Genomic DNA, 55,442 nt, shown 5'->3' with positions numbered 1-55,442 from the left:
GGTTCACGGGGCGCGCGGCGGCGGTGGGCGATCCGGACGGTGGCGGGCGGCCCTGGTCGCCGCGCAGGACGCTGGCGGCGGTGTGGCTGGCGGCGGGGGTGTGCGGGCTGCTGGCGGCGGTGCTGGCGGGGGTGGCCGGGGGGCCGCTGGGCGGGGCGCGGCTGGCCCGGTTCGGGCCGGTGTGGTGGGAGGTCGGCGGGGCGGTGCTGGTGTGGGTGGGGGTGGTGGCGACGCCGGTGGCGGTGTGCGTGCGGTGGGGGGTGGTGCGGGGGTTGGTACGGGGGCCCGTGCCGGCCGGGGGCCGGGCGGGGGGTTCCGCGGGGCGGTGGCTCCGGGCGGTGCGGGGGGTCGTCCCGGGGAGGTTCCGGCGGAGGAGCGCGGGGGCGGGCGGGGGGTGGGATTCGCCCCCGCCGCCCCTACCCGTCCCGTCCTCGGGGGCTGCCGCCCCCGGGCCCCCGCGTCGGCCCTGAAGGGGCCTCGTCCTCAGGCGCCGGACGGGCTGGGGGTGCCCGGGTTCTGTCGTGGGGGCTGTCGTCCCCGGGTCCTCGCGTCGGTCCTGGAGGGGCCTCGTCCTCAGGCGCCGGACGGGCTGGGGGTGCCCGGGTTCTGTCACGGGGGCTGCCGCCTCCTGGGCCCCCCGCGTCGGCCCTGAAGGGGCCTCGTCCTCAGGCGCCGGACGGGCTGGGGGCCCGGGCTCTGTCGCCCCGGGCCCCGCTTCGGCCCTCAAGGGACCCGTCCTCACATGCCGGACGGACCGGGCGGCACCGGTGTCAGCTCTCCGTGCCCAGGACGCCCCGGAGCTGTTCCGGCAGGTGGCGGTTGCAGGACTGCTCGGCCTCGTTGGTCAGGGCGTCGTTCTTGCAGGTGTAGAAGTCGCGGTAGACCAGCTGCGTCGCGAAGGTGCCGAAGACCAGCAGGACCGCCAGCGAGGACGTGACCAGGCCGGTGATCGCGGCGGTGCGCTGCGGGCGGCCGTCCGTGGGCCGGGCCGGGGTCTTGGCGTCCGGGTCGGCGGCGCGGGGCTTGGCGCGCAGCGAGGCGATGCCCCAGTACAGCGCCAGCGACCCCAGCGGCAGCGCCACGTACGGCCAGTCGAAGAGGGCGAAGAACAGGGCCCACATGCCGCACAGCAGCGCGTAGCGGGCGCGGCGCTGGGCCGGGTCCGTCGGGTCCCAGCGCGGGCCCTGGCCGCCGCCCTGGCCCTCGGGGCCGGAGCCGCCGGAGCCGCCGGAACCCCCTGGGCGTTCGCCGAAGCCGCCGGAGGAGCGGCCGGGCTGGCGGTCGCTCCACCCCCGGCCCCACGGGGAGCGCCCGCCGCCCTGGCCCTGGCCGCCCCGGCCCTGCGAGCCCTCGTCACCCGACGGGTGCCGGGGCTGCCACGGGCTGTCGGGGCTGCCCTCGGGCGGTGCCGCGAACGGGTTGTCGTCCTGGGCGGGGGCCTCCCCGCGCTTCCCGTCCTCGCCGTCCGGCGGGGAGGAGGGACGTTCCCGCAGCAGCACGGCGCTGCTCTTCCCTGGCTGCGCCGACCGCTGGGGGAGCGTGATCGGTCGCAGGCTGCGGTCCGGCATCAAGTGAGCGTCTTCCCCTTGGCGATAGCGAACGGTCGATAACGAACTGGCGACAAACGAGCCGCGGACCGGCCGGTGCGGGCCGTGTGCGAACGGGTTCGCGCACGGTCGGCGCCGGGCGGTCCCCCTGGTGAACGCGTGGCGTGCGGGTCGCGTTCCCCGGTCCGGTCCGAGGCAGACGCTACCGCCCGGCCGCGCCCCCGTCCCGAGGGGGCCGCCCGGTGTGCCGGTATCGTTGCTGACGGTCGGCCGTTTCGTAGGCTTCCCCGTATCGCGGGGCGCGAAGCATTCGTACGACCGTACAAAGAACCGGCGCGCGCCGGTCCCCGTACGGGCCGGCCGGACCGGACACCCGCTCCCCGAGAAAGGCCCCCGCCGTGGCCGCCAAGCCCGTGGCCGAGCGCCCCCAACGCCTCGTCGTCCTGGTCTCCGGATCAGGCACCAATCTGCAGGCACTCCTCGACGGGATCGCCGACGCCGGTGCCGGGGCCTACGGCGCCGAGATCGTCGCCGTGGGAGCCGACCGGGACGGCATCGAGGGGCTGGCCCGCGCCGAGCGCGCCGGGCTGCCGACCTTCGTCTGCCGGGTGAAGGACCACGCGAGCCGGGAGGAGTGGGACGCGGCGCTCGCCGCGGCCGTCGCCGCCCACGAGCCGGACCTCGTGGTCTCGGCCGGGTTCATGAAGATCGTGGGGAAGGAGTTCCTCGCGCGGTTCGGCGGGCGTTTCGTCAACACGCACCCCGCCCTCCTCCCCAGTTTCCCGGGAGCCCACGGGGTGCGCGACGCGCTCGCGTACGGCGCCAGGGTCACCGGCTGCACCGTCCACTTCGTCGACGACGGCGTCGACACCGGGCCGATCATCGCGCAGGGCGTGGTGGAGGTCCGGGACGAGGACGACGAGAGCGCTCTGCACGAGCGCATCAAGGAAGTCGAGCGCAGGCTGCTCGTCGATGTCGTGGGGCGGCTCGCCCGCAACGGCTATCGCATTGAGGGACGAAAGGTAGTTATCCAGTGACCGCCGAGAGCAACACGCGGGCCATTCGCAGGGCACTCGTCAGCGTCTACGACAAGACCGGGCTGGAGGAGCTGGCCCGCGGGCTGCACGAGGCGGGCGTCGAACTCGTCTCCACCGGGTCCACGGCCGGCCGGATCGCCGCCGCCGGCGTCCCCGTCACCAAGGTCGAGGAGCTGACCGGCTTCCCCGAGTGCCTGGACGGCCGGGTCAAGACCCTGCACCCCAAGGTGCACGCCGGCATCCTCGCCGACCTGCGCCTCGACAGCCACCGGCAGCAGCTCGACGAGCTGGGCGTGGCGCCCTTCGACCTCGTCGTCGTCAACCTGTACCCATTCCGCGAGACCGTCGCCTCCGGCGCGACCCCGGACGAGTGCGTCGAGCAGATCGACATCGGCGGCCCCTCCATGGTGCGCGCCGCCGCCAAGAACCACCCCTCGGTCGCCGTGGTCACCAGCCCCGAGCGGTACGGCGACGTGCTCGCCGCCGTCCGGGACGGCGGCTTCGACCTCACCGCCCGCAAGCGGCTGGCCGCCGAGGCGTTCCGGCACACCGCCGCGTACGACGTGGCCGTCGCCTCCTGGTTCGCCGCGGACTACGCCCCCGTCGACGACTCCGGCCTCCCGGCCTTCCTCGGCGCCGCCCACGACCGCGCGCACACCCTGCGCTACGGCGAGAACCCGCACCAGCCCGCCGCCCTCTACACCAGCGGCACCGGCGGTCTCGCGGAGGCCGAGCAGCTCCACGGCAAGGAGATGTCCTACAACAATTACACGGACACCGACGCCGCCCGCCGTGCCGCGTACGACCACGCCGAGCCCTGTGTCGCGATCATCAAGCACGCCAACCCGTGCGGCATCGCGATCGGCGCGGACGTGGCCGAGGCGCACCGCAAGGCCCACGCCTGCGACCCGCTGTCCGCGTTCGGCGGTGTGATCGCCGTCAACCGGCCGGTCAGCAGGGAGATGGCCGAGCAGGTCGCGGAGATCTTCACCGAGGTCGTCGTGGCGCCCGGCTACGAGGACGGCGCCCTGGAGATCCTCACCCGCAAGAAGAACATCCGGGTGCTGCGCGCCCCCGAGGCGCCCGCCGCCCCGGTCGAGGTCAAGCCGATCGACGGCGGCGCCCTCCTCCAGGTCACCGACCGCCTCCAGGCCGACGGCGACGACCCGGCCACCTGGACCCTCGCCACCGGCGAGGCCCTCTCCCCGGCCGAGCTGGCCGAGCTGGCGTTCGCCTGGCGGGCCTGCCGCGCCGTCAAGTCCAACGCCATCCTGCTGGCCAAGGACGGCGCCTCGGTCGGCGTCGGCATGGGCCAGGTCAACCGCGTCGACTCCGCGAAGCTCGCGGTGGAGCGGGCGGGCGAGGAGCGGGCGCGCGGCTCCTACGCGGCCTCCGACGCGTTCTTCCCCTTCCCCGACGGCCTGGAGGTCCTGACCGGGGCCGGCGTCAGGGCCGTGGTGCAGCCGGGCGGTTCGGTCCGCGACGAGCTGTGCGTCGAGGCGGCGCAGAAGGCCGGCGTCACCATGTACTTCACCGGGACGCGGCACTTCTTCCACTGATCCGTGCGCGGACGGGGGCCCGGGGCGATCGCCGCCCCGGGCCCCCGTCCGCCGTTTCCGGGGGGCTCAGCCGCCGCCCGGCAGCTCGCACCACACGGTCTTTCCCTCGGGCCCCTGGTCCACGCCCCAGCGCACGGCCAGCGCGTCGACCAGGAGCAGCCCCCGTCCTCCCTCGTCGTCCCCCGAGGGGCGGCGCGGCACCAGCCAGGAGTGCCGTCCCGGGTCGGTGACCTCCACGCGGACGCCGCCCTCCGCCGTGCTCCCCAGCCGGACGGTCACCGGAGTGCCCTCACCGATGTGGGTGATCACGTTCGTCAGCAGCTCGCTGACGCAGAGCTGGACGTCGGAGCAGTCCCCGCCGAAGTGCTCCCGCGCCGCGCGGCGCACCTCCGCGACGCTCCCGGGGCGGGCCGGGAGACCGAGGACGAGTGCGCAGAGCGCTGTCATGCGCCGGCCGCCTTGCGCAGTGCCTCGGTCAGCGCGGTGGCCGTCTCCCGGTTGCAGTTGCCGAGCGAGACGAGCGGTCCGGCGCCGTACGAGGCGGCGAATCCGGGCAGGTCGACCCCGAGGGACGGGAGCCGGATGCCGTGCGCGGCGAGCGCGGCGCGGAGCCGTTCGACGCAGGCGGTGGTGTCGGGGTGGGGGTCCATGGGGGTGCCTTCCGTTCCTGTGCGGACTGTGACGAAGTACTCACAGAGTGGCGTCACGGCGCGTACGGTGGAAGACCTTCGGGTTGCGCACGGCAAGTGGTAAACGGTGGTGATCGGTTGTGCCCGCACGGAAGGACCCCGACGCGTCGGCGAGCGTCCCCAGCTTCTACGGCGCGGAGTTGCGCTACAAGCGGGAGGCGGCCGGCCTGACGCTGGAGCAGTTGATCGAGGGCAGCTACCGGGGCATCTCGTTCCTGAGCCAGATCGAACGCGGGGAGCGGCGCATGCCGGTCGACCTGGCCCGCCACGTCGACCTGCGGCTGGACACGGACGGCTTCTTCGAACGCCGCTGCGACGACGCGGCGAAGGCCCGGCAGACCGGGCACGCTTGGTACTACGCCGACGTGCCGGACATGGAGAAGCGGGCGCAAACCCTGGAGGAATGGGCGCCCATGAGTGTGCCTGGTCTTTTGCAGACCGGTGACTACTTTCGGGGGCGTATTCAGTACGCGGACCCGGAGGCGTCTCCGGAGAAGTGCGAGGAGCGTGTCCGTGCGCGGCTGGCACGCGCGGAACTGTGGACCCTTCCGGTCCGGCCCTCGTACTGGGGCATCCTGAACGAGTCGGTCCTCCGGCGAACGCCGCTTTCGCCGTCGGTCATGGCCGAACAGGTAGAGCACATCCTCGACTTGGTCCGTTCCACCCGGAGCATTATCCAGGTGGTTCCGGAAACAAGTCCCTGGACGCCGCTCGACTACGGCGTAGTCAAGATCATGACCTTTGCCGATGCCCCGCCGACGGTGTACGCAGAGGGTGACCACACAGGTCAACTCATTGACTATCCGGCTCAAGTCGCCGGGTTCCGCCGGAAGTACGATCTGCTGAGGGCCGTTGCACTGCCGCCCGCAGAGTCCCTTGCCTTGATGGAAGAACTAGCGAGGACATATAGGTATGAAGCAGAAAAGCGAGAATGACCTGGATTTCGTGACGTGGCACAAGAGCAGCTACAGCAACATGGACGGCGGCGACTGCGTCGAGGTGGCCGAAGGGTTCCCCGGTCTCGTTCCGGTCCGTGACTCCAAGGCCCCCGAAGGTGCCGTCGTGGTCTTCCCGGCGGCTGCCTGGGTGCCCTTCGTCGCGGCGCTCAAGGGGTAGCGCCGTGCTGAACGGCGGAGCTGGGGGCCGGGGTTGCCTCACCTGGCGCAAGAGCAGTTACAGCAATGGGACCGGTGGGGACTGTGTGGAGATCGCCCACGGCCTCAATGCGGCCTTGGTCCGTGACTCGAAGGCCCGGCGAGGAGCCTTCCTGGTTTTCTCTCTTGGTCCCTGGGAAGCCTTCATCCCCATGCTGAAGGAGTGCAGGTCAGGGTGAACAGCCGTACTGCGTACTTCGAAAACGCCACTTGGCGCAAGAGCAGTTACAGCAACGGCGACGGGGCCGACTGCGTAGAGGTCGCCGACGGCGTCCCCGGTCTCGTGCCGGTCCGTGATTCCAAGGACCCCGGCGGGGCCGTGCTGCTGGTGCCCGCGTACGCCTGGACGCACTTCCTCGCCTCGCTCCCGGCAGGGTGACCGCGGGGTGAGCCAACGCCAGGGCCGTGCCCTACCCGGTGGGTGGGACACGGCCCTTGGAGTGGTGCGGTGGCTCAGTAGCGGGGGCGGGCGAACCACGCCGTGCCGCTGGGGACCACCGGGGCGATGGTGATGATCACCGCGAAGACCACCCAGATCAGCGGGAAGATGATCGCGCTGGCCAGGCCGCTGTCGAGGGCGCCGAACAGGGCGATGAGGCCGACCACGCCGCCCAGCGCGCCGTACACGACGGTCGTGATGCGTATGCCCTGGCCGCCGCGGCTGAACTTGACGCCGAGCAGGATGGACAGGGTGGCGAACCCGAAGACGACCAGGGCGATGATGATGAGCACCCCGGCCGCGAGGTCGCCGCCGTCGCTGAGCGCGCTGAACGGGTCGTCGGACGAGGTGCTCACGCTGTCCGCCGCGTCCGAGATGTCGCTCGCGATGGTGGCCACGTAGAGCCAGATGAAGCCGATGATGATCTGCACGGCCGCGATGAGGAACAGGAAGACCCGCGCCGTCATCAGCAGGCCCGGCATCGTCATCGGGAGCATCTGGTTCCCGCCGGGGAAGCCGGGGTAGCCCGGCTGCTGCGGATAGCCCGGGTAGCCCTGCTGGGGCGCGGGGGGCTGCTGCGGGTAGCCGTAACCGGGCTGGCCGGGGGGCTGGGCGGGCGGCTGGCCGGGCGGGGGCCCGTAGGGGTTGTTCGGGTCGCCGAAACTCATGGCGGTCCTTCCTCCGGTCGTGCGTCTGTGCGGGGACGCGCGGGCACGGTGCGGAGGAGATTCCTACAGAATGGTTGCGGTCCGTCCCCCCGGTACTGCCCGCGGCACTGTGACCACATCGTTCTGGACGGTCGTGCGGCTTGTCCAGCCACATTCGCGAGGTGTTGTGCAAGTGCAACATCGGTGATCAATCGCGCATATTCCGGCGCCGGACCCCGCCCCCGCGCCCCCCGCCGCGCGCCGGACCCGGGGCCGGGCCGCGACCGGATTGGAACCACGGGCAGGTCATCCGCGAGGATGGGGGCATGACCGCCCAGATTCTCGATGGCAAGGCCACCGCAGCCGCGATCAAGTCCGAACTGGCCGCCCGCGTGGCGGCGCTCAAGGAGAGGGGCGTCACGCCCGGCCTCGGCACCATCCTCGTCGGGGAGGACCCCGGCAGCCAGAAGTACGTCGCCGGGAAGCACCGCGACTGCGCCCAGGTGGGCATCGCCTCCATCCAGCGCGAACTGCCGGCCACGGCGACGCAGGAGGAGATCGAGGCGGTCGTCCGCGAGCTGAACGAGGACCCGGCCTGCACCGGCTACATCGTCCAGCTCCCGCTGCCCAGGGGCATCGACGAGAACCGCATCCTCGAACTGATGGACCCGGACAAGGACGCCGACGGCCTCCACCCGATGAACCTGGGCCGCCTCGTCCTCAACGAGCCCGCCCCCCTGCCCTGCACCCCCAACGGCATCCTGACCCTGCTGCGCCGCTACGGCGTCGAGATCAAGGGCGCCGAGGTCGTGGTCGTCGGGCGCGGGGTCACCATCGGCCGCCCGATGCCGCTGCTGCTCACCCGCCGCAGCGAGAACGCCACCGTCACCCAGTGCCACACCGGCACCCGCGACCTGTCCGCCCACCTCCGGGGCGCCGACATCATCGTGGCCGCCGCCGGGTCCCCGCACCTGATCCGCGCCGAGGACGTCAAGCCGGGCGCCGCCGTCCTCGACGTGGGCGTCTCGCGCAACGCCGAGGGCAGGATCGTCGGGGACGTGCACCCCGACGTGGCCGAAGTGGCCGCGTGGATCTCCCCGAACCCCGGCGGCGTCGGCCCCATGACCCGGGCCCAGCTGCTGGTCAACGTGGTCGAGGCGGCGGAACGCAGTGCCGCCTGAGGCGAGGGGGAACACCGGCGGGGACGCGGGCGCGGGCGGGCGCGGGACCGGCGCCGCGCCGGACGCGGGCGGCGCGCCCGACGACGAGCCGACCGTCCCGGCCGCCCTCAGCGCCCCCGGCCCCGACGGTGTGGCGCGTCGCGTCAGCCGCCGCTTCCCCCTCTTCACCCGGGACACCGCCCGCCCCGAGGGCGGTGGCCGGGCCGCCCCCGGCGACGCCCCCGCGCCCGCGCGGCAGTGGCCCGTGCTGCTGGTCATCGGCCTGGCCGGAATCGGCCTGCTGATCACCGCGCTCGATGTCTTCCGCTGGGGGCTGGTGCTGACCGGCGCCGCCCTGCTGCTCGGCGGGGCGCTGCGGTGGCTGCTGAGGGACGTCGGCATGCTCGCGGTCCGCTCCCGCTTCACCGACATCATGACCTACGGCACCCTGGGCGGCGTGATCGTCGTGCTGGCGCTGATGGCCCAGCCGGAGCCCCTGCTCGAACTGCCGTTCCTCAAGGACACCCTGCACTTCACCGTCAGCCGGTGACACCGCGGCCCGTCCCCCACCCCCGTGCGGGGACGGGCCTGCGGCGAGATCAACATTCCTGCACGTCATGGCCCCGGTTCAATGTCGGACCGGCCGCTGTGGCACGGAAGTGACCGTTCCGCCACGGACTCCGGAGGGACGGGATGAGACCGGGAAACGACGGCGGGCCCCCCGCGGGTCCGGGGGTTCCGTTCCGGCCGCGGCGGCTCCGATGGGACACTGGACCCGGGACCGGCGGGTGTGCCACGGTGCACGCCACCGCCCCCGCGCACCCGTGCGAACCGCCCCCCGGGAACCGGGACCGCGGCCGGGCGCATCCCTGAGGGCAGCCGGGACGAGGACCCGGCACGGTCCCGCGCGCACGGGCGCCCGCGCGGGACGCGGGGGGTGCGGGGTGCGGGGGACGACGGGGAGCCACCACAGCACGTCACCGGGGGAGAACACGTCACCGGGGGAGAAGGGGAAGCAATGCCTCGTTGGAAGGCCTTGCCGGACGGACTCGATCCGCAGATCGCCGAGTTCGTCAGCCAACTGCGCCGACTCGTGGACCGCGGCGGTCTGAGCATCGCCTCGCTGGCCGACGCGACCGGCTACAGCAAGACGTCCTGGGAGCGTTATCTCAACGGCCGCCTGCTCGCGCCCAAGGGCGCCATCGTGGCGCTCGCCGAGGTGACCGGGACCCACCCCGTCCATCTGACCACCATGTGGGAACTGGCCGAGCGCGCCTGGAGCCGCTCCGAGATGCGCCACGACATGACCATCGAGGCCATCCGGATATCCCAGGCGCGCGCCGCGCTCGGCGAGCCGGGCGCCGCCGGTGCCGCCTCCGGCGGCGGGGCCGCCCGGGGCGGCCCGGCCCACCGCGCCGCGCGCGGGGCGCCCGGGCCCGGTGCCGCCGCGCCGGTGGTCCCGGCCCAGCCGACCGCCGCCGACAGCCCCGACGCCCACTTCGGCGCGCAGGGCTTCGGCGCCCCCGGCGGCCCCACCGAGGGCAACTCCTGGGGGATGGCCGGCTACCGGGGGCCCTCGCCCACCGGCCCCGTCCACCGGGCCCGCCCCGAGGGCGCGCCGCCCGCCGCCGGGAACGGCGGCCCGGCCGGGGGCCCGCCGCCCTCGCCGGGCCGTGGCCGCCCCGCCCCGGGCGGACGGCTGACGCCCACGACGCTGATCGTCGGGCTCGTCGGCGTGCTGGTGGTGATCGCGGGCGCCGTCTTCGTCCTGAACGGGGGCGACCGGAAGAAGCCCGCCGTCGAGGCCGAGCCGTCCCCCTCGCCGACCGCCGCGACCACGGCCGCGCTGCCGCCCGGCGTGAAGTGCGGCGGCGACGTCTGCACCGGCAAGGACCCCGAGGCCATGGGCTGCGGCGGCGAACTCGTCACCACCGCGGCCAGCACCACCGTCGGCGCCGCCGCCGTCGAGGTCCGCTACAGCAGCACCTGCGGCACGGCCTGGGCCCGTGTCACCCAGGCGGGAGCGGGCGACCAGGTCCGCATCAGCGCGGGCGGCGCCCCCCAGAGCAGCCCCGTCGTGGCGGCCGGCTCGACCTCGGCGTACACCCCGATGGTGGCGGTGCGCGACGCGGCCGACGCGCGGGCCTGCGTGACGCTGGCCGCGGGCCAGGAGGGCTGCACGCGCTAGCGCCGGGGCGGCGCGACCGGGCGGCGCCACGCCACCGGCCCGCGCCGCCCGGCTCCGCGTCCCGCGCGGTCCACCTGCCGGTCCGGCGGGACACGGAACCGTCCCGCTGGTGGCGGAGCCTCCCGGCCTCCGGAGCCGGCCTCCGGAGCCATGGCTCCCGCCACCCCGGCCTCCGGAATCCCGGGGGCCCGAACCTCGGGGGGCCGAAAACCCGTGGCCGGAGCCCGGGTGAAAGAAAATCTGGGGCGGGACGGGTATACCACGGGGCCCGGTGGGCACGCGGAGAGTACCCCCCACGGGAGTCCGGCAACGGCACCCCCGAACGGCGGCCGCCTCCGTCCCCCTCTCCCGGACAGGCGGCCGCCTCTTCGTTCCCCCGGCGCCCACGCCCCCCGGTGCCGTGTCCGTTCACCGGCCCCTTCCGGCGCCCCGGCGGGGCCTCCCGTCCCGTTTCCGTCCGCGAACCGCGGACTCCTGCGCCGAACAGGCGGCACGGGGCCGTTGTGGGGCGGGCCACAGGGACCCTGGCAGCCCCGGGGGGCCGGATGCGCGATAGCCTGGCGGCTGATCGATCTCTTGGCGTCAAGAGATCGATCAAACGCCCGGGGCGGGACGCCCCACCGCCAGCTGTATACGGAGAACGCCATGACCCGCACTCCCGTGAACGTCACCGTCACCGGCGCGGCCGGCCAGATCGGTTACGCCCTGCTCTTCCGCATCGCCTCCGGCCAGCTGCTCGGCGCGGACGTGCCGGTCAGGCTGCGGCTGCTGGAGATCACCCCGGCGCTCAAGGCCGCCGAGGGCACCGCGATGGAGCTGGACGACTGCGCGTTCCCGCTCCTCCAGGGCATCGACATCAGCGACGACCCGAACGTCGCCTTCGACGGCGCCAACGTCGCCCTCCTCGTCGGCGCCCGCCCCCGCACCAAGGGCATGGAGCGCGGCGACCTGCTGGAGGCCAACGGCGGCATCTTCAAGCCGCAGGGCAAGGCCATCAACGACCACGCCGCGGACGACATCAAGGTCCTCGTCGTCGGCAACCCGGCCAACACCAACGCCCTGATCGCCCAGGCCGCCGCCCCGGACGTCCCGGCCGAGCGCTTCACCGCGATGACCCGCCTGGACCACAACCGCGCGCTGACCCAGCTCGCCAAGAAGACCGGCACCACGGTCGCGGACATCAAGCGCCTCACCATCTGGGGCAACCACTCCGCCACCCAGTACCCCGACATCTTCCACGCCACGGTCGGCGGCAAGAACGCGGCCGAGGTCGTCAACGACGAGAAGTGGCTGGCCGAGGACTTCATCCCGACCGTCGCCAAGCGCGGCGCCGCCATCATCGAGGCCCGCGGCGCCTCGTCGGCCGCCTCCGCCGCCAACGCCGCCATCGACCACGTCCACACCTGGGTCAACGGCACCGCCGAGGGCGACTGGACCTCCATGGGCATCCCGTCGGACGGCTCCTACGGCGTGCCGGAGGGCATCATCTCCTCCTTCCCGGTCACCACCGAGGACGGCCGCTACGAGATCGTCCAGGGCCTGGAGATCAACGAGTTCTCCCGCACCCGCATCGACGCCTCCGTGCAGGAGCTGTCCGAGGAGCGCGAGGCCGTCCGCGCCCTCGGCCTCATCTGATCCCCGCGGACCCGCACCGCACCACGGGCCCCGTCCCGCCGGCCTCCACGCGCCGGCGGGACGGGGCCCGTACCCGTGGCGGCCCGGTCCCCGGGGCCTCTCGTTTGGATCATGCCGGGCTCGCGGGGTCCGGCCTGATCCAAACGAAAGACCCTAGGAACCGGGCCGCGCCGCGGCGAGTTCCGCCGCCATGGCGCGCACGGCCTCCTGCGCGCGGCGCTGGAGCCCCGGGCCGAAGGTGATCCGGGTGGCGCCCAGGCCGCCCAGCTCCGCCGGGGACGGGCCGTCCGGCATCGCGGCCATGTTGAGGGGTCCCTCGATCCCGGCCCGCAGCACCGGCAGCGCCGAGGGCGGGGCGCCCAGCGGGTAGACGCAGTCCGCGCCCGCCGCCACGTACGCCGCCGCCCGCTCCAGGGCCGCGTCGGGATCGGCGACGCCCAGCAGGAAGGTGTCGACGCGGGCGTTGAGGAACAGCCGGTCGCCGGCCGCCTCCCGCACCGCGGCCAGCCGGTCCGCCTGCTCGCCCGGCTCCAGCAGTACCCCGCCCACGGAGTCCTCCAGGTTGCAGCCCACGGCGCCCGCCTCCAGCAGCCGGTCCACCAGCTCCGCCGGGGCGAGCCCGTACCCGGCCTCCACGTCCGCCGAGACCGGCACGTCCACCGCCCGGGTGATCCGGGCGACCGCCGCGAACATCTCGCCGGCCGGGGTGCTCCCGTCCTCGTACCCGAGGGACGCCGCGACGCCCGCGCTCGGCGTCGCCAGGGCCGGGAACCCCGCCTCCTCGAAGGCCCGGGCGCTCGCCGCGTCCCACGGGCCCGGCAGCACCAGCGGGTCGCCCGGCGCCCGGCCGTGGTGCAGCGCCCGGAACCGCGCCGCCCCGCCCCGCCGCTCGGCCCCGCCGGGCGCCTCCGCCCCGTCGGGACGGGCCGCCCCGCTCACCACTCGGTGCTCCCCGGAGGGATCCGCCGGGCGACCATCAGCCGGTTCCAGGTGTTGATGACGCTGATCAGCGCCAGCAGATGGGACAGCTCCCCGGCGTCGAAGTGCCGGGCGGCCTCGGCGTGCACCGCGTCCGGCACGAAGCCGTCCGTCAGCAGGGTCACCGCCTCGGTGAGCGCCAGCGCCGCCCGCTCCCGCGCGTCGAAGACCTCGCCGGACTCCTCCCAGGCGGCGAGCAGATCGAGCTGCCGCTCGCTCACGCCCTGCTTGCGGGCGATCCCCAGGTGCATGTCCAGGCAGAAGGCGCAGTGGTTGAGCTGCGAGGCGCGGATCTGCACCAGCTCCGCGAGCCCGGCGTCGCCCAGCCCCTTCCTGGCCGCCTCGCCCATCCTCCGGAGCGCCGAGCGGACACCGGCCTCCAGGTGCGTGGTCCGGGCGGTCATCCCTGCCGCCCCGGACTGTGGTGGCCGGGGGTCTTGCGGCAGGCCACCCCGAAGCGGTTCCAGGCGTTGATCACCGCGATGGCGGAGATCAGCCGCGCCAGCTCCGCCTCCTCGAACACCGCCGCCGCCTTCGCGTACACGGCGTCCGGCACGAAGCCGTCCGTCAGGACCGTCACCGCGTCCGTCAGTTCCAGCGCCGCCAGCTCGCGCTCGGTGTAGAAGTGGCGCGACTCCTCCCACGCGCCGAGCTGGATGATCCGCTCCGGGCTCTCCCCCGCCGCGAGCGCGTCCTTGCTGTGCATGTCCAGGCAGAAGGCGCAGTGGTTGAGCTGCGAGGCGCGGATCTGCACCAGCAGGTGCAGCGCCGGGTCCAGGCCCTGCCGGGCCGCGGTGTCCAGCCGGACCATCGCCCGGAACACGTCCGGGGCGTGCTTGTCCCACTCCAGCCGGACGGGCACCGCGGGCGCGTACGCCCCCGCGGGTGTGCTGTCGGTTGTCGTCATGATCCGACCCTAGGGCCTGCCCACCGGATACCGCCGGAGGCCGCCGGGGCCGCCGGGGCCGCCGGGGCCGGGTCGGCGCCGCGCGCGGAGCCGCCGCGCCCCGGGGCGCGGGCACGATCCGGACAGGACCCCGGGGGAGCGGCCCCGGCCGGGCGGCGACTCCGCCCCTCCCCGGGCCCCGCGCGGCACCGGACGTACACTCGTTCGGCTCAACTGTCGTGACAGCGCAGGGAATACGGGGGACGGGGACATGGCGGACGGCCGACGGAGGCTGAGGTCGAGCACGGTCGTGCTCGGTGGCATGGGGGTGCTGGCGGCGGCGCTGAGCGCCTGCGGCTCCGATCCCGACCGGCGGTGCGTGGACCGGGACAGCTACACCTACCTCCAGGGTTACCGCGTCGTCGCCGACCGGTACTGCGAGTCCGGCTCCTCCGGGGGCTCCAAGGCCGGCCACCGGGGCGGCGGTTCGTACGCCAAGGGCACCGGCAGGGGCTCGCGCGCCGTGGACGGCGACTGGTACTACGACAGCGATGTCACGGCCGGCTGGGCCGACAACGGCACCTTCAGCCGCTCCCGGGCCGTCGACCGGGGCGGTTTCGGCTGCTCCGGCTCCGGCAGCGGCGGGGGCTGAGCCGCCGTGGAACGCCGCACCGTCACGCCCCGCCCCGACTGGCAGCGGACCGTCGAGGAGCAGGGGCTCGTCTACCCGCTCACCCGCCACCCCGACGACTCCCTGCGCCCCTACTGGGACGAGAGCGCCCACTACGTCTTCTCGCTGGACGAGATCGAGGCGCTGGAGGAGACCGTCGGGGAACTGCACCGCATGTGCCTGGAGGCGGCCGGCCACATCGTGTCCGCCGGACGCCTCCCCGACCTCGGCATCACCGACCCCCGGGTCGCCGCCGCGGTCACCGAGGCGTGGCACCGCCGGGACGAACTCCCGTCCGTCTACGGCCGCTTCGACCTGCGCTACGACGGCACGGGCCCGGCCAAGCTCCTGGAGTACAACGCCGACACCCCGACCTCGCTGGTGGAGGCGGCCTCCCCGCAGTGGTTCTGGATGGAGGACCGCTTCCCCGGCGCCGACCAGTGGAACTCGCTCCACGAGCGCCTGGTGGGGGCGTGGGCGCGGCAGGCCGCCCTCCTCCCGCCCGGTCCCCTCTACTTCGCCCACTCCGGTGCGGACGAGGCGGGCGAGGACCTGATGACCGTCGCCTACCTCAAGGAGACCGCCGAGCAGGCCGGGCTGGACACCGACTGGATCTCCATGGAGGAGATCGGCTGGGACGCGCTCTCCGGACGCTTCGTCGACAACCGGCTCCGCTTCATCCGCAGCGTCTTCAAGCTCTACCCCTGGGAGTGGCTCACCACCGACCGCTTCGCCGGACACGTCCTGGACACCCTCGACAACGGCGGCGGCACCGGCTCCACCCTCTGGATCGAGCCGGCCTGGAAGATGCTGCTCAGCAACAAGGCCCTGCTGGCCGTCCTCTGGGAGCTGTACCCCGGCCACCCGCATCTGCTGCCCGCCCGCCTCGACGGCCCCGGGGAACTGGCGGACGGCCCCGGCTGGGTCGCCAAGCCGCTCCTCGGCCGGGAGGGCGCCGGGATCACCGTCCACGAGCCCGGCTCCGACCCCGCCCCGCGCGACGAGCCCTGCTGCTACCAGGCCCTCGCCCCGCTGCCCGACTTCGACGGAAACCGGGTGGTGCTGGGCGCCTGGACGGTGGAGGACGAGGCGGCCGGCCTCGGCATCCGGGAGTCGTCCGGCCTGGTCACCGACGAGTACGCCCGCTTCCTGCCCCATGTGATCCTCTGAGGGGCCGACCCGGTCCTCCGGGGCCTCCGGGTCCTCTTGGCCCGGGGCCTCCGGGGCCACCGGGGCCACCCGACCCCGCCCGACCGGGTCCGCCCACCGACGGCGTCCGCCTCCTCCGGCGTCCGGCGTCCGCCGGAGTACGCCCCGCCTCCGCCCGAGGGAGTCCGCCCCCTCCGGAGTACGCCCCGCGCCGTCCCCGCCGGGCACCGCGCCGTCCCCGCCGGGCACCGCCCCGCCCCGCCGGGCACCGCCCCGCCCCGCGGGGGCCCGCGCCGTTCCCGCCGCGCCACGGCCCGGCCGCCCGGGTCACCCGCCACTCCGGGCGCGCCCGACCGTCCCGGTCCGCCCCGTGAATCCCGGCGCCCCGGGCGGGGCACGGGCGCCTTCCGCCACGTGGACACCCGCCCCGGAGCCCGCCCGCCACCCGCTAGGGTGGGCGCCGGGCCGTGACTGGCGCGCAAGGATGGGACCAACCATCGGGAAGCGGCCCCCGTCCCCGTACGCCGGGGACCGGCACTGTGCCGTGCGCCTGGGCCGACCCGTGAACGCCGTACGCCACGTCCGGAGGTCCCATGTCCGAGCAGCCGCTCACCCCCGAGTCCATCGCCTACCGCGCCGCCCTCGACGTCATCCGCTCCGTCGAGCCCCGCGTCGCGGACGCCATCGGCCAGGAGGTGGCCGACCAGCGCGAGATGCTCAAGCTGATCGCCTCCGAGAACTACGCCTCCCCGGCCACCCTGCTCACCATGGGCAACTGGCTGAGCGACAAGTACGCCGAGGGCACCGTCGGCCGCCGCTTCTACGCCGGCTGCCGCAACGTCGACACCGTGGAGTCCCTCGCCGCGGAGCACGCCCGCGAACTCTTCGGCGCCCGGCACGCCTACGTCCAGCCGCACTCCGGCATCGACGCCAACCTCGTCGCCTTCTGGGCCGTGCTCGCCGACCGGGTCGAGGTCCCCTTCCTGCGGAAGACCGGCGCCCGCCAGATCAACGACCTCACCGACGCCGACTGGGCCGAACTGCGCGCCGCCTTCGGCAACCAGCGGATGCTCGGCATGTCCCTGGACGCGGGCGGCCACCTCACCCACGGCTTCCGCCCGAACATCTCGGGCAAGATGTTCGACCAGCGCTCCTACGGCACCGACCCCGCCACCGGCCTGATCGACTACGAGGCGCTGCGCGCCCAGGCCCGCGAGTTCAAGCCGCTGATCCTCGTCGCCGGGTACTCCGCCTACCCGCGCCTGGTCAACTTCCGGATCATGCGCGAGATCGCGGACGAGGTCGGCGCCACCCTCATGGTGGACATGGCGCACTTCGCCGGGCTGGTCGCGGGCAAGGTCCTCACCGGCGACTTCGACCCGGTCCCGCACGCCCCGATCGTCACCACCACCACCCACAAGTCCCTGCGCGGCCCGCGCGGCGGCATGGTGCTGTGCGACGACTCCCTCAAGGACCAGGTCGACCGCGGCTGCCCGATGGTCCTCGGCGGCCCCCTGCCGCACGTGATGGCCGCCAAGGCCGTCGCCCTCGCCGAGGCCCGGCAGCCCGCCTTCCGGGACTACGCCCAGCGCGTCGTCGACAACTCCCGCGCGCTCGCCGAGGGGCTGACGCGCCGCGGCGCCACCCTCGTCACCGGCGGCAGCGACAACCACCTCAACCTCATCGACGTCGCCACCTCCTACGGCGTCACCGGCCGCCAGGCCGAGGCCGCCCTGCTCGACGCGGGCATCGTCACCAACCGCAACTCCATCCCCGCCGACCCCAACGGCGCCTGGTACACCTCGGGCATCCGCGTCGGCACCCCCGCGCTGACCACCCGCGGTCTCGGCACCGCCGAGATGGACGAGGTGGCCGGGCTGATCGACCGCGTCCTGACCGCCGCCGAGGCCGGCACCACCAAGTCCGGCGCCCCGTCCAAGGCGGCCCACGTCCTCGACGCCAAGATCGCGGACGAGATCTCCCGGCGCGCCACCGACCTCGTCGCCGGCTTCCCGCTCTACCCCGGCATCGACCTGGGCTGATCCCGGCCCGCGAGCACCCGGCGGTGCTCCCCGCGCGGCGTCCCGGCACCGGCCGGGGCGCCGCGCGGCCGTCTCCGGCGGCTCCCCGGCCCCGGCGCCACCCGGCCCCCGGCCCCGGCGCCACCCGGCCCCCGGCCCCGGCGCCACCCGGTCCCCGGCCCCGGCGCCACCCGGTCCCCGGCCCCGGCGCACCCCGGGCCACCGGCCGGAACCCCTCGCCACCGGCCCGGGAACCCTCCGGCGCCGCCCCGGGCCGAACCCGTGCCCGACCGCCCTCCGGAGCCTGCGAGAATGGGGCCCATGGCCTCTGAACGCCCGTCCGCCAGCCACCCCCGCCCCGAGGGGGACGGCTCCGCCGCGCACCGCCCGCGCGTGCTCTCCGGTATCCAGCCGACGTCCGGCTCGTTCCACCTCGGCAACTACCTCGGTGCCGTCCGCCAGTGGGTCGACCTGCAGAACACCCACGACGCGTTCTACATGGTGGTCGACCTGCACGCGATCACGGTGCCGCAGGACCCGAAGGAGCTGCGGCAGAACACCCGGATCGCCGCCGCCCAGCTCCTCGCGGCCGGACTCGACCCGGACCGCTGCACGCTGTTCGTCCAGAGCCACGTGCCCGAGCACGCCCAGCTCGGCTGGCTGATGAACTGCATCACCGGCTTCGGTGAGGCCTCCCGGATGACGCAGTTCAAGGACAAGTCGGTCAAGCAGGGCAGCGACCGCACCACCGTCGGCCTGTTCACCTACCCGATGCTGATGGTCGCGGACATCCTGCTCTACCAGGCCGACCAGGTCCCCGTCGGCGAGGACCAGCGCCAGCACCTCGAACTGACCCGCGACCTCGCGGACCGCTTCAACCAGACCTACGGCGACACCTTCACCATGCCGAGCCCCTACATCCTCAAGGAGACGGCGAAGATCTACGACCTCCAGGACCCGACCGCCAAGATGAGCAAGTCGGCGGCCACCCCGAAGGGTCTGATCAACCTCCTCGACGAGGGGAGGACCACCGCCAAGAAGGTACGCAGCGCGGTCACCGACACCGACACCGTGATCCGCTTCGACCGCGAGCACAAGCCCGGCGTCAGCAACCTGCTGACCATCTACGCCACTCTCACCGGCGCCACGGTCCCCGAACTGGAGCAGCGCTACGAGGGCAAGGGCTACGGCGCCCTGAAGACCGACCTCGCCGAGATCGTCGTCGACTTCGTCACCCCCTTCCGGGAGCGGACCCAGGAGTACCTGGACGACCCGGCGGCGCTGGACTCGGTCCTGGCCAAGGGCGCGGACAAGGCCCGCGCCGTCGCCGCCGAGACCCTCGCCCGGGCCTACGACGGGATCGGACTGCTGCCCGCCCTGCGCTGACCGCGCGCCACCCGGCCGGGCCCGGCCACGCGCCGGGCACCGCGCCGTAGCGCTGCACATCACTCCGGTTGCGCCTGCCCGCGGCGGGGCCGTGGCCGTACAGTCGATATCCGGGTGGCCGCACCGGCGGCCACCGCCGCGCGCCGAGGGGCGGGCGGTACCCGACACACCCAGGGAGACGACGTGGGGACCGTAACGATCGGCGTGTCGATCGCGGTCCCGGAGCCACACGGCAGCCGGCTGCAACAGCTGCGCGCGGGCTTCGGCGACGCCGCCGCTCACGGTATTCCCACCCATGTCACCCTGCTGCCGCCGACGGAGATCGACGGCGGCGCGGTGCCCGCGGTCGAGATCCATCTGGCCGAGGTGGCCGCCGCCGGGCGGCCCTTCCCGATGCGGCTCTCCGGCACCGGTACCTTCCGCCCGCTCTCGCCCGTGGTCTTCGTCCAGGTCGTCGAGGGCGGCGCGGCCTGCAACTGGCTCCAGCAGCGGGTGCGCGAGACCACCGGGCCGGTCCCGCGCGAGCTGCAGTTCCCCTACCACCCGCACGTCACGGTGGCCCACGGGATCGGGGAGGAGGCCATGGACCGCGCCTACGAGGAGCTGGCCGACTACGAGGCCCAGTGGCCCTGCACCGGGTTCGCCCTCTACGAGCAGGGCGCCGACGCCCAGTGGCGCAAGCTCCGCGAGTTCCCCTTCGGCAGCGCCGTCGTGCCCCCGCAGACCGGCCGCGTCGAGTCCGGCTCCGTCCCCGCCCGCTGAGGCCCGTCCGGCAACTCCCGTCCGCTCACGACGCCGTGCCCGCACTCCCGCCGCTCCGGCCCCGGGTACGTCCCGGGCGAAGGCCCGGGGCCGGCGCGCGGGAGCACGCACCCGACGCCGCGCGGCCGCCCCACGGGCGACGACGGCAAGGGCCGGTCAGGCCCCGGATGCATTGATCACGCCCACCGGACCACGCCCCCCTGCGGACGGGGCCGTGCGACACCGGCCCCGGGACCCCCGTCCGCGCCCTCCCGCGCCGCACCGGGGACCGGCACGCGTCCGGGCCGACACGTACCCCGCCGTCCGCGCCCCGCGACCCGCACCCGGGGGCCGTACGCACCCCGTCGGCCCGCACCCGTCAGCCCGCACCCCGCGGTTCCGCACCCGTCGGCCCGCGCCCCGCGGCGAGGGCCCGCCGGGCTCAGACCGGCAGCCGCCGGAAGGCCGCGCGCGGCAGATGGCGCACCGCCGACATCACCACGCGCAGCGCCCCCGGCACCCACACCGTCTCCGAGCGCCGCCGCAGCCCCAGCTCCACTGCGGCGGCCACCGCCTCCGGCGTCGTCGCGAACGGCGCCTCCTCCAGCCCCGCCGTCATCCGCGACCGCACGAACCCCGGCCGGACGACCATGACCTGCACCCCCGTGCCGTACAGCGCGTCCCCGAGGCCCTGCGCGAAGGCGTCCAGCCCCGCCTTGCTGGAGCCGTAGATGAAGTTCGCCCGGCGCGCCCGCTCCCCGGCCACCGAGGAGAGCACCACCAGCGAGCCGTGCCCCTGCTCCTGGAGGGCGCGGGCGGTGACCAGGCCCGCCGAGACCGCCCCCGTGTAGTTGGTCTGCGCCACCCGGACCGCCTTCAGCGGCTCCCGCTCGTCGTGCGCCTGGTCCCCGAGCACCCCGAAGGCCATCAGCACCAGATCGATGTCGCCCTCGGCGAAGACCTTGCCGAGCCCCTCCTCGTGGGAGCCGGGGTCCAGCGCGTCGAAGCCGACCACGCGGACCTCCGCGCCGAGCGCGCGCAGCCCCCCGGCCGCCGCGTCCAGCGCGGGGGAGGGGCGCCCCGCCAGCCACACGGTGCGGGTCCGGCGGGCGACCAGGCGGCGGACCGTGGCCAGCGCGATCTCGGACGTGCCGCCGAGCACGAGGACGGACTGGGGGAGGCCGAAGGCGTCCTTCACGACAACTCCTGGGGTTCCGGAGGGGCCTGGGGCCCCGCGGTGCTAGAGGGCGAGGCGGCGGGACAGGTCGGAGACGAACACCCCGCGCGGGTCCAGCTCCGCGCGCAGCGCCCGGAACGCGTCCAGCCGCGGGTACATCGCGGCCAGCAGCTCCGGCCGCAGCCGGGAGTCCTTGGCCAGGTAGACCCGGCCCCCGGCCCCGGCCACCTCCTCGTCCAGCCCGTCGAGGAACGCCCCGAGCCCCGGCAGCCCCGCCGGGAGGTCCAGGGCGAGGGTCCAGCCCGGCACCGGGAAGGACAGCCAGCCCGGATCGGCCGGCCCGAAGCGCTTGAGGACCGCCAGGAAGGACGGGCAGCGGTGCTCCGAGATCCGCCGCACGATCCGGCGCAGCGCCTCCTCCCGGCCGTGCCCCACCACGAACTGGTACTGCACGAAGCCGCCCCGCCCGTAGATCCGGTTCCAGTGCGGGAGGCCGTCCAGCGGATGGAAGAAGGCGGAGATCCGCTGGAGCTGCCCGGTGCGGTGCCGCGGCGCCCTGCGGTACCAGACCTCGTTGAACAGGCCCACCGTGGTCCGGGTCAGCAGCCCCTCCGGGACCAGGGAGGGGGCGGCGGGCAGCCGGGAGGTGCGGAAGGCCAGCGGGTCCCGCCGGGCGCGGGCCGGCAGCGCGTCCAGCGGGGCGTGGTCGCCCCGGGTGAGGACCGCCCGCCCGGTGGCCGCGCCGCGCGCCAGCAGGTCGATCCAGGCGACCGAGTAGCGGTAGCGGTGGTCGGCGGCGGTCAGCCGGGCCATCAGGTCGTCCAGGTCGGCGGCGCGTTCGGTGTCGACCGACATCAGCGACGTCGCGACCGGCTGGAGCCGCACCGTCGCGGAGAGGACCACCCCGGTCAGCCCCATGCCCCCGGCGGTGGCGTCGAACAGCGGCGTGCCCGGCCGCACGGTGCGCACCGCGCCGTCCGCGGTCAGCAGCTCCAGCGACAGCACGTGCCGGGAGAAGGAGCCCGAGCCGTGGTGGTTCTTGCCGTGGATGTCGGCGCCGATCGCCCCGCCCACGGTCACGTAGCGGGTCCCCGGGGTGACCGGCACGAACCAGCCGAGCGGCAGCAGCAGCGCCATCAGCCGGTGCAGCGAGACCCCGGCGTCGCACCGCACGGTGCCGCCCTCCGGGTCGATCGCGCGCACCCGGTCCAGCCCCGTCATGTCCAGCACCGCGCCGCCCGCGTTCTGCGCCGCGTCGCCGTACGCCCGCCCCAGCCCCCGGGCGATCCCGCCCCGGGCGCCGCACCCCCGCACGGCCTCGGCCGCCTCCTCGTACGTCCGCGGGCGGACCAGCCGGACGGTGCTGGGCGCGGTGCGCCCCCAGCCGCTGACGGCGGCCCACTGCTCCTGCGGGCCGGCGTCGGGAAGGGTGTCGGCAGACATGCCGGTGACCGTATCGCCCGTACGGGGCGGGTTGGTTGAGAAACGTCCCGTCTCTCCCCGAAACGGGTGATTAATGGTATGTCGCCCGAGTGTGCCGGACTTCCCGGGCCACAGGGGTGAACAGTGAGTGCACATGGACGACCTGGACCACCCCCACGACCCCGACCTGGACCACCGGATCGTTTCCGCGCTCCGGGCGTACGGCGCCGACCCGCGCGTCGCCGCCGCCGCGCGCACCCTGTCCCGGGCCGGGGAGCACGGGGCCCTCTGGCTCACCGCCGGGCTCGCCGCGGCCGCCGCCGACCGCCCCCGGCGCACCGCCTGGCTGCGCGGCACCGCGCTCACCGCCGCCGCCCACCTCGCCGGCATGGGCGTCAAACGCCTCGTCCGCCGCCCCCGCCCGGCCCATGTGGACCCCCTGGTGCGCACCGCCGGACGGCACTCCTTCCCGAGCTGCCACGCCACCTCCGCCGGGGCCGCCGCCGTCGTCTTCGGCACCCTCGGCGTCCGCGCCGCCTGGCCGCTGGCCGCCGCCGTGTGCGCCTCCCGGCTGGTCGCCGGCGTCCACTACCCCTCCGACGTGGCCGCGGGCGCCGCCCTGGGCGCCCTCACCGCCCGCCTCGGCACCGGCTGGATGCGGGGAGGCACCCGTGCCTGACACGGCCGCCCTGCTGCGCCAGCGCGCCCCCGAGCAGCTTCCGCCGCCCCTCCCGCCCCGGCGCGGCGGTCTCCCCGGCGGACTGCTGCGCACCGCCCGCCCCCGCCAGTGGGTCAAGAACCTCCTCGTCGTCGCCGCCCCGGCCGCCGCCGGACAGCTCCTCACCCGGCACGCCCTGACCCAGCTCCCCCTCGTCTTCGCCCTGTTCACCGCCTGCGCCGCCGCCGTCTACCTCGTCAACGACGCCCGCGACGCCGCCGCCGACCGCGCCCACCCCGTCAAGCGCCACCGCCCCGTCGCCGCCGGGCAGGTCCCCGTCCCCGTCGCCTACGCCACCGGCGGCGCCCTCGGCGTGCTCGCCCCGCTCCTGGCCGCCCGGCTCTGCGGCCCCGCCCTCGCCGCCCTGCTGACCGCCTACCTCGCCCTCCAGCTCGCCTACTGCCTCAGCCTCAAGCACGTCCTCGTCGTCGACCTCGCCGTCGTCACCACCGGCTTCCTGATGCGCGCCGCCGCCGGGGGGCTCGCCCTCGGCATCCCGCTGTCCCGCTGGTTCCTGATCACCACCGGCTTCGGCGCCCTCTTCATGGTCGCCGCCAAGCGCTACAGCGAGGCCGTGCAGATGGCCGGCCGGGGCGGCGCCACCCGCGCCCTGCTCACCGAGTACACCACCGGCTACCTCCGCTTCGTCTGGCAGCTCGCGGCCGGTGTCGCCGTCCTCGGCTACTGCATGTGGGCCATGGAGGACGGCGGCGGCCCGCACACCGGGCTGCTGCCCTGGCGCCAGCTCTCCATGGCCGCCTTCGTCCTCGCCGTCCTGCGCTACGCCGTCTTCGCCGACCGGGGCACCGCGGGCGAGCCCGAGGACGTCGTCCTGCGCGACCGGGCCCTCGCCCTGATCGGCCTGGCCTGGGCCGGCATGTACGCCCTGGCGGTGGCCCACTGGTGACCGGGCGGCGGCGCGAGCTGACCGGCTTCGCCTGCGCCGGACTCCTCGCCTACGCCGCCGACCTCGGCCTCTTCACCCTCCTGCGGGGACCCGCCGGGGCCGGACCCCTCACCGCCAAGGCCCTCTCCTTCCTGGCCGGCTGCGCCGTCGCCTACGCGGGCAACGCCCTCGGCACCTACCGGCACACCCGCCCCCGCGGGCTGCGCCCCTGCCTCCTCTTCCTCGCCGTCAACCTCGCCGGGGCCGTCGTGCAACTGCTCTGCCTGGCCGCCAGCCACTACGGGCTCGGCCTCACCTCGCAGCGCGCCGACACCCTCTCCGGCGCCGGAATCGGCATGGCCCTGGCCACCCTCCTGCGTTTCTGGGGTACGCGGACACTGGTCTTCCGTACCGGCGGCGGTACGGACACGTGGAACCGGGCGAACGGGGGCAGGGTCGGATCATGGACTGGCTGAAAAAACTCCCCGTCGTGGGCCCCTGGGTGGCCTGGCTGACCGGCACCCACGCCTGGCGGTCGTACGAGCGGCTGGACCGCGTGAAGTGGACGCGGCTGGCCGCCGCGATGACCTTCACCAGCTTCGTCGCGCTCTTCCCCCTGCTCAGCCTCGCCGCCGCCATCGCGGCGGCCACCCTCGGCAAGGGGCAGCAGGACCGGCTCCAGGAGAAGATCGCCGAGCAGGTGCCCGGCATCTCCGACCAGCTCGACATCCAGGGCCTCATCGACAACGCGGGCACCGTCGGCCTCATCGCCGCCGCCCTGCTCCTCTTCACCGGCATCGGCTGGGTCGACTCCGCCCGGGGCTGCCTGCGCGCCGTCTGGGAGCAGCCCGACGAGGAGGAGAACCCCCTGCTGCGCCGCGGCAAGGACGCCGGGGTCCTCCTCGGCCTCGGCGGCGCCCTGCTGCTCACCGTCGCCATCTCCACCGTCGCCAGCGCCCTGGTCGGCTGGATCACCCGCGAACTCGGCATCCCCCAGGGCGGCTTCGGCGGCGTCCTGCTCTACGTCGCCGCCTTCGCCGTCGCCGTGCTCGCCGACTTCCTGCTCCTGCTCTACGTGCTCACCCTGCTGCCCGGCGTCCACCCCGGACGGCGCCGCCTGGTGGTGGCCGCGCTGATCGGCGCCGTCGGCTTCGAACTGCTGAAACTGCTGCTCAGCGGCTATATGCAGGGCGTCGCCGCGAAGAGCATGTACGGCGCCTTCGGCGTCCCCGTCGCCCTGCTGCTCTGGATCAACTTCACCTCGAAGCTGGTGCTCTACTGCGCCGCCTGGACGGCGACCGGGAGCAGGGAGGCGGAGCTCACGGACGGGTCCGGCGGCGCACCAGGTCCGGCACCGGCCAGCGCCGGTTGACCAGGTACGCCGTGCCCACCAGCAGGACCAGCGCCCCGCCCGCGATCCCGGCGGCGATCCCGGCCCCGGTGGACCCGTCCGCGGCGGCGGCCCCCGCGACCGGGCCCGCCCCGGCGGCACCCGTCCCGCCGCCGGCCTCTCCCGGCGCCTTTGACTCCGGAGCGGGGCCGGACCGCCCCTCCGCCTCCGGGCCACGGGCGCTCCGCGGCGCCACCAGCGTCCCCACCGGCCGCACCTTGCCGGCCGCCGCGAAGCCCCAGTCGAACAGCCGGGCGGTCTCCTTGTAGACCTCGTTGTGCTCAGCCTTCGCCGGGTTCATCACGGTCACCAGCAGCACCCGGCCGCCCTGCTCCGCGACCCCGGTGAAGGTGGCGCCCGCGTTGGTGGTGTTGCCGTTCTTCACCCCGGCGATCCCCGGGTACACCCTGACGTCGCCGTCGCCCCGCAGCAGCCGGTTGGTGTTCTGGATCTCGAAGGGCTTGCGGTACGGCTTGCCCTTCGCGTCCTTCCTGGTCTCGCCCGGGAACATGGCGCGCACCGTCGAGGCGTACTCGCGGAAGTCCTTCTTCTGCATCCCCGACCGGGCGAACAGCGTGAGGTCGTACGCCGACGAGACCTGCCCCGGGGCGTCGTAGCCGTCCGGGCTGACCACCTCGGTGTCCAGCGCCTGCAACTCCGCCGCGTGCTCGTTCATCTCGTCGACCGTGTCCGCGACGCCGCCGTTCATCGCGGACAGGACGTGCACGGCGTCGTTGCCGGACATCAGGAAGACCCCGCGCCAGAGGTCCTCGACGGTGTACGTCTCCTTCTCCTTGATCCCGACCAGGCTGGAGCCCGCGCCGAGGTCCGCCAGCTCCTCGGGGGTGACCCGGTGCTTCTCGGTCCTCGGCCACTTCGGCAGCAGGGTGTCCGCGAACAGCATCTTCAGCGTGCTCGCCGGGGCCAGCCGCCAGTGCGCGTTGTGCGCGGCCAGCACGTCGCCCGACTCGGCGTCGGCCACGATCCACGACCGCGCCGTGAGGTCCTTCGGCAGGACCGGCGCCCCGCCCGCCAGCTCCACCTGGGTGCCCGGCAGCGCCAGCCGGGCCCCGCCGACCGCCGACATGGACGCCGGGGGAGTGGCCGAGGGGGAGGCCGACGGGCTCGCCTCGGGGCCGGGCGCGGCCTGCGCGGAGGGCACCGCGAGGGCCAGGGGCGAGACGGCGGTCAGGACGGCGGCGGCGACCAGGGGGGAGCGCCGGAGGATCTTCATGGGTGGGGGCACGACCGAGAACGTACCGCCCCCGGGCACCGCCGTCCCGTCCGCCTCCCCACCCCGGGGAGGGAACCGGACACGCGCCCGCGATACTGGAACCATGAAGCTCAGCCGCCCCGTCTCCGTGTTCCTGCTCGCCTTCGGGGTGTGGAGCTGGTTCATCTGGGTCACTTTCGTCAAGAACCTGGTCAAGGACGGCAGCGGGCTCGCCTTCGAGGACGGCGATCCCACGGCGTACTTCTGGGTGCACCTGCTGCTGGCCGTCGTCTCCTTCGTATTGGGGACGGTCATCGGCGTCATCGGGTTGCGCGGACTGCGCGCCCTGCGCCGCACGTCATAACCGAGGGGAAACGACGGCATGGTGGTCGTCTTCGCGCTCGTCGCGCTGACCGTGGTGGGCATCCTGGTGACCGCCAACTGGTACGTGTGGCGGCGCCTGTTCAGGGACACGACGCGGGCACCGGGCCGGGCCCGCCGCGTCGGCGCCGCCGTGGTCGCCGGGGGCTGGGCGCTGGCCGTGGGAGCGCTGGTCGCGGAGCGCACCGGCGCCCCCTTCTGGCTCCAGCGGACCCTGGCCTGGCCTGGCTTCCTCTGGCTGGCGCTGGTGCTCTACCTGGTCCTGGCCCTGCTCGCCGGGGAGGCCGTACGGCCCCTGCTGCGCCGGTACCTGGAACGCCGGGCCGCCGCGCGGGCGGCGGGGACCCGGACCGGGACGGCGGGGGCCGGGACGCGGCCCGCCGGGGCCGGTCCGGACCGCCCGGACACCGCGGCGCCCGGGACCGTTCCGGAAGGGACCGCGGCGCCCGGGACCGGGCCGGACGGGACGGGCCCGGACGGGCCCGAGGGCGCCGGTGCCGGGGTCCGGGCCGAGGTGCCCGAGCCCGTCGCCGTGGGCGCCGCCCACGCCTCCTCCGGGCCGCCCCCGGCCGCGCCCGGGGCCGCCCCGGCGCCCGGGGGCGCGAGCCCGCTCGCCCTGCCCTCGCGCCGCCTGTTCGTCTCGCGCGTCGTCGCCGGTGCCGCCGTGGCCGTCGCCGCCGGAACGGTCGCGCAGGGCACCTACGGGGTGCTGCGCGGGCCGCGCGTCAAGCGGGTCACCGTGCCGCTGGCGAAGCTGCCGCGCGCCGCGCACGGCTACCGCATCGCCGTCGTCAGCGACATCCACCTCGGTCCGCTGCTCGGGCGGGGCTTCGCGCGGACCGTCGTCGACACCATCAACTCCACCCAGCCCGACCTGATCGCCGTCGTCGGCGACCTGGTCGACGGCAGCGTCAAGGACCTCGGCCCGGCCGCCGCCCCCCTGGCGGGGCTCCGGGCCCGGCACGGCGCCTACTTCGTCACCGGCAACCACGAGTACTTCTCCGGCGCCGCGCAGTGGGTCGAGGAGGTGCGGCGGCTGGGCCTGGTCCCCCTGGAGAACGCCCGCACCGAGCTGCCCCACTTCGACCTGGCCGGCGTCAACGACCTCGCGGGGGAGAGCGAGGGCCAGGGCCCCGACTTCGCCCGCGCCCTCGGCGACCGGGACCGCGCCCGCGCCTGTGTGCTCCTCGCCCACCAGCCCGTGCAGATCCACGACGCCGTCGACCACGGCGTCGACCTCCAGCTCTCCGGCCACACCCACGGCGGCCAGCTCTGGCCCGGCAGCCTCATCGCGGGCGCCGCCAACCCGACCCTGGCCGGGCTGGACCGCTACGGCGACACCCAGCTCTACGTCAGCCGGGGCGCGGGCGCCTGGGGGCCGCCGACGCGGGTGGGGGCGCAGTCCGACATCACCGTGATCGAGCTGGCGTCCCGTCAGGCCTGACCGCCGCCCGGGGGAGTCCGGCCGGGCTCCCGCCCCTCGGGACCGGGCCCCCCGGCACCGCCCCGGGACTCCCCGACACCCGACCCGCGCTCTCCGGCCCCGGCCCCGGGCTCCCCGGCACCGGGGCCGCCCTCCGGCTCCCCGGCGCCCTCCCCGGGGCGGCCGTCGTCCGGTCCCGGCTCCCGGCCGGGGGGCGCCGGGGACCTGCGGGCCGGATCGGGCAGGGCGTTGGTGATCCCGGGCAGGAAGTCCGCGAACAGGTCGTGCGCCTCGCGCACCAGCGGGCGCAGCACCCGGAACCGGGCCAGCGCCACCCCGCGCGCGGTGAGCCGGGCCCCGCGCTCCGCCAGCCGGTAGCTCCGCTCGCGCCCCTCGGTCCGGTCGAAGATCCAGTACAGGACCAGCCCCATCTGGGCGAGCCACATCAGCTCGGGCAGGATGTCCCGCAGCTCCCCGGGCACCTTCGCGCGCGCCCCGGCGAGCACCTGCCGGTGCACCGCGATCGCCTCCTCGCGCGCGTGCTCCGACTCGGCGGAGAACGGGCTGAGCGGGCTGTCCGGGTCGGCCGCGTTCTTGAAGAACTGCACCGCGAACTCGTGGTACGGCGTGGCGATGTCCAGCCAGCCCTTGAGCACCCCCGCCAGCCGCGCCTCCAGGTCCGTCTCCCGGGCCAGGACGTCGCGGACCGCCGCCCGGTGCTCGGCGGCGATCCGGTCGTAGAAGCCCTGGATCAGGTACTCCTTGCCGGCGAAGTAGTAGTAGGCGTTGCCGACGGAGACGCCGGCCTCCTGGGCGATGGCCCGCATCGTCGTCCGGTCGTATCCCCGCTCCTGGAACAGCCGCATGGCCGTCTCCAGGATCAGGGCGCGGGTCTGCCCGGACTTGCTGAGGGGGGCCGCGTCACCGGGGCCGTCGTTCCGCACTGGCACAGGAGCAGAGCCTAACGAGCGTCCCGCCGCCTCCTCGCCGAAGGGAGGGCCTTGGCGCACCCCGGCCGGCCGCGGTGACGGTCGGGCCGGGCCGGTCAGGGGCGGCGGCCCAGCTCCGGGCGCTTGGTGTAGTCGGTGAGGCCGACGACGTTGCCCCAGGGATCGGCGAACTCGACGGTCCAGCCGGTGGAGACGGAGAGGGGCTCGTCCAGCGGGGTGACGCCCGCCGCGCGCAGGCCCCTGGCGGCGCTCCGGGCGTCCGGCACCTCCAGCCACACCCGCACCTGGGGCCAGGGCGGCGGGCGCTGGCCGAAGCCGTCCTCGGCGCGCAGCAGGATGCCCGGCGTCTCCCCGCCGACTCGCAGCAGCGCAATCCCCGCCTCGTCGAGCCGGAAGGCCACGGGGAAGCCCGCGCGCTGGTAGAAGCCCACGGCCTCGCCGAGGTCGCCCACGGGGAGCAGGACGTTGTCGAACCCGAGCAGTTCGTACGACTCGTCATCTGACATGGCGTCAGGGTAGGACGGTCATCGCCCGGATCGGCCGATTGTCAGTCGTCGTCGGGGTCGGGGTTGGGCCGTCCGGCCGCAAGGACCGCCGAGACGTCGAGCACGACCTCGGCGCCGAGGGAGCCGGGCAGGGTGACCCTCTCGCCGGGGGAGTGGACGTGATGGGTGGCGTAGTCGCCGGCGGCCGGGTCGGTGAGCACATGGAGCCGCTCGTGCCGGCGGTTGACGATCACGTAGACGGGGATCTTGGCGGCGGCGTAGGCGGCGACCTTGGTCCGCAGGTCCGACCCGTGGTTGCTGGAGGTCACCTCCAGGACCATCCGGAAGCAGACGGGGTCGTAGGAGTTGAACTCCACGAGGTGCTCGGCGAAGTCGGCGTCGACCACCGCGAGGTCGGGAACGGCGTAGTCCTCGGTGCCGGTGGGCAGCCAGAGGCCGACGCCCTGGAGGATCTTCGTATCGGGCCCGTGCAGGCCCGCGGCTGCCAGTGGCAGCATCAGGTCGGTCAGGACGACGGCATGCGGGCCGTCCGGCGGCGGGGTCACGAGGATCTGGTCTCCGATGATCTCGACGCGGAGGCCCGGCTCGCGGTCCATGAGCCGGTTCGCCTGGGTGATCAGCGGACGCGGGGTATGGGGCCGCTCGACGGATGCTGCGGACATCACGTGCCTCCCTCGGGCTGGTGTCGAGAACATCATCGTAGGCCGGGCCCGGCCCGGTGGCCGGGTCCGCCTCTGTTCACCCGATCGGATGGCATATGCCAGGGGCAGTACCCGGCGGCTCCGGACCCCCACGCCCGGAGCCCCCGCTTCCGGTGGGAAACGGGGGCTCCGGGGAGGTGCGGCGGCGGGTCAGAAGCGGCGCGTGATGAGCGCCCGCTTCACCTCCGCGATCGCCTTGGTGACCTCGATGCCGCGCGGGCAGGCGTCCGTGCAGTTGAAGGTCGTGCGGCAGCGCCAGACGCCGTCGCGGTCGTTCAGGATCTCCAGCCGCTGCTCCCCGGCCTCGTCGCGCGAGTCGAAGATGAAGCGGTGGGCGTTGACGATCGCGGCCGGGCCGAAGTACTGGCCGTCGTTCCAGAACACCGGGCAGGACGAGGTGCAGGCCGCGCAGAGGATGCACTTCGTCGTGTCGTCGAAGCGCTCGCGGTCCTCGGCGGACTGGAGCCGCTCACGCGTCGGCTCGTTGGTGTCCTTCGTGATCAGGAAGGGCATCACGTCCCGGTACGCCTGGAAGAACGGCTCCATGTCCACGACCAGGTCCTTGAGGACCGTCAGGCCCTTGATGGGCTCGACCGTGATGGGCTTCTCGGGGTTGACGTCCTTGAGGAGCGTCTTGCAGGCCAGCCGGTTCTTGCCGTTGATCCGCATGGCGTCCGAGCCGCAGATCCCGTGGGCGCAGGAACGGCGGAAGGTCAGCGTGCCGTCCAGCTCCCACTTGATCTTGTGGAGGGCGTCCAGGACGCGCTCCTTGGGGTCCATCTCCAGCTGGAAGTCCTGCCAGACGGACTCCGCCGAGACCTCCGGGTTGAAGCGGCGGACGCGGACCGTGAGGGTGATGTTGGGGGAGTCGGCGAAGCCGGGCTCGGGGGCCGGTGCCGCCTTGTCCATAACGGGGGTAGCCATCAGTACTTACGCTCCATCGGCTGGTAGCGGGTCTGGACGACCGGCTTGTAGTCGAGCCGGATGGACTCGGTGCCGTCGTCTCCCACCTCGCGGTACGCCATGGTGTGGCGCATGAAGTTGACGTCGTCGCGGTCGGGGTAGTCCTCGCGGTAGTGACCGCCGCGCGACTCCTTGCGGGCGAGCGCGGAGACGGCCATGACCTCGGCCAGGTCGAGCAGGTTGCCCAGCTCGACGGCCTCCAGCAGGTCGGTGTTGAACCGTCGGCCCTTGTCCTGGATCGCCACGTTCCGGTAGCGGGCGCGCAGCTCGGCGATCTTCTCGACCGCCGTCCTGATGGTCTGCTCGGTGCGGAACACCATGACGTTGGCGTCCATGGTCTCCTGCAGCTCCCGGCGGATGGTGGCCACCCGCTCGGTGCCGGTCGAGGAGAGCAGCCGCTCGATCTGGTCGACGACCAGGGACTCCGGGTCCTCCGGCAGCTCGACGAAGTCCGCCTTCTGGGCGTACTCGGCGGCGGCGATGCCGGCCCGGCGGCCGAAGACGTTGATGTCGAGGAGCGAGTTGGTGCCCAGGCGGTTGGCGCCGTGCACCGACACGCAGGCCACCTCGCCGGCCGCGTACAGGCCCGGGACGACGGTGGTGTTGTCCGCCAGGACCTCACCCTCGACGTTGGTCGGGATGCCGCCCATCGCGTAGTGCGCCGTCGGCTGGATCGGGATCGGGTCGGTGTACGGCTCGATGCCCAGGTACGTCCGCGCGAACTCGGTGATGTCGGGCAGCTTGGCGTCGAGCTGCTCCGGCGGGAGGTGCGTGAGGTCCAGGTAGACGTGGTCGCCCTCGGGACCGCAGCCGCGGCCCTCGCGGATCTCCGTGTAGATGGAGCGGGAGACGACGTCGCGGGAGGCGAGGTCCTTCATGACCGGCGCGTACTTCTCCATGAAGCGCTCGCCGTCCTTGTTGCGGAGGATGCCGCCCTCACCGCGGGCGCCCTCCGTCAGCAGGATGCCCATGCGCCAGATGCCCGTCGGGTGGAACTGGAAGAACTCCATGTCCTCCAGCGGCAGCCCGCGCCGGTACACGGCCGCCTGGCCGTCGCCGGTCAGGGTGTGCGCGTTGGAGGTCACCTTGAAGAACTTGCCGGTGCCGCCGGAGGCGTAGATGACCGACTTCGCCTGGAACACGTGCAGCTCGCCGGTGGCCAGGTCGTAGGCGACCACGCCGGCCGACCGCTTGACGCCGTCGACCTCGGTGATGAGCTGGTCCAGGACGTAGTACTCGTTGAAGAACTCCACGCCCTCCTTGACGCAGTTCTGGTACAGCGTCTGGAGGATCATGTGGCCGGTGCGGTCGGCCGCGTAGCAGGACCGGCGGACCGGGGCCTCGCCGTGGTTGCGGGAGTGGCCGCCGAAGCGCCGCTGGTCGATGGTGCCGTCCGGCGTCCGGTTGAACGGCAGGCCCATCTTCTCCAGGTCGAGGACCGAGTCGATGGCCTCCTTCGCCAGGATCTCGGCGGCGTCCTGGTCGACCAGGTAGTCGCCGCCCTTGATCGTGTCGAAGGTGTGCCACTCCCAGTTGTCCTCCTCCACGTTGGCGAGCGCGGCGGCCATGCCGCCCTGCGCCGCGCCCGTGTGGGAGCGGGTGGGGTAGAGCTTCGTCAGGACGGCCGTGCGGCTGCGCTTGGTCGCCTCGATGGCGGCCCGCATACCGGCGCCACCGGCGCCGACGATGACGGTGTCGTACTTGTGTACCTTCATGATTCTCGCAGCCCCGTGCCTAGCGGATGTTCGGGTCGAAGGTGAAGATCACCAGCGAGCCCAGCAGGATGGTGAACACCGTGGCGGTGTAGAGCAGGCCCTTCAGCCAGAGGCGGGTGTTCGCGCGCTCCGCGTAGTCGTTGATGACCGTGCGCAGGCCGTTGCCGCCGTGCAGCATCGCGAGCCAGAGCATCAGCAGGTCCCAGACCTGCCAGAACGGCGAGGCCCAGCGGCCCGCCACGAAGGCGAAGCCGATCTTGCTGACACCGCCGTCCAGCACGAGCTGGATCAGCAGGTGGCCGATGACCAGGACGATCAGCACCACGCCGGACAGGCGCATGAAGAGCCAGCCGTACAGCTCGAAGTTGCCCCGGGTCGACTTGGGCGTCTTCTTGGTGCGCTGGCGCGGTGCCTCGATGAGCGGCGCCGGGTCGTCGACCGTGTAGAGGGAGGCGCCCTCGACCGGGCCGATGCCGGAAGCGGTGTTCTCAGTGGTGGACATGTGCGTCAGCTCCCGAACAGTTCACGAGCGGCGTGGCCGAGGACGGGGTAGACGGCCCCGAGCATCAGCACGACCCAGAGCGCGACGACGGTCCAGAGCATCTGCTTCTGGTAACGGGCGCCCTTGACCCAGAAGTCGACGGCGATGACCCGCAGACCGTTGAGCGCGTGGAAGAGGACGGCGGCGACGAGGCCGTACTCCAGCAGCGCGACGATCGGCGACTTGTACGTGGCCACGACGTTGTCGTAGGCCTCGGGGGAGACACGGACGAGCGCGGTGTCCAGCACGTGGACGAACAGGAAGAAGAAAATGAGGACGCCGGTGACTCGGTGAGCCACCCAGGACCACATTCCTTCCCGGCCGCGGTACAGCGTTCCAGCCGGCACGGAAATTTCCTCCGGGAGCGGGGGTCGGGGCCGCGCCGGCTTTCCTTGTCGGTCGGGCCCGGCCGGGTACGGTCCACCGGCCCCCAGCATGGTAGCGACGCCCGGACGCGGTGCTCACGGGGGGCCTGCCGATGTGATCGAACTTGCACACAAAGGAGCACCGGACGGGCTACTGATCGGCCGTCCGGGCGGGATTCCTCCTCGTTTGCCGGATACGCGGCGCCGGCGGGAGGTGGCCGGGGGCCAGGGCGCCGGTCAGCCGGCCCCGGGCGAGCCGCCGCAGCTCCTCCGCCGCGACCGGCCGCTCCTCGTCCGGATCGTTGGCCAATCGTGACCGGATGCCGGTGAGGGCGTGGTTCAGCGCCTCGCCCGTGCTCAGCCCGTCGAGGCAGATCACGAACGCGTGCCCGAACCGGCTCTCGTAGGCCGCCGTGCCCGCCCGCAGGGCGGTGTCGGCGGCGGCGTAGGTGTCCCGGGGCAGCGCGGGCAGCGCCTCCGCCGCCAGGGCCTCCGTCAGGTCGGCGGGGGAGAGGTCGTACGCCGCCTCGTCGGAGGCGGCCAGCAGCGAGGGCAGGTCGGGGTAGGGGCGGTGGAGGGCCAGGCGATGGGCCCAGCGCAGGCTGCTCAGGCAGGCGAGGAGGGTCCGGACGGCCTCGTCGGCCGGAGCGGCGTTGAAGCGCTCCAGGCCGGAGGCGGTGCCCGGGACGGCCCGGCTGCACGCCGGAACCGGTATGGCCACGCGGCCCGAGGGCTCGGGAAGGCGGTGCACGGAAGCGTGGGTCCTTGTGGGCGTCACGAGTGTCGGCAGGGGAAGGTGCGTGAGATGTGGCGTCACGTTATCGACCGAGGGCGAGACGAAGCTGTCCGGAGTCCGAATTTCACCCGAACGGGAGAGTTTCGGAACATGTGGTGGACGCGCGATCGGCCCGGCGGCCCTAGGTTGGCCCTGTGAGCCAGCACGGAGAACCCGGCCGCGCGCGCCGGAACGGACACCGCCGCCCGGCGGACACCCGGCGCCGGGCCCTCGTGGCCGGCACCGCCTTCGCCGCGGTCGCCGCGCTCGGCGTGGGCGTCGGCCTCTGGGCCACCGCCGACGACGGCGGCCCGTCCGGCCCCGCCGGAACCTCCACCGGCGAGGCCGCCCCCTCCACCCCGCCGTCCCCCACCCGCAGCTACGCCCTCTCCGCGGCGCCGCGCACCATACCCGCCGTGCGCGAGCACACCCCGGCCCGCGGCCCCGGCTGGCGGCCCGGGAGCGGCCGGCGGGTCGTCGTGGCCGACGCCGCGCTCGCCGACGAGGGCCGCCTGGTCGCCGGGGAGCTGGGGCTGACGTACGCGGGGGAGAAGGACGACACCCGCGCCGGGGACCTGCGGCTGGAGGTGCGCCCGGAGAAGGGCGCCGACCCGGAGTCGTACACCCTGACCGTCCGGGACGGGCGGGTCACCGTCAGCGGTCCGGCCGAGGCGGGCGTCTTCTACGGCACCCGCACCCTCAAGCAGGCGGTGAGCGGTGGCGGCACCGCGCCCGAGGGCGTCGTCCGGGACGGCCCGGCGAAGGCCCGGCGCGGCTTCAGCCTCGACATCGCGCGCAAGCACTACAGCGCCGCCTGGATCAAGGACCGGGTGCGCGAACTCGGCGACCTGAAGTTCAACGAGCTGGGCCTGCACTTCTCCGACGACCAGGCCTTCCGCATCGAGTCCGCCTCGCACCCCGAGATCGTCTCCGACGAGCACCTGACCAGGGCCGAGGTCACGGAGATCACCGACCTCGCCGCCTCCCGGCACATCACCGTGGTCCCCGAGATCGACTCGCCGGGCCACCTCGGCGCCGTGCTCGCCGCCCACCCCGACCTCCAGCTCCGCAACGCCCGGGGGGTCGCGACCCGCGGCGCCATCGACATCTCGAAGCCGGAGGCCGCCCGGATCGTCGACGACCTGCTGAACGAGTACGCCGACCTCTTCCCCGGCTCCCGGTTCCACCTCGGCGCCGACGAGTACCAGGCGCTCGTGGTCCCCGACCCGCAGGCCTCCTACCCGCAGCTCGCGGCCGCCGCCCGCAAGGCGTACGGGCCCGGCGGCACCGTCGCGGACCTCACCACCGGCTGGCTCAACGGCCGCGCCCGGACCGTCCAGGCCCACCGGCGCGTCCCGCGCGCCTGGAACGACGGCTTCTTCAGGGACACCGCCGTCCAGCCGCTCAAGGAGATCGAGGTCGCCTACTGGACGGGCAAGGAGATCGGCGCCCGCCCGCCCACCGAGTACCTGAGCGCCGGGCGCACCGTCCTCAACTACAACGACGAGTTCCTCTACTACGTCCTCGGCGAGCCGCAGACCTTCGTCTACCCGACGGGGCAGCGCATCTACGAGCAGTGGACCCCGAGGGTGCTGCGCGGGACCGAGCCGGTGCCCGCCGAGTACGACGACCGGATCATCGGCGGCGGGTTCGCGGTCTGGGGCGACCTGCCGAGGGCGCAGACCCAGGCGCAGGTGGCGGAGGGCATCCGGCTGCCGCTGGCGGCGACGGTGCAGAAGCTGTGGGACGCCGGGCGGCCCGAGCTGTCCTGGGCGGAGTTCCGGGCGCTGGCGGACCGGATCGCCTGATCCGGGGGGGCGGGTCCGCGCGGTCCCGCGCGGATTGGCTCCGGGGGGCTGTGCACGCCCCGGTCCCTGTGGTGGTGTGTGCACCAACAGAACCGTTACGTCGGGGGAGGGCCGTCCCAAGGGGGCGCGCCGGAGGGGGAATCGGGGCGGGACGGGCGGTGGTCCGACGGCCGGGACGGCGGTGCCGGGGCAGGCGTCCGGCCGCTCACCCGGCCGGACGCTCACCCGGCCGATCACCCGGTCGGCCGTCCGGCCGTCCGGCCCTCCGGTCCGGTGGGGCCGGGAACCGCCGGTCCCCCCGCCCGCCTCCCCGGACGGGAACGGGCTCCGCGGCCACGAACTGCTGGAAGCGGTACGAACAGGGAGAGCTGATGAGCCTGGTGGAACTGATCGCGCGGGCCGACGCGCGGGGGCTGGCCGCGAGCGGACTGGCGTGCGTGGAGCGCTGCCTGCCGCTGCTGGGCGGTGACGACGCGCTGCTGCGGCCCCTCTGGGCGACGCTCTCCGACGGGGTCGACGAGGACACCGCCCGGCGCGCCTGGGCGGAGGAACTGGAGCGGGTGCGGGACGGGCTCGCCGGTGCCGGTGCCGGTGCCGGTGCCGGTGCGGGTGGGAGTGCCCGTGCCGGTGGCGCGGACGGGGGCGGGGCGGACGGGGCCGGGGACCTGGAGGACGCCCTGGCGGGTGCCGGGGACCCGGGCGGGCTCGGCGACGCCGAGGACGCGGTGGCGCTGGTCCGGCGGATGCTGGACGCGGCCCCCGCCGAGCGCACGGAGGCCGGGCTGCGCGAGTGGGCCGGGGTGTGCTCAGCGGCCTCGCTGGGCGTCCACCGTCTGCTGGACCCCGGCCAGGGCGCCGGGACGCAGGACGCGCTGCCGCTGGTCGACGCGGAGCTGCGCCGCCAGACCGCGGTGCTGGAACTCCTGGCCGGCCACGGCGCCGCCGGTCTGCGCGGGGCGCTGGAGGTCGCGACGGAGGGACGCCGGGTGCTCCGGGCGGTCCTCTCCCGCCGCGACCGCACGAGGGCCTGACGGCTCCGCCGGGCGGTCGGCGCGCCCGGCCGGGGGTCCGCCCGCCCGGGGGTTCCGCCGCCTCCGGGCGGGGTCGGCTCCGACCCTTCCCGGCAGGGTCGGCTTCCCCGCCGCCGGGTTCCGCCGTTTCCGGGCGGGGTCCGCTTCCCCCGCCGCCCGGGTGGCCGGGGTGAGCGGTGGGGGCGCCGACCGGGCACCGGGGGTGCGAGGAAGCCTCCGGGGCCCGTGGGTGGCCCTGCGCATCGCCCGACCCCCCTCCGGCACGGCGCGGCGGCCCGCTGTCCGCACCCGTCGGGCGGTCCGTGTTCCCCGGGGTTCCGCTGCCGTCCCGGCCACTGGTGTGCCGTGGCTTCGGCGGATCGGCCGCCGCGTCCGGGCCGGGTGGGGCGGGTTCGTGGTTCGCGGTTCCTGGCGGTGCGCCCCTGTCCGTGTCTGTCGATGGGACGCTGGGCCCGGGGGGGGGTCGGGGCCGGGGCGGGCGGCCCGTTCGCGGCTTCCGGCGGTGCGCCTCTGTCCGTGCGCGTCAATGGGGCGGTCGCGCCCGGGGGTTGGCCGTCGCCCGAGCCGAGTGGGGCCGTTCGTGGTGCCTGGGGTGCGCTTTCGTCCTCGTGTTTCAACGGGGTTCCCCACCCGGGGCTGGTCGGGCCCCGGGCCGGCCGGCACGGTTCGTGGTGTCCGGCGGTGTGCTTCCGTCCGTGCGCGTCAACGGGGCGCTGGGGTACGGGGGTTGGCCGTGCCCGGGCCGGGCGGGGCCGGTCGTGGTGCCCGGGGCGCGCTTTCGTCGGTGTGCCTCGACGGAATGGCCGTGCCCGGGGGCTGGTCGGGCCCCGGGCCGGATGGGGCGGCCCGGTCGCTGGTGCCCCGACGCGCTCGGCCCGCGGTGACGTGCCATGCGCACCCGGCGGGGTGCGACCGTCGGCCCTGCCCGGTGGGCGGCTTCTGGTCTCCGGTGCCGTGCCGCCGTCCGTTCCCCGTGGCGTGCCCCCGGTGGCCCGGCGTCCGGTCCTCGTCCGTCCCCGATGGGGGTGGCTCACGGGTGCCGGGGGCCCGGTGCGGACCGTACCGCGACGCGACGCTGTCGCCCGGGAGTTGACCTCGCCCGTGCCGGGCGGGTGGCCCGGGGGCTTCGACGTCCCGGCGCCGTCCGTGTGCATCGGCATGTCGCCGAATCACGGGGCATGACCCGGGCGGGCCGCCCGGCGGGCGGCGGGCGGTCCCTCCGGTGCTTCGGTGCCGCTCCTGCGCGGTGACGGTTCCTGGGACCCCGCTGTGCCGTGGCCCGTCGTCGGTCGCCGGTCGTCGGTCGCCGGTCGCCGGTCGTCGGTCGCCGGTCGCGCTCCGCGCGGGTGCCGGCCGTTCCGGCGGACCCCGCCCGTCGACGGGACCGGTCACCGCCGCCGCCCGCGCCCGCCGGGACGGCGCCCCGCGCCGGCCGTCCGTCGGCAGCCGGTCCGGCGTCCACCCGGCCCCGTTCCCATTCCTCCGGCCGTCCGGAAACCGGCACGTCCTCGGCCCGGTCATTCGCCGGTGTTTCGTTTGTCGGCCTCCGGCCGTTCGTTTTGCGGGTAGTCCGTTCCGCGGGTCCTGCCTACTTTGTGGGAACGGTGTTTCGAGCCCTACCGCCCATGTCGTGGTAGCCGCGCACAACAGGAGTCGATATGAGCGCCAAGCCCGCCCCCGGACTGTCGTACGAAGAACTCGTCGAGGCCCGTCGTGCCAGTGGTGTCGCCATGTTCAACGACAACAAGATGAAGCTGGGCATCTTCGGTTCCAACTGCAGCCACGGACTGATGGCGACGCACGCCGAATCGTCGTACGAACTCACCTGGCAGCACACCCAGGAGATCGCCCGCATCGCGGACCGGCTCGGTTTCGAGGCCATGCTCCCCGTCGCCCGGTACCGGGGCATGGGCGGCGAGACGAACTTCAACGGCTCGAACTACGAGGCCCACACCTGGGCCGCCGGAATCGCCCAGGCGACCGAGAACATCATGGTGTTCGCCACCACGCACGTGCCGACCAAGCACCCCATCGTCGCGGCGAAGGAATCCGTCACCGTCGACCACATCTCCAACGGCCGGTTCGGTCTCAACATGACCATGGGCTGGTACAAGGCGGAAATGGAGATGTTCGGCGGAACGCAGCGCGAGCACGACGCCCGCTACCGCTACGGCTCCGAGTGGATCACCATCGCCAAGCGCATGTGGACCGAGGGCGAGGGCGTCGACTTCAACGGCGAGTTCTTCGAGATCAAGGACGCGTTCTCCGACCCCAAGCCGATCCAGCAGCCCTACCCGGTGCTGGTGAACGCGGGGAACTCGCCCGCCGGACTGGAATTCTGCGCGCGCGAGTGCGACTTCAACTTCATCGCCTTCGCCGATCCGGCCGAGGCGGGCGAGACCGCGGCCCGGGTGCGTTCCATCGCCCACGCGCAGAAGCGCGATCTGGGAATCCTCAGCTACGGCAACATCATCTGCCGCGACACCGAGAAGGAGACCAAGGCACTCCTCGACCACATTCTGGAAAAGGGCGACTGGGAGGTGGCCAAGGCGGTTTCCGGCGGTCTCGGTTCCGAGAGCGGTTCCTTCGACAAGGTCAAGGCGCTCCAGGAGCGGTTCATCCTCGGTTACGGCGGATACCCCCTGATCGGCACGCCCGAGCAGATCGTCGAACAGCTCGTGGAACTCTCCCGGGTGGGCATCGACGGAATGATGGTCGGCTTCCTCGACTACGTGGAGGAGCTGGAGTACTTCGGCGAGCGCGTGCTCCCCCTGATGAAGGAAGCGGGCCTGCGGAACTGACCCGGGGAAGGACCAGGGAGGTCGGACAATGACGCATTCTCTCGGTGTGAACGCACGGGACTACAAGGCCGTGCTGGGCCAATTCTGCACCGGGGTCACCGTGGTGACGTCGAAGGAGGGCGGAGAACCGGTCGGATTCACCTGCCAGTCGTTCTCGGCCCTCTCCCTGGACCCCGCCCTGGTCCTGGTGAGCGTGCAGAAGACCTCGACCACCTGGCCGAGGATCAGGAGGTCGGGGCTGTTCGCGGTCAGTGTGCTGGCCGCCGACCAGCAGGCGGTCGGGGACCGCTTCGCCCGCTCGGGCACCGACAGGTTCGCCGGCGTCGCATGGCAGCCGTCCCCGGCCGGGCTCCCGCTCATCGGCGGAGCCCTGGCCTGGGTCGAGTGCTCCGTCGTGGACGAGATCGACGCCGGCGACCACACCATCGTGGTGGCCTCGGTCACCGGCCTGGACACGGGCGCGGCGGGCGAGCCACTGCTGTTCTTCCGGGGCCGTTACCTGGAACCCGACATGAGAGGAGCGGTGACGGGATGAAACTCGCGATCGTCTACGGAAGTCCCACACCGCCGGGGAAGCTGGCCCGCGCGCTGGACCTGGCCGAGGCCGCCGTCCGCGACCGCCATCCCGGCTGGAGCACGGAGCGGATCGCGCCGCGCACGTCCGTCGGCCCGGTGGTGGCCACCTGGGACGACGAGGCGGTGGAGCGGATCGGCGCCGCCGACGCCGTCGTCCTGGCCTCGCCGGTCTACCGGGGCTCGATCACGGGCACCCTGAAGCTCCTGATCGACATGCTGCCCAACGAGGCGCTGCGGTCGAAGCCGACGGGCGTCCTCACCGTCGCCGCCGCGCCGCAGCACTTCCTCTCGGCCGACCGCCACCTCCGCGACATCCTCGCCTGGTTCGGCGCCCTCACCGCGCCGAACAGCGCGTTCTTCGTGGACGCGGCCTTCCGCACCCCCGACGTGGACCCCGCGGTCCTCGCGGACCTCGCGGAGTTCACCGACCAGGTGGTGACCCTCGCCGAGTCCCTGGGCGGCCGGGGCTTCGGCCCCGACCCCCTGACGGTCCGCTTCTCGGCGTCCCGCGCCTGACCGGCGACCGCCCCCAGCCAACGCAGACTTGAGAAGGAAGATCGCCGTGACCAGTATCGCCGCGGAACACACCTCCCCCGGCGGGGAGACGGGGCCCGCCCGCAACCTCATCGGAGGGGAGTGGCTCACCTCCGCCACGACGGGCGTCTCGGTCTCGCCCGCCGACGGCCGGGTGCTCGGCACCTACTACGAGGCGGACGAGGCCCAGGTGCGGGAGGCCATCGAGGTCGCCCGGGACACCTTCGCCACGCACGCCTGGCGGACCGACCGCCAGCTGCGCGCCCGGGTGCTCAACGAGATGGCCGACCGCGTGGAGGCCGCCACCGACGAACTCGCCGGGATGCTCGCCCGGGAGAACGGGAAGATCCTCCCCGAGGCCCACTTCGAGCTGAGCCTGACGCCGTCGAAGCTGCGGTACTACGCCGCCCAGGCGCTCACCGGCTCCGGCTCCGGCGACCGGGCGCGCCCCGGCGTCTACTCCATCCTGCTGTCCGAACCGGTGGGCGTGGTCGGCGTCATCGTCCCCTGGAACTCGCCGGTCGTGCTGTCCGTGCGGTCCTTCGCCCCCGCGCTGGCCGCGGGCTGCACCGTGGTGATGAAGATGGCCGCGCAGACCGCCCTGGTGAACACCCGGCTCGCCGAACTCCTCGCGGACTGCCCCTCGCTCCCGGCCGGCGTGCTCAGCGTGTTCAACGAGTCCGGCAGCGCGGGTGCCAAGCTGCTGGTCTCCTCCCCGGACGTGGCCGCGCTGAGCTACACCGGCAGCACCGACGTGGGCCGCCGGATCATGGCCGACGCCGCGCCCACGCTCAAGCGGCTCTCGCTGGAGCTGGGCGGGAAGACCCCGATGATCGTGTTCGAGGACGCGGATCTCGACGCGGCCGTCGGGACCATCGTCGCCGGGATCACGACCTTCACCGGCCAGTTCTGCATGACCGGCAGCAGGGTCCTCGTCCAGGAGTCGGTGGCCGACGAGGTGCGGTCGCGGCTCGCCGAGGCCCTGGGCCGGGTCCGGGTCGGACCGGGCGACGCCGAGGGCTCGCAGATGGGCCCGCTGATCGACCAGGCGTCCCGGGACCGGCTGGAGAACCTGATCGCCGAGTCGCTCGGCGACGCCGAGGTCATCGTGCCCGGCGGCCGCCCCGAGGAGGGGGAGCTGTCCGCGGGCGCCTACTACCGCCCGGCGCTGTTCGGCGTGCGGGACACCGACTCGCCGCTGGTGCAGAAGGAACTGTTCGGTCCCGTCGCCACGTTCGAGACCTTCGGCACGGAGGAGGAGGCGGTGCGCAGGGCCAACGCCACCCAGTACGGCCTCGCGGCCTCCGTGTGGACCGCGGACGGCGCCCGGGGGCTGCGCATGGCCGACGCGCTGGACGCGGGCACCGTGTGGACCAACGGCTGGGCCGTGGTGCTCGACCAGTTCGAGGAGGGCGGCTACAAGCAGAGCGGTCTCGGCCGGCTGAACGGCAACCGGGCCCTTGAGGAGTTCCAGGAGTACAAGCACATCGTCCAGGTGGTGTGAGGACGGTGGTGCGGGAGGCGGGGCCGTGTCCGATCCGGGCGCGGCCCCGCCTCCGTGTGCGCGGCCCCGCCGCGGGGAGGCGGCCCGGGGGAGGGCGCAGGGAGACCGGCCGCGGCCCCGGAGCGCGTTCCGGGGCGGCCCCTCAGGCCCCCTTGGTCCTGCGCAGGGTCTCCGACGGCGACTCGCCGTAGACCGACTTGTACAGCGAGGAGAACCGCCCCAGGTTGAAGAAGCCGTGCGCGGAGGCTGCCTCGGTGACCGTCGTCCCGTCCGCCCGCGGGTACAGCAGCGCGTCGCGGACCGCGCGGAGCCGGATGTCGCGCAGGTACTGCGAGGGGGTGCGGCCCAGGTCGTGGAGGAAGCGCAGTTGCAGGGTCCGGGCGCTGACCCCGATCGCCGAGGCGACGTCGGCCGGGGTCGGGAGGTCGTCTGCGTGGTCGTGGATGTAGTCGAGGGCGCTCTTCACCGTGCCCGCCCTCGGGGCGCCGCTCTCGTCGAGCCGCCGCAGGAGTTCCTGGTGCGGTCCGGTGGCGGCGGTGAGGAGGCTGGTCAGCAGCATGGACTCGAGCTGGCGGCGGGAGTTCCCGTTGCGCGCGAGCACCCCGTCCTCGTCCCACTCGGTCCGGACGAAGTCGATGCAGCGCAGCAGGCCCTTGCCGGCCGGGGACTCCAGGTTCACCACGAGGTCGAAGTCGATGGGGCCGTGCACCCGCGAGCGGGTCAGGGCGGCGAGGTGGTCCTCCAGGTCGGCCCGGGGGACCTTGAGGGCGAACTGCGCGGCGTCCGGGGCCCAGGCGATCGTCTGGGCGCGGTGGGGCAGCAGGATCGCCGCGTGGGCCATGCCCCGTGTCCTCCCCCGGTCGCCGTTCTCGCGGGTGACGAGGCTGCTGCCGGTGAGCGTGACGTTGATGTGGTACCAGTGCTCGCTGGCCGGGAGGGTGATGTGGGCCTCGGTGCCGTAGGTCAGGTAGCCGAGGGTCACGCCGCCGAGCTGGACGGCGTTGAGGCGGGCGTCGAGGGGGCCGCCGCCGACGGGGCTCAGGGTGTGCGGCTCGTAGACCTCGGCCACGACCTGCTGGGCGAGGTCCACGTCGTCGGTGCGGAGCCGGCCGTGCTGGCGCAGCGGTTCGGCGGATGATTCGGCGGATGATGTCGAGAAGGACCTGGTCATCGGAGGACTCCCCGGGCAGACGGTCGTCCGGCGAGCGGACTCGTGTGTCACTCCCCCACGCGGTCGGTCACGAAGTGCGACGGGAGGTTAACCGCAATCGACGGAAATGTCACCACCTCTCACTACTGGATGCTACTGGCAGCCGCCGGGTACGCGGCGGGTCGTGCCGCCCGGCCGTCCAGCTCCCGGCGGGCCTCCTCGCAGGTGCGCAGGAGCCGCGCGGCCAGCTCCTCCACGCCGACGGCCAGGGCGCGGACCGTGGGCAGGGCGATGGCCAGCGCCGCGTGATGGCCGTCGACGACGCCGAGCGAGGCGCCGATGGCCGTCACCCCCGGTTCGCTCTCGTCCTGGTTGATGCCGAAGCCCCGGCGCCGGACCGCCGCCAGCTCTTCGTGGAGCGCGGCCGGCCCGCCGGCCCGTCCGCCGGGTGCGGTGGGCGGTCCGCCGGGGTGCAGCGCGTCCACCGCGTCCCGCTCCAGGTCGGCGAGCATCGCCTTGCCGCCGGAGGTCCGGTGCGCGGGCAGTCGCAGGCCGGTCCGCAGCCCCACCCGCAGCGACCGCGCACCCTCGATCCCGTCGAGGAACAGCACGTCGGAGCCGGTGCGCACCATCAGGTGCACCGTCTCGTCCACGGCCCCGTAGAGGCTGCCGAGATGGGGGCGCACCCGCTCGGGCAGCGGGGGAGCGCCGCTCGCCCCCGGGGGCAGCAGCCGGGGCCCCGCCCGGTACAGCCGGTTCTCGCCCCGCACGGCGAAGCCCCGGTGGAGCAGCGTGGACAGCAGCCGGTGCGCCGTGGACGGCACGACCCCCAGCTCCCGCCCGGCCTCGGTGACGCTGAGCTGACCGCGCTCGGCGAGCAGGGTCAGCAGCACCAGCGCGCGGTCCACCGCTTCGATGTGGTTGGGGTTCTTGTTCTGCTCCACAGAATGGAGCGTAGGCAGCTTTTCCGTCGTGCGCAAAGATTCATGTAGGCGGAAACGGGCCGGACGGGGCGCGGGGGCGGACGGCGGGCGTCTCCGGGGAGGGTCCGGCGGCAGGGGCCCGGGGAGGAGCCCCGGGCAGGAGTCTCGGGAACGCCTCGGGTATGTGCCCCGGCGGACGGCGCGCGGCACCCCGCCCCGCCCGGCCCGGAGCAGGGGAAACGGGAGGCGGGAGGGGAGGGAGGGGGAGGAAGGGCGACGGCCGGGGCCGCCACCCCCCACAGGAGAGGCCCCGGCCGTCGCACGGTACGGGTCGCTCGGCGGCCCGTACTCCCTACTGCGCCGGGTCCGCGATTTCTGTCACACCCCCGGGGCACGGTTCAATGGGGGGCCGGACGTGGACGTGTGGCGGTTTCAAGACGTAACGTTCCTTTCGCGCCGATCCGCGGCGGGCCCGTCCCGCCGCACACTGCGGTGGACCACCGCTGCCATCAATGGAGCAACCACGACGTCGAGAGGCGGGCCCGCGTCGGCGGCGCCGGCCGGGGCGCAGAAGGGCTTGCGCGGTGCTGGGGGACGACGCGGAGCTGACCGCGGCGGTGCGTGCGGCACAGGACGGGGACGAGACCGCGTTCCGGTCCGTGTACCGGTCCGTGCACCCGCGGCTGCTCGGATACGTGCGGACACTGGTCGGGGATCCGGACGCCGAGGACGTGGCGTCCGAGGCGTGGCTCCAGATCGCCCGCGACCTGGAGCGGTTCCGGGGCGACGCGGACCGCTTCCGCGGCTGGGCCGCCCGGATCGCCCGCAACCGCGCCCTGGACCACATCCGCATGCGGGGCCGCCGCCCGGCCATCGGCGGCGACGAGACCGAACTGACCGGCAGGGCCGCCGAGTCCGACACCGCGGGTGAGGCCATCGAGGCGCTCGGCACCGACAGCGTCCTCTCCCTCCTCTCCCAACTGCCCCAGGACCAGGCCGAGGCGGTCGTGCTGCGGGTGGTCGTCGGGCTCGACGCCAAGAGCGCCGCGGAGACCCTGGGCAAGCGCCCGGGCGCCGTCCGCACCGCCGCGCACCGCGGTCTGAAGCGCCTGGCCGAACTGCTCGGCGGCGATGCGGAATCGGCCGCGGCCCTGGACGCCCTGCCCCCGCAGCGAGAACCACGCACCCGCCCGGCGACGTCCGCGACTGTGACGCAAAGCGTCGCGCGGACGCAGAAGGACATGTGATGGCCGACGAGCAGGACAGGTGGCTGGACCGCGAAACAGCGGAGATCCTGCTGCGCGGAGAGTCGCCGGACACGGAGGACCCCGTGCTCCGGGAGCGGGCCGGCAAGCTGGCCGACGCCCTGGGCGCGCTCTCCGGCCCGCCCCCGCCCACCAGCGGGAACGACGGCGAACTCGCCGGGGAGGCCGCCGCGCTGGCCGCCTTCCGCGCGGCGCGCGCCGACCGGGCGGCGGTGCCGGGCCGCGCCCCGGCGGGCCTCGGGCGCGGCAAGGGCGCGCTGCCCTCCGACGCCGGGCTGGTCCGGCTCGGCGGTGCCGCGGGCCTCTTCCGGCGTCCCCGCTGGGGCCGCCCGCTGCGGTTCGGGCTGGCCGCCGCGCTGGCCGTCGGCATGGTCGGCGGGGTCGCCGTCGCGGCCGGAACCGGAGTCCTCCCGGCGCCCTTCGGCGGTCCCCGGCCCGACTCCGGCTCCACCGTCTCCGCCGCCGAGACCTCCCGCCGCCCCGTCCCCTCCCCGGAACCGCTGGACGGCACCCGGGGCGGCGCCGGCCCGGTGGTGCCGGGCGAGACCCCGGACGGGGTCAAGGGCGAACCGGCGGGGGAGGACGGCCCCGACGGGGCGGGCCGGACGCCCGGCGCGGCCGACCGGCGGCAGCGCCTCCTGACCGCCTGCCGCGACCGGGGCACCGGCCGCAAGCTCGACAACGCCCGCAGCCGGGTGCTGGCGGAGGCGGCCGGCGGCGCCTCCCGGGTGGCGGTGTACTGCCGCGACCTCCTCGCCGCCGTGAACGGCGACGGCCGGGTCCGCCCGGGCGCCCCGGGCAAGGGCAACGGCAAGGACGCCTCCCCCAGGCCGCGCGGCCGGGAGGCCGGGAAGAACCCCGGCAGCCAGGGGAGCCAGGGCAACGGCCAGGGGAACCAGGGCAATCAGGGGAACGGCCAGGGCAACCAGGGCAACCAGGGGAACGGGCAGGGGAACCAGGGCAACGGCCAGGGCAACCAGGGCCAGGGCCAGGGCAGTCAGGACGGGCAGGGGAACCAGGGCAACGGCAAGGGGAACCAGGGCAACGGCAAGGGGAACCAGGCGAACAAGGGCGGCCGGGGGAGCGGGGGCGAGCAGGACGACGACGGCGACGGCGCGGCCGTCCGGCCCGGCGCCACCGCCTCCGGCCCGCCCGCCAAGGCCCCGGCCGGCCGTCCTCCGCACGCCCCGTCCGGCCGCCCGGCGGGGCCGGACGCGTCCGGCCCCGGCGCCGTTCCGGCGCCCGGCTCCCTCCGCCCCGGGCCCGCCGCGACCGGCCCCGTCCGACGTGCGGTCCCGGCCTGGGACGGGGCGCCCGCCGACGGTGTGACACTTTCGGACCCCCCGGCGCAGTAGAGAGTGAGCCGACTGGTCATCGGCTCCGCCCGAGCCGGGGTTCCCCCCGTACCCACGGCTCGTGCACCTCGGCGCGGGCGGGGCACGTTCCCCCGGTCCCGCCCGCGCCCCATCCCCCCACGGGCGCGACCGGACTCCCTCCGCAACGCGTGCGAGCCCCGGAAGCGGCCCTACCGGTGCACCACCACCTTGTCGCCGTCGCGCACCTGCGCGAACAGGGCCGCGACGGCCGCCTCGTCCCGGACGTTGACGCAGCCGTGCGAGGCGCCCGCGTAGCCGCGGTCCGCGAAGTCGGACGAGTAGTGCACGGCCTGGCCGCCGCTGAAGAACATGGCGTACGGCATGGCGGTGTCGTAGAGCGTCGACCAGTGGTGGCGGGACTTCCAGAACACCTGGAACACCCCCTCCCGGGTCGGGGTGCGCTCGGAGCCGAAGCGCACCGCCATCGTCGACACGGTCCGGCCGTCGACCATCCAGCGCAGCGTCCGGCTGGTCTTGCTGATGCACAGCACCCGGCCGCTCAGGCAGCGCGGGTCCGGCGGGTCGGCGGGCTGCCCGCCCATCGGGTACAGGTCCCACTGGCCGGGGCCGCGGGTCATCCCGCGCAGCCGCTGCCAGGTGACGGTGTCGGTCCGCCCGGTGACCGGCAGCCCGCGCTTGTCCTGGAAGCCGCGCACCGCCTGCTCGGTGGGCCCGTCGTACGCGCCGGTCGGCACCCGGAGGAGCCAGCCGATCTGGCGCAGCCGGGCCTGGAGTTCGCGCACGTCGCGCCCGCTGTCGCCGGGCCGCCACAGCACCGGCCCCGGCGGCGGGGGAGGCGGGGGCGGGGCCGTCCGCACCGGCGCGGGCGCGGACGGCGTCCGCGGGGTGACCGGCACCGGGGCGGACGGCGGGGGCGCCGCCGGGGGCGCGGTGGACGACGGCGCGGACACCGCGGGGCGGCCGTCGTCCGGGGCGGTCGCGGCGGCCGTCGCGGCCGGGGCGCCGGACGGGGGCCGGGGCGGGGCCGTGCCGCCGGCCACCACCGGAGGGTTGGTGCCGCCCGCGCCGGTGAGACCGGGCCCGGTCACCGTGCAGCCGCCCGCCGCCAGCGCCACTCCGAGCGCGGCGGCGACCGCCCGCCCGGCGCCCGCGCCGCGCCCCCCGTTCCTCGTCCCGCTGCTCCTGGTCCTGCTGCCCCTCGTGCGCATCACGGCCCCCTCGGCCCACGGCTCGGTACGGACGTCCCCCGGGGTTGTTCCCCCGCGCGGCACCGCCCGAACGGCACGCGGGGGTGGTGACCGGGTCCGGGCGCCGGACGCGGGGGCGCCGTCGCGCCCCGCTGTGAGGAAGCTCCCAGCGTGTGCCCCTCCACCCGGTGGGTCCGCGCCGATACAGTCCGTCGGGGAAACCGGCCGTGCCGGGCGGTGCACAGCGCGTGGTGGACTGCGGCGCGGACCCACCGGACGGCGGGGCGGGGTGCCGGACGGCGCGCGGGGCGACCGCGGCGCACGCGTGGTACGAGTCGGGCAGGCCGAAGCAATCGCTCAGCGGGAGAGGCGTCAACCATGGCACGCGAGTCGGAGTCGGGACTGCCCATCGAGCCGGTCTACGGACCGGACACCCAGGCGGACTGGGACCCGGCGGAGAAACTGGGCGAGCCCGGCGCGTACCCGTTCACCCGGGGTGTGTACCCGACGATGTACACCGGCCGTCCCTGGACGATGCGCCAGTACGCCGGGTTCGGCACGGCGACCGAGTCCAACGCGCGCTACAAGCAGCTCATCGCCAACGGCACGATGGGCCTGTCGGTCGCGTTCGACCTGCCGACCCAGATGGGCCACGACTCCGACGCCCCGATCGCCTCGGGCGAGGTCGGCAAGGTCGGCGTGGCGATCGACTCCATCGACGACATGCGGGTGCTGTTCGACGGCATCCCCCTGGACCGGGTGTCCACGTCGATGACGATCAACGCGCCCGCGGCCCTGCTGCTCCTGCTGTACCAACTGGTCGCCGAGGAGCAGGGCGTGGGCGCCGGCGAGCTGACCGGCACGATCCAGAACGACGTGCTGAAGGAGTACATCGCGCGCGGGACGTACATCTTCCCGCCCAAGCCGTCGCTGCGGCTGATCGCGGACATCTTCCAGTACTGCCGGGCCGAGATCCCCAAGTGGAACACCATCTCCATCTCCGGCTACCACATGGCCGAGGCCGGTGCCTCGCCCGCGCAGGAGATCGCCTTCACCCTCGCCGACGGCATCGAGTACGTGCGCACCGCCGTCGCGGCCGGGATGGACGTCGACGACTTCGCGCCCCGCCTCTCCTTCTTCTTCGTGGCCCGCACGACGATCCTGGAGGAGGTCGCCAAGTTCCGCGCGGCCCGCCGGATCTGGGCGCGCGTCATGAAGGAGGAGTTCGGCGCGCGGAACCCCAAGTCGCTGATGCTGCGCTTCCACACCCAGACGGCGGGTGTGCAGCTCACCGCCCAGCAGCCGGAGGTGAACCTGGTCCGCGTCGCGGTCCAGGGCCTGGCGGCCGTGCTGGGCGGCACCCAGTCGCTGCACACCAACTCGTTCGACGAGGCCATCGCCCTGCCCACCGACAAGTCCGCCCGCCTCGCCCTGCGCACCCAGCAGGTCCTCGCCTACGAGACCGACGTGACCGCGACCGTCGACCCGTTCGCCGGGTCCTACGTCGTCGAGCGGATGACCGACGACGTCGAGGCCGCCGCCCTGGAGCTGATGCGCAAGGTCGAGGACCTCGGCGGCGCCGTCAACGCCATCGAGCACGGCTTCCAGAAGGGCGAGATCGAGCGCAGCGCGTACCGCATCGCCCAGGAGACCGACGCGGGCGAACGCGTCGTCGTCGGCGTCAACCGCTACCAGCTCGACGCCGAGGAGCCCTACGAGCCGCTGCGCGTCGACCCGGCCATCGAGGCGCAGCAGGCCGAGCGCCTCGCCGCCCTGCGTGCCTCCCGCGACCAGGCCGCCGTCGACGGTGCCCTGGCCGCCCTGCGCAAGGCCGCCGAGGGCGAGGACAACGTCCTCCACCCGATGAAGGAGGCCCTGCGCGCCCGCGCCACCGTCGGCGAGGTGTGCGACGCCCTGCGCGCGATCTGGGGGACGTACGTCCCGTCGGACGCGTTCTGACGCGGAGCCGGGGTCCGAGCCGGGACCGGCACCGGGAGCCGGAGCCGGGGCCGGGAGCGGTGACGCGGCGGGGCGGTGCCGTCACACGGTGCCGCGCCCTCCGCGACGGGGTGCCGTGCCGCTCGTGACGGGGTGCCGCGCCCTCCGCGGCGGAGTGCCGTCCCCCTTGTGACCGACCGGTGCCGCGCGCTCGTGCCGCGGTGCCCCCGGGACGCAGGGACGGGGCACGGCGACGGTGCGGCACGGCGCCGTGACGGCGTGTGGCGGTGCCGCGGGGGGCTCGGGGCGGGGCTCCCGGGCCGCCGTTCCCGGCAGCCGAAACGTCCGCGCGCGGCGCGGGGCCGGCGTGCGACACTCCCCCCATGTTCGGCGTCATAGACCTCCCCACCTACCTGGCGGGACTGGCCCTCATCATCCTGCTGCCCGGTCCCAACTCGCTCTACGTCCTGTCCGTCGCCGCCCGCCGGGGCGTACGGGCCGGATACACCGGCGCCGCCGGGGTCTGGTGCGGGGACACCGTGCTGATGACGCTCTCGGCGGCCGGGGTGGCCTCGCTGCTCAAGGCCAACGACGTGCTGTTCGGGATCGTGAAGTACGCCGGTGCCGGATACCTGACGTGGCTCGCGATCGGGATGCTGCGGGCGGCGTGGGGGATGTGGCGCACCCGGCACGAGCGGACGGCACTGGGCACCGGGGAGCCGGTCGCCGACGACGAGCGGCCGTTCCGGCGGGCCCTGGTCGTCAGCCTGGTCAACCCGAAGGCGATCCTCTTCTTCGTCGCCTTCTTCGTGCAGTTCGTCGACCCGGCGTACGCGCACCCGGCGCTGTCCTTCGTCGTCCTCGGCGCCCTCGCCCAGGTGGCCAGCGTGCTCTACCTGAGCGCCCTGATCTTCGGCGGCACCCGGCTGGCCGCGGCCTTCCGCAGCCGCAGGCGGCTGTCGGCGGGGGCGACCTCGGCGGCGGGCGCGCTCTTCCTGGGCTTCGCGGTGAAGCTCTCGCTCGCCGGCGCGTAGGGGACCGCCGCGCCCGGGCGCGCGGGTGCCGGGGCCGCGGGGTTCCGCCAGGGCCTCTCGTTCGGATCATGCCGGGCTCGCGGGGTCCGGCCCGATCCAAACGAAAGACCCTAGTGACCTGAGTCAGAGATTCGTCGGCAGATCGCGGCCATCAGCCGGATGCCGTGCGGCCGGCAGGTCCGGCCCGGCCTGCTGACATCCGGCCTCCGGCACGCCGGGCAGCTCGCGAGAACTACCCGGATATCTCTGACTCAGGTCATTAGCGGTCGGGGCGGGCCCGGCGGGTCGCGCGGTGGCGGCGCACCGCCCGGGTGACAGCCGGGGGCAGGACGTCCAGGGCGATCCGCCGGGCCCGCTCGCGCGGCGGGGTGCGCGGCACGGCGCCGGGGCGGGGTGTTCCCGGCTGCCGGGTCTGGCCCGGGACCGGGGCGCCGCTCCCGTCCGCCGTCGGCGCGAGGGAGGCGGGGTCCGGGGCGTCCCGGTGCCGGGAGGGCGGCAGCGACGGCGGACGTACCGTCCGGCCCTTGGCGCGGGCCCGGACCAGCCGGTGGCCCGCCACCCGCTCCACGCCCACCCCGCAGTCGTCCCGCCCGCGCAGCGCCGCGAGCAGCCGCTCCCGCGCGGGTTCCGGGTCGCCCCAGGTGCCGTACATCTTGCGGCTGCTCAGGCAGACCGGGCGCAGCCCCCGGTTGAGCACCGCCTCCCACGCGGCAGCGGCCACGCCCGGGGTGTGCTCGGTGCGGAAGTCGTCCAGGACGACGATCCCGTCGGGGCGCAGCAGCTCGCGGGCGGCGCCGATGTCGCCGTGCACGTGCTCGTAGAGGTGCGAGGCGTCGATGTGGACGAACCGGCAGCTCCCGGGCGCGACCGTACCGGTGATCGCCGAGGTGGGGGCCTGCACGACGGTGGGCAGCGCGTCGTGGAAGGAGAGGTAGTTCCGCTCGAACGAGAGCCGGGTCAGGGAGGCGTAGGAGCGTGCCGTCTCCGCCCGGTTCGCGTCGTCCGGCGCGTCGGCGCCGAAGAGGTCGCAGACGGTCAGGGTCTCGCCGTCCCGCAGGTGGTGGCCCAGCAGGATGGCGCTCTTGCCCAGGTACGCGCCCAGTTCGAGCAGGTCGCCACGGGTGTCGTCGCCCTCCTGCCACTCCAGCAGCCAGGAGAACAGCACCTGGTCGAGGGGCTGGAACCAGCCGGGGACGTCGTTCAGCTCACGGGGGAACTCGTGCGTTGCCTGCGCGGTCGCCATGGACCGAGGATGCCTCGCGCCGGGGTGAAAAGCATCTGTCCCGCACAATCAGACAGAAGGAACATCACATGATTCATGCCATTGGGTGGAGCGGGTGTTCGCCCACGGGAGTTCACCCCCTGGCCATCCGGAACGGGTGACGCGGTCTCCCGGACGCCCCTAGCGTGCAGCGGTGTGCCGCGCGGCGCCGTGCCAGGGGCCGGGCCGCGGGCGACCGCCCCGATCCCTCCCGCCCGGCCGCCGGGCGCCCGTCCCGCCTGGGAGTGACCCCCATCCCCTCCGAGCCGCGCCTCGCGCCCGCCCCCGCCGCGCCCCCGTCGGCCCCCGCCGGGTCCCCGTCGCCCGTCCCCGCGTCCCCGTCGGCCTCGCCCGCCCCCGCCCGGGGGGAGCACCGGTACGACATCGACCTGCTGCGGGTGCTGGCCGCCGCCGGGGTGATCCTCTGCCACGCCGCCGGTGAACTCATGGCGGCCGTGGACCGCACGCCCGCGAGGGGCGCGGCCGTGTACACCACCGGCCTCGTCGCCGACGCCGTCAGCCGGGCCGCGGTGCCGCTGTTCTTCGCCATCGCCGGATGGGTGGTGCTGTGCGGGGCGCCGCCCCGGGACGGTGCCCAGGTGCGGCGGCGGCTGACGCGGATCGTGGTGCCCATGGGGGTGTGGACCGCCGGGTACCTGGTGTGGGCGCGGCTGCGGGACGAGGCCGACGGGGGTGTGCGGGGGCTCGCGCGGGACGCGCTGTTCGCCTCGGTCCGGCCCGCGTTCCACCTCTGGTACCTGTACGCCTACGTCCCCGTGGTCCTGCTGCTGTCGGTGGCCGCGCTGGTGCGGGCCGGGAAGCGGCCGTGGGGCGCCGGGGCGCTGCTGCTCGGGCTGGCGCTCGCGCCGTCGCTGCTGGGGGACGCCGGACGGGCGGCCGGGGTGCGGCTGCCCGCCCTCGGCTGGCAGTTCGGGGTGTACCAGCTCGCCTACGCCGTGGCCGGGGCGGCGCTGCTGTCCCTGCCGGGGGAGGCGTTCACCGGGCGCCGGCGGCGGCTGCTGTGGGCGGGTGCCGCGCTCTGCGGCTGGGCGGCGGTGGCGGTGTACGAGCACCGGGTGCACTTCCCCGCGGCGTACGCCTCGGCGGTGGTGGCGCTGCTGGCGGGGGCGGTGCTGATGCTCGTGGGGCGGGTGCGGGTGCCGGAGCGGTTCCGGGGGGCCGTGACGCTGCTGGCGGGGGTGTCCTTCGGGGCGTATCTGGTGCACCTGATGGTGCTGCGGACGCTGTCGCCGTGGCTGGTCTCCGCCGGGTCGGGCGCGGCGGCCGCGGTCGGCGGGCTGCTGGCGCTGACCGTCGTGACGGGGGTGCTGTCCTTCGGGGCGGCGTGGATCTGGACCCGGGCGGGGCTGGCACGGTGGCTGGGGTGACGGCGGGGGGTGCCGACGGGCCGGGCCGGGCGGGCGGACGGTGCCGGTGGCGCGGCGGAGGGGGCCGGGCCGGGCCCGTGCCCGGGGCCGCTCGCCGCACCGGGTGACGGCTGCGGCCCCCTCCGCCGCGCCGGGACCCGGTGCCGGGGAACCACCAGCCATGCGCGGGGACGCCGGTCGCCGCCTCGGCCGGCGTTCCCGTGGTCGGGGCGAGGGCGTGGGGCACCGCCGCGTCGGGCCGGGTGGGTGGTGCCCGTGGCGCGGGCGGAGGGGGCGGGCCGCGTGCCGGTGCCCGGGGCCGCGCGTCCGGTGATGGCCGCGGGCTGAACCGGGCGCCCCGCGACGGGGCCCGCCGTGCCCGTCACCGGCCACGCCCCGGGTGCGGGGCCCGTCGTTGACGGTGCCCGTGCCCGCGCCTGTCGTTCCTGGGCGCACCGCCCCGCGCCGGGACGCCGTCCTCGCCGCTCCCCGGGCCGCGCCCGGTGTCCGTGCCGCTCTCCGGGCCGCGCCCGGTGTCCGTGCCGCTCTCCGGGCCGTGACCGGCGCCAGTGCCAGTGCCCGTGCCGTGCCCCGGTCCTGCCGCCACCGGCCCCGTCGCGACAGCCGTACCGCCGCTACCGGCCCCGTCGCGAGCCGCCGTTCCCGGCTGTGTTCCGTCGCTCCCGTCGCGCCCCGGTGCCCACGACGGCCGCG

General features: G+C 74.6%; 55 protein-coding genes (1 of these 55 cut by a window edge). 33 read left to right on the top strand and 22 right to left on the bottom strand.

The genetic code is table 11. From position 1 onward, the window contains the following. Positions 1-470, top strand: the 3' portion of a protein-coding gene (locus ACZ7LB_RS12235; RefSeq protein ID WP_471467467.1) for a cell division protein PerM. Its footprint begins 1,078 nt before the window's first position; 470 of the gene's 1,548 nt are visible here — the last part of the coding sequence; the start codon falls outside the window, past its left edge; the stop codon is at positions 468-470. A gap of 300 nt (positions 471-770) precedes the next feature. Here the strand turns inward: ACZ7LB_RS12235 and ACZ7LB_RS12230 are convergent, their stop codons facing one another. Beyond that, positions 771-1,568 (bottom strand): hypothetical protein, encoded by a 798-nt coding sequence (locus ACZ7LB_RS12230; RefSeq protein WP_471467466.1) that lies wholly within the window; start codon positions 1,566-1,568, stop codon positions 771-773. Positions 1,569-1,945: 377 nt separating this feature from the next. On the opposite strand from ACZ7LB_RS12230, the gene purN reads away from it, so the two are divergent. Continuing rightward, entirely contained in the window at positions 1,946-2,584 is a 639-nt protein-coding gene (gene purN / locus ACZ7LB_RS12225) for a phosphoribosylglycinamide formyltransferase (protein WP_471467464.1), read from the top strand. Then, positions 2,581-4,143 (top strand): bifunctional phosphoribosylaminoimidazolecarboxamide formyltransferase/IMP cyclohydrolase, encoded by a 1,563-nt coding sequence (gene purH / locus ACZ7LB_RS12220; protein ID WP_471467462.1) that lies wholly within the window; start codon positions 2,581-2,583, stop codon positions 4,141-4,143. The genes purN and purH overlap by 4 nt, the downstream gene beginning before the upstream one ends. A 66-nt stretch (positions 4,144-4,209) precedes the next feature. Here purH and ACZ7LB_RS12215 read toward each other — a convergent pair whose 3' ends face one another. Both ACZ7LB_RS12215 and ACZ7LB_RS12210 read right to left on the bottom strand, forming a co-directional pair. After that, positions 4,210-4,590 carry an ATP-binding protein gene (locus tag ACZ7LB_RS12215; protein WP_265293625.1) on the bottom strand — a complete coding sequence of 127 codons (381 nt, stop codon included), beginning with the start codon at positions 4,588-4,590 and terminating at the stop codon, positions 4,210-4,212. After that, positions 4,587-4,793, bottom strand: coding sequence for a hypothetical protein (locus tag ACZ7LB_RS12210; protein WP_471467460.1), 207 nt, complete (start codon positions 4,791-4,793; stop codon positions 4,587-4,589). Before ACZ7LB_RS12210 ends, ACZ7LB_RS12215 begins: the two co-directional genes overlap by 4 nt. Positions 4,794-4,912: 119 nt before the next feature. Between ACZ7LB_RS12210 and ACZ7LB_RS12205 the strand changes: the two genes are divergently transcribed. The 4 genes from ACZ7LB_RS12205 to ACZ7LB_RS12190 are packed head-to-tail and all read left to right on the top strand — an operon-like array spanning position 4,913 to position 6,365. Further along, complete coding sequence (locus ACZ7LB_RS12205; RefSeq protein ID WP_471467458.1) at positions 4,913-5,767, top strand: helix-turn-helix domain-containing protein; 855 nt, start codon at positions 4,913-4,915, stop codon at positions 5,765-5,767. Next, positions 5,745-5,948: a DUF397 domain-containing protein gene (locus ACZ7LB_RS12200; RefSeq protein WP_471467456.1), complete on the top strand. Its 204-nt coding sequence runs from the start codon at positions 5,745-5,747 to the stop codon at positions 5,946-5,948. The genes ACZ7LB_RS12205 and ACZ7LB_RS12200 overlap by 23 nt, the downstream gene beginning before the upstream one ends. Next, positions 5,866-6,165, top strand: a complete 300-nt coding sequence (locus ACZ7LB_RS12195) for a DUF397 domain-containing protein (RefSeq protein WP_471467454.1) — start codon at positions 5,866-5,868, stop codon at positions 6,163-6,165. The genes ACZ7LB_RS12200 and ACZ7LB_RS12195 overlap by 83 nt, the downstream gene beginning before the upstream one ends. Continuing rightward, on the top strand, positions 6,162-6,365 hold the full coding sequence (locus tag ACZ7LB_RS12190; RefSeq protein WP_471467453.1) for a DUF397 domain-containing protein: 204 nt from the start codon (positions 6,162-6,164) through the stop codon (positions 6,363-6,365). The genes ACZ7LB_RS12195 and ACZ7LB_RS12190 overlap by 4 nt, the downstream gene beginning before the upstream one ends. Before the next feature lie 74 nt (positions 6,366-6,439). Here ACZ7LB_RS12190 and ACZ7LB_RS12185 read toward each other — a convergent pair whose 3' ends face one another. After that, on the bottom strand, positions 6,440-7,093 hold the full coding sequence (locus ACZ7LB_RS12185) for a hypothetical protein (protein ID WP_365205100.1): 654 nt from the start codon (positions 7,091-7,093) through the stop codon (positions 6,440-6,442). A gap of 305 nt (positions 7,094-7,398) precedes the next feature. Between ACZ7LB_RS12185 and ACZ7LB_RS12180 the strand changes: the two genes are divergently transcribed. From ACZ7LB_RS12180 to ACZ7LB_RS12165, 4 genes are all read left to right on the top strand, one after another. Beyond that, positions 7,399-8,253 carry a bifunctional methylenetetrahydrofolate dehydrogenase/methenyltetrahydrofolate cyclohydrolase gene (locus ACZ7LB_RS12180; RefSeq protein WP_471467451.1) on the top strand — a complete coding sequence of 285 codons (855 nt, stop codon included), beginning with the start codon at positions 7,399-7,401 and terminating at the stop codon, positions 8,251-8,253. Continuing rightward, positions 8,243-8,782, top strand: coding sequence for a DUF3017 domain-containing protein (locus tag ACZ7LB_RS12175; RefSeq protein WP_471467449.1), 540 nt, complete (start codon positions 8,243-8,245; stop codon positions 8,780-8,782). The genes ACZ7LB_RS12180 and ACZ7LB_RS12175 overlap by 11 nt, the downstream gene beginning before the upstream one ends. A gap of 468 nt (positions 8,783-9,250) precedes the next feature. Continuing rightward, a complete protein-coding gene (locus ACZ7LB_RS12170) occupies positions 9,251-10,420 on the top strand; it encodes a helix-turn-helix domain-containing protein (protein WP_471467447.1) in 1,170 nt (389 codons plus the stop codon). 645 nt (positions 10,421-11,065) lie between these two features. Next, complete coding sequence (locus ACZ7LB_RS12165) at positions 11,066-12,055, top strand: malate dehydrogenase (protein WP_471467445.1); 990 nt, start codon at positions 11,066-11,068, stop codon at positions 12,053-12,055. Between the two features lie 153 nt (positions 12,056-12,208). Here ACZ7LB_RS12165 and ACZ7LB_RS12160 read toward each other — a convergent pair whose 3' ends face one another. From ACZ7LB_RS12160 to ACZ7LB_RS12150, 3 genes are all read right to left on the bottom strand, one after another. Further along, positions 12,209-12,913 carry an isocitrate lyase/PEP mutase family protein gene (locus ACZ7LB_RS12160; protein ID WP_471467625.1) on the bottom strand — a complete coding sequence of 235 codons (705 nt, stop codon included), beginning with the start codon at positions 12,911-12,913 and terminating at the stop codon, positions 12,209-12,211. A 77-nt stretch (positions 12,914-12,990) separates the two neighbouring features. Continuing rightward, complete coding sequence (locus ACZ7LB_RS12155) at positions 12,991-13,437, bottom strand: carboxymuconolactone decarboxylase family protein (protein ID WP_471467443.1); 447 nt, start codon at positions 13,435-13,437, stop codon at positions 12,991-12,993. Beyond that, positions 13,434-13,940 carry a carboxymuconolactone decarboxylase family protein gene (locus ACZ7LB_RS12150; RefSeq protein WP_471467441.1) on the bottom strand — a complete coding sequence of 169 codons (507 nt, stop codon included), beginning with the start codon at positions 13,938-13,940 and terminating at the stop codon, positions 13,434-13,436. Before ACZ7LB_RS12150 ends, ACZ7LB_RS12155 begins: the two co-directional genes overlap by 4 nt. A 250-nt stretch (positions 13,941-14,190) precedes the next feature. Here ACZ7LB_RS12150 and ACZ7LB_RS12145 point away from each other — a divergent pair, with 250 nt between their 5' ends. From ACZ7LB_RS12145 to ACZ7LB_RS12125, 5 genes are all read left to right on the top strand, one after another. Next, positions 14,191-14,571: a hypothetical protein gene (locus ACZ7LB_RS12145; protein WP_471467439.1), complete on the top strand. Its 381-nt coding sequence runs from the start codon at positions 14,191-14,193 to the stop codon at positions 14,569-14,571. A 6-nt stretch (positions 14,572-14,577) separates the two neighbouring features. After that, a complete protein-coding gene (locus tag ACZ7LB_RS12140) occupies positions 14,578-15,759 on the top strand; it encodes a glutathionylspermidine synthase family protein (RefSeq protein WP_471467437.1) in 1,182 nt (393 codons plus the stop codon). A gap of 572 nt (positions 15,760-16,331) precedes the next feature. Beyond that, positions 16,332-17,780 (top strand): glycine hydroxymethyltransferase, encoded by a 1,449-nt coding sequence (locus tag ACZ7LB_RS12135; RefSeq protein WP_471467435.1) that lies wholly within the window; start codon positions 16,332-16,334, stop codon positions 17,778-17,780. Between the two features lie 300 nt (positions 17,781-18,080). After that, the gene (gene trpS / locus ACZ7LB_RS12130) at positions 18,081-19,145 is read left to right on the top strand and encodes a tryptophan--tRNA ligase (protein ID WP_471467433.1); all 1,065 of its coding nucleotides are present in this window, start codon (positions 18,081-18,083) and stop codon (positions 19,143-19,145) included. Between the two features lie 183 nt (positions 19,146-19,328). Continuing rightward, the gene (locus ACZ7LB_RS12125; protein WP_471467431.1) at positions 19,329-19,907 is read left to right on the top strand and encodes a 2'-5' RNA ligase family protein; all 579 of its coding nucleotides are present in this window, start codon (positions 19,329-19,331) and stop codon (positions 19,905-19,907) included. Between the two features lie 421 nt (positions 19,908-20,328). On the opposite strand, the gene ACZ7LB_RS12120 is transcribed toward ACZ7LB_RS12125, so the two are convergent. Further along, a complete protein-coding gene (locus ACZ7LB_RS12120) occupies positions 20,329-21,084 on the bottom strand; it encodes a decaprenylphospho-beta-D-erythro-pentofuranosid-2-ulose 2-reductase (RefSeq protein ID WP_471467429.1) in 756 nt (251 codons plus the stop codon). A 42-nt stretch (positions 21,085-21,126) separates the two neighbouring features. Beyond that, positions 21,127-22,506 (bottom strand): FAD-binding oxidoreductase, encoded by a 1,380-nt coding sequence (locus ACZ7LB_RS12115; protein WP_471467427.1) that lies wholly within the window; start codon positions 22,504-22,506, stop codon positions 21,127-21,129. A 133-nt stretch (positions 22,507-22,639) separates the two neighbouring features. On the opposite strand from ACZ7LB_RS12115, the gene ACZ7LB_RS12110 reads away from it, so the two are divergent. Genes ACZ7LB_RS12110 through ACZ7LB_RS12095 form a run of 4 tightly spaced genes read left to right on the top strand, consistent with a single transcriptional unit; the run spans position 22,640 to position 25,461 of the window. After that, entirely contained in the window at positions 22,640-23,164 is a 525-nt protein-coding gene (locus ACZ7LB_RS12110) for a phosphatase PAP2 family protein (protein WP_471467425.1), read from the top strand. Next, the gene (locus ACZ7LB_RS12105; RefSeq protein WP_471467423.1) at positions 23,157-24,110 is read left to right on the top strand and encodes a decaprenyl-phosphate phosphoribosyltransferase; all 954 of its coding nucleotides are present in this window, start codon (positions 23,157-23,159) and stop codon (positions 24,108-24,110) included. Before ACZ7LB_RS12110 ends, ACZ7LB_RS12105 begins: the two co-directional genes overlap by 8 nt. Beyond that, positions 24,107-24,565, top strand: a complete 459-nt coding sequence (locus ACZ7LB_RS12100) for a GtrA family protein (protein ID WP_471467422.1) — start codon at positions 24,107-24,109, stop codon at positions 24,563-24,565. The genes ACZ7LB_RS12105 and ACZ7LB_RS12100 overlap by 4 nt, the downstream gene beginning before the upstream one ends. Next, positions 24,553-25,461, top strand: a complete 909-nt coding sequence (locus tag ACZ7LB_RS12095; protein WP_471467420.1) for a YihY/virulence factor BrkB family protein — start codon at positions 24,553-24,555, stop codon at positions 25,459-25,461. The genes ACZ7LB_RS12100 and ACZ7LB_RS12095 overlap by 13 nt, the downstream gene beginning before the upstream one ends. Here the strand turns inward: ACZ7LB_RS12095 and ACZ7LB_RS12090 are convergent. Next, positions 25,409-26,725 (bottom strand): D-alanyl-D-alanine carboxypeptidase family protein, encoded by a 1,317-nt coding sequence (locus ACZ7LB_RS12090; protein WP_471467418.1) that lies wholly within the window; start codon positions 26,723-26,725, stop codon positions 25,409-25,411. The two genes, ACZ7LB_RS12095 and ACZ7LB_RS12090, sit on opposite strands and share 53 nt — an antisense overlap. 91 nt (positions 26,726-26,816) lie before the next feature. Here ACZ7LB_RS12090 and ACZ7LB_RS12085 point away from each other — a divergent pair, with 91 nt between their 5' ends. Next, entirely contained in the window at positions 26,817-27,056 is a 240-nt protein-coding gene (locus tag ACZ7LB_RS12085) for an SCO4848 family membrane protein (RefSeq protein ID WP_471467417.1), read from the top strand. Between the two features lie 18 nt (positions 27,057-27,074). Next, positions 27,075-28,517 (top strand): metallophosphoesterase, encoded by a 1,443-nt coding sequence (locus ACZ7LB_RS12080; protein WP_471467415.1) that lies wholly within the window; start codon positions 27,075-27,077, stop codon positions 28,515-28,517. Here the strand turns inward: ACZ7LB_RS12080 and ACZ7LB_RS12075 are convergent. From ACZ7LB_RS12075 to ACZ7LB_RS12040, 8 genes are all read right to left on the bottom strand, one after another. Further along, the gene (locus ACZ7LB_RS12075) at positions 28,508-29,446 is read right to left on the bottom strand and encodes a TetR/AcrR family transcriptional regulator (RefSeq protein WP_471467413.1); all 939 of its coding nucleotides are present in this window, start codon (positions 29,444-29,446) and stop codon (positions 28,508-28,510) included. The two genes, ACZ7LB_RS12080 and ACZ7LB_RS12075, sit on opposite strands and share 10 nt — an antisense overlap. A gap of 95 nt (positions 29,447-29,541) precedes the next feature. After that, the gene (locus ACZ7LB_RS12070) at positions 29,542-29,952 is read right to left on the bottom strand and encodes a VOC family protein (protein ID WP_161227085.1); all 411 of its coding nucleotides are present in this window, start codon (positions 29,950-29,952) and stop codon (positions 29,542-29,544) included. Positions 29,953-29,993: 41 nt separating this feature from the next. Beyond that, positions 29,994-30,614, bottom strand: coding sequence for a Uma2 family endonuclease (locus tag ACZ7LB_RS12065; protein ID WP_471467411.1), 621 nt, complete (start codon positions 30,612-30,614; stop codon positions 29,994-29,996). Between the two features lie 189 nt (positions 30,615-30,803). Continuing rightward, on the bottom strand, positions 30,804-31,577 hold the full coding sequence (locus tag ACZ7LB_RS12060; protein WP_471467410.1) for a succinate dehydrogenase iron-sulfur subunit: 774 nt from the start codon (positions 31,575-31,577) through the stop codon (positions 30,804-30,806). Continuing rightward, positions 31,577-33,331: a succinate dehydrogenase flavoprotein subunit gene (gene sdhA, locus ACZ7LB_RS12055; protein ID WP_471467408.1), complete on the bottom strand. Its 1,755-nt coding sequence runs from the start codon at positions 33,329-33,331 to the stop codon at positions 31,577-31,579. Before sdhA ends, ACZ7LB_RS12060 begins: the two co-directional genes overlap by 1 nt. 19 nt (positions 33,332-33,350) lie before the next feature. Next, the gene (locus ACZ7LB_RS12050) at positions 33,351-33,833 is read right to left on the bottom strand and encodes a succinate dehydrogenase hydrophobic membrane anchor subunit (protein WP_161227089.1); all 483 of its coding nucleotides are present in this window, start codon (positions 33,831-33,833) and stop codon (positions 33,351-33,353) included. A gap of 5 nt (positions 33,834-33,838) precedes the next feature. Next, a complete protein-coding gene (gene sdhC / locus ACZ7LB_RS12045) occupies positions 33,839-34,219 on the bottom strand; it encodes a succinate dehydrogenase, cytochrome b556 subunit (protein ID WP_471467406.1) in 381 nt (126 codons plus the stop codon). 169 nt (positions 34,220-34,388) lie between these two features. Beyond that, positions 34,389-34,988 carry a 2-oxo-4-hydroxy-4-carboxy-5-ureidoimidazoline decarboxylase gene (locus ACZ7LB_RS12040; RefSeq protein ID WP_471467404.1) on the bottom strand — a complete coding sequence of 200 codons (600 nt, stop codon included), beginning with the start codon at positions 34,986-34,988 and terminating at the stop codon, positions 34,389-34,391. 257 nt (positions 34,989-35,245) lie between these two features. Between ACZ7LB_RS12040 and ACZ7LB_RS12035 the strand changes: the two genes are divergently transcribed. From ACZ7LB_RS12035 to ACZ7LB_RS12010, 6 genes are all read left to right on the top strand, one after another. Then, the gene (locus ACZ7LB_RS12035) at positions 35,246-36,820 is read left to right on the top strand and encodes a beta-N-acetylhexosaminidase (protein WP_471467624.1); all 1,575 of its coding nucleotides are present in this window, start codon (positions 35,246-35,248) and stop codon (positions 36,818-36,820) included. Positions 36,821-37,191: 371 nt separating this feature from the next. After that, positions 37,192-37,851: a hypothetical protein gene (locus ACZ7LB_RS12030; protein ID WP_471467402.1), complete on the top strand. Its 660-nt coding sequence runs from the start codon at positions 37,192-37,194 to the stop codon at positions 37,849-37,851. 1,658 nt (positions 37,852-39,509) lie between these two features. Further along, positions 39,510-40,652: an LLM class flavin-dependent oxidoreductase gene (locus ACZ7LB_RS12025; RefSeq protein ID WP_471467400.1), complete on the top strand. Its 1,143-nt coding sequence runs from the start codon at positions 39,510-39,512 to the stop codon at positions 40,650-40,652. Between the two features lie 28 nt (positions 40,653-40,680). After that, on the top strand, positions 40,681-41,187 hold the full coding sequence (locus ACZ7LB_RS12020; RefSeq protein WP_471467398.1) for a flavin reductase family protein: 507 nt from the start codon (positions 40,681-40,683) through the stop codon (positions 41,185-41,187). Further along, complete coding sequence (locus ACZ7LB_RS12015) at positions 41,184-41,744, top strand: NADPH-dependent FMN reductase (RefSeq protein ID WP_471467396.1); 561 nt, start codon at positions 41,184-41,186, stop codon at positions 41,742-41,744. Before ACZ7LB_RS12020 ends, ACZ7LB_RS12015 begins: the two co-directional genes overlap by 4 nt. A 46-nt stretch (positions 41,745-41,790) precedes the next feature. Beyond that, complete coding sequence (locus ACZ7LB_RS12010; RefSeq protein ID WP_471467394.1) at positions 41,791-43,266, top strand: aldehyde dehydrogenase family protein; 1,476 nt, start codon at positions 41,791-41,793, stop codon at positions 43,264-43,266. Between the two features lie 142 nt (positions 43,267-43,408). On the opposite strand, the gene ACZ7LB_RS12005 is transcribed toward ACZ7LB_RS12010, so the two are convergent. Together ACZ7LB_RS12005 and ACZ7LB_RS12000 are read right to left on the bottom strand one after the other, a co-directional pair. Continuing rightward, entirely contained in the window at positions 43,409-44,437 is a 1,029-nt protein-coding gene (locus ACZ7LB_RS12005; protein ID WP_471467392.1) for an AraC family transcriptional regulator, read from the bottom strand. Positions 44,438-44,559: 122 nt separating this feature from the next. After that, positions 44,560-45,360 carry an IclR family transcriptional regulator gene (locus ACZ7LB_RS12000; RefSeq protein ID WP_471467390.1) on the bottom strand — a complete coding sequence of 267 codons (801 nt, stop codon included), beginning with the start codon at positions 45,358-45,360 and terminating at the stop codon, positions 44,560-44,562. Between the two features lie 563 nt (positions 45,361-45,923). Here ACZ7LB_RS12000 and ACZ7LB_RS11995 point away from each other — a divergent pair. Both ACZ7LB_RS11995 and ACZ7LB_RS11990 read left to right on the top strand, forming a co-directional pair. Then, on the top strand, positions 45,924-46,586 hold the full coding sequence (locus ACZ7LB_RS11995; RefSeq protein ID WP_471467388.1) for an RNA polymerase sigma factor: 663 nt from the start codon (positions 45,924-45,926) through the stop codon (positions 46,584-46,586). Further along, positions 46,586-47,959 carry a hypothetical protein gene (locus tag ACZ7LB_RS11990; protein ID WP_471467386.1) on the top strand — a complete coding sequence of 458 codons (1,374 nt, stop codon included), beginning with the start codon at positions 46,586-46,588 and terminating at the stop codon, positions 47,957-47,959. Before ACZ7LB_RS11995 ends, ACZ7LB_RS11990 begins: the two co-directional genes overlap by 1 nt. A gap of 170 nt (positions 47,960-48,129) precedes the next feature. Here ACZ7LB_RS11990 and ACZ7LB_RS11985 read toward each other — a convergent pair whose 3' ends face one another. Further along, entirely contained in the window at positions 48,130-49,149 is a 1,020-nt protein-coding gene (locus ACZ7LB_RS11985) for a L,D-transpeptidase family protein (RefSeq protein ID WP_471467384.1), read from the bottom strand. A gap of 357 nt (positions 49,150-49,506) precedes the next feature. On the opposite strand from ACZ7LB_RS11985, the gene ACZ7LB_RS11980 reads away from it, so the two are divergent. After that, the gene (locus ACZ7LB_RS11980; protein ID WP_471467382.1) at positions 49,507-51,087 is read left to right on the top strand and encodes an acyl-CoA mutase large subunit family protein; all 1,581 of its coding nucleotides are present in this window, start codon (positions 49,507-49,509) and stop codon (positions 51,085-51,087) included. Between the two features lie 362 nt (positions 51,088-51,449). Beyond that, on the top strand, positions 51,450-52,100 hold the full coding sequence (gene leuE, locus ACZ7LB_RS11975) for a leucine efflux protein LeuE (protein ID WP_471467380.1): 651 nt from the start codon (positions 51,450-51,452) through the stop codon (positions 52,098-52,100). Positions 52,101-52,359: 259 nt separating this feature from the next. Here the strand turns inward: leuE and ACZ7LB_RS11970 are convergent, their stop codons facing one another. Beyond that, the gene (locus ACZ7LB_RS11970) at positions 52,360-53,343 is read right to left on the bottom strand and encodes a class I SAM-dependent methyltransferase (RefSeq protein ID WP_471467378.1); all 984 of its coding nucleotides are present in this window, start codon (positions 53,341-53,343) and stop codon (positions 52,360-52,362) included. A gap of 272 nt (positions 53,344-53,615) precedes the next feature. On the opposite strand from ACZ7LB_RS11970, the gene ACZ7LB_RS11965 reads away from it, so the two are divergent. Beyond that, on the top strand, positions 53,616-54,749 hold the full coding sequence (locus tag ACZ7LB_RS11965) for an acyltransferase (RefSeq protein WP_471467623.1): 1,134 nt from the start codon (positions 53,616-53,618) through the stop codon (positions 54,747-54,749). The last annotated feature ends 693 nt before the right edge of the window (positions 54,750-55,442 follow it).

Source organism: Streptomyces sp. NPDC107521, from assembly GCF_055598485.1.
This window is presented reverse-complemented; position numbering and strand designations above follow the sequence as displayed.

Coding starts and splice junctions, on each gene's coding strand:
- ACZ7LB_RS12070 (WP_161227085.1), bottom strand. CDS start 29,952: ATGTCAGATGACGAGTCGTACGAACTGCTCGGGTTCGACAACGTCCTG.
- trpS (WP_471467433.1), top strand. CDS start 18,081: ATGGCCTCTGAACGCCCGTCCGCCAGCCACCCCCGCCCCGAGGGGGAC.
- ACZ7LB_RS12180 (WP_471467451.1), top strand. CDS start 7,399: ATGACCGCCCAGATTCTCGATGGCAAGGCCACCGCAGCCGCGATCAAG.
- ACZ7LB_RS12095 (WP_471467420.1), top strand. CDS start 24,553: ATGGACTGGCTGAAAAAACTCCCCGTCGTGGGCCCCTGGGTGGCCTGG.
- ACZ7LB_RS12060 (WP_471467410.1), bottom strand. CDS start 31,577: ATGGCTACCCCCGTTATGGACAAGGCGGCACCGGCCCCCGAGCCCGGC.
- ACZ7LB_RS12050 (WP_161227089.1), bottom strand. CDS start 33,833: ATGTCCACCACTGAGAACACCGCTTCCGGCATCGGCCCGGTCGAGGGC.
- ACZ7LB_RS11985 (WP_471467384.1), bottom strand. CDS start 49,149: ATGCGCACGAGGGGCAGCAGGACCAGGAGCAGCGGGACGAGGAACGGG.
- ACZ7LB_RS12185 (WP_365205100.1), bottom strand. CDS start 7,093: ATGAGTTTCGGCGACCCGAACAACCCCTACGGGCCCCCGCCCGGCCAG.
- ACZ7LB_RS12020 (WP_471467398.1), top strand. CDS start 40,681: ATGACGCATTCTCTCGGTGTGAACGCACGGGACTACAAGGCCGTGCTG.
- ACZ7LB_RS12170 (WP_471467447.1), top strand. CDS start 9,251: ATGCCTCGTTGGAAGGCCTTGCCGGACGGACTCGATCCGCAGATCGCC.
- ACZ7LB_RS12135 (WP_471467435.1), top strand. CDS start 16,332: ATGTCCGAGCAGCCGCTCACCCCCGAGTCCATCGCCTACCGCGCCGCC.
- ACZ7LB_RS12200 (WP_471467456.1), top strand. CDS start 5,745: ATGAAGCAGAAAAGCGAGAATGACCTGGATTTCGTGACGTGGCACAAG.
- ACZ7LB_RS12030 (WP_471467402.1), top strand. CDS start 37,192: ATGAGCCTGGTGGAACTGATCGCGCGGGCCGACGCGCGGGGGCTGGCC.
- ACZ7LB_RS12065 (WP_471467411.1), bottom strand. CDS start 30,614: ATGTCCGCAGCATCCGTCGAGCGGCCCCATACCCCGCGTCCGCTGATC.
- ACZ7LB_RS12115 (WP_471467427.1), bottom strand. CDS start 22,506: ATGTCTGCCGACACCCTTCCCGACGCCGGCCCGCAGGAGCAGTGGGCC.
- ACZ7LB_RS12110 (WP_471467425.1), top strand. CDS start 22,640: ATGGACGACCTGGACCACCCCCACGACCCCGACCTGGACCACCGGATC.
- leuE (WP_471467380.1), top strand. CDS start 51,450: ATGTTCGGCGTCATAGACCTCCCCACCTACCTGGCGGGACTGGCCCTC.
- ACZ7LB_RS12015 (WP_471467396.1), top strand. CDS start 41,184: ATGAAACTCGCGATCGTCTACGGAAGTCCCACACCGCCGGGGAAGCTG.
- ACZ7LB_RS12215 (WP_265293625.1), bottom strand. CDS start 4,590: ATGACAGCGCTCTGCGCACTCGTCCTCGGTCTCCCGGCCCGCCCCGGG.
- ACZ7LB_RS12145 (WP_471467439.1), top strand. CDS start 14,191: ATGGCGGACGGCCGACGGAGGCTGAGGTCGAGCACGGTCGTGCTCGGT.
- ACZ7LB_RS12005 (WP_471467392.1), bottom strand. CDS start 44,437: ATGACCAGGTCCTTCTCGACATCATCCGCCGAATCATCCGCCGAACCG.
- ACZ7LB_RS12165 (WP_471467445.1), top strand. CDS start 11,066: ATGACCCGCACTCCCGTGAACGTCACCGTCACCGGCGCGGCCGGCCAG.
- sdhA (WP_471467408.1), bottom strand. CDS start 33,331: ATGAAGGTACACAAGTACGACACCGTCATCGTCGGCGCCGGTGGCGCC.
- ACZ7LB_RS12085 (WP_471467417.1), top strand. CDS start 26,817: ATGAAGCTCAGCCGCCCCGTCTCCGTGTTCCTGCTCGCCTTCGGGGTG.
- ACZ7LB_RS12230 (WP_471467466.1), bottom strand. CDS start 1,568: ATGCCGGACCGCAGCCTGCGACCGATCACGCTCCCCCAGCGGTCGGCG.
- ACZ7LB_RS12155 (WP_471467443.1), bottom strand. CDS start 13,437: ATGACCGCCCGGACCACGCACCTGGAGGCCGGTGTCCGCTCGGCGCTC.
- ACZ7LB_RS12210 (WP_471467460.1), bottom strand. CDS start 4,793: ATGGACCCCCACCCCGACACCACCGCCTGCGTCGAACGGCTCCGCGCC.
- ACZ7LB_RS11980 (WP_471467382.1), top strand. CDS start 49,507: ATGGCACGCGAGTCGGAGTCGGGACTGCCCATCGAGCCGGTCTACGGA.
- ACZ7LB_RS12150 (WP_471467441.1), bottom strand. CDS start 13,940: ATGACGACAACCGACAGCACACCCGCGGGGGCGTACGCGCCCGCGGTG.
- ACZ7LB_RS11990 (WP_471467386.1), top strand. CDS start 46,586: ATGGCCGACGAGCAGGACAGGTGGCTGGACCGCGAAACAGCGGAGATC.
- ACZ7LB_RS11970 (WP_471467378.1), bottom strand. CDS start 53,343: ATGGCGACCGCGCAGGCAACGCACGAGTTCCCCCGTGAGCTGAACGAC.
- ACZ7LB_RS12080 (WP_471467415.1), top strand. CDS start 27,075: ATGGTGGTCGTCTTCGCGCTCGTCGCGCTGACCGTGGTGGGCATCCTG.
- ACZ7LB_RS12025 (WP_471467400.1), top strand. CDS start 39,510: ATGAGCGCCAAGCCCGCCCCCGGACTGTCGTACGAAGAACTCGTCGAG.